We start from the raw sequence: 47,382 nt of genomic DNA, 5'->3' as shown, positions 1-47,382 counted from the left end.
TGACGCCTCCGGGCGCTACGCACCCTACGCCATCATCCCCAGGCAAAAGCTGCTACACCACTCGACGGGACATGACCATCTATCGCACTGATAATAGCTTTGCGCAAAGAAGCAGATTTTACCCAATTGTTAATGGTGACTGATCCTGCCAGGAGACGTAAATGCGCTACAAGGTAACGTCAACTGACCAAGTTAAATCACCACATGGGAACAATAAAATATGGAGATACTTTGGAATTGATAAGTTTGTTGATCTTGTCCTTAACAAGGAAATTCATCTAACGAAAACTTCCGATCTTACAGACGCAAATGAGGCGCGGATACCAAATGATATTGAGAAGTCTATAATTTCAAAATATATAAAATCAGGCATGACTATCAGGGATGCACATGAGGAGTTCGCGAGTAAGTATGGGTGGTACGAACTTTATAGAAATGGAACATCTGTAAATTGCTGGTCAATTGATAGAGATGAATCCTACGCGCTTTGGAAGATATATCTTGGCGGGGCAAAATCAGGAATCGCTATCCAGTCAACGGTCAGCTCATTAAGGAGGTCAATCAATAATAAAAATAAGGAACATTCTGACAAAAAACATTACCCTTGCTACATAGGAGAGGTTGATTATACAAACGGCATTGATATTAATAGAATTAATAGACTCAAGCTTGTGTGTACAAAGAGAACATTTTATTCATATGAGCGCGAGGCAAGGCTTATTGTTCTTGACTACCCGAAATCAGAGGGCGGTGAAGATCTGCTATACCCTATCCGTATAGGCGTTGATATTGATGAGCTAATTCACAGCATATATGTATCTCCGTTCTCAGGAAACTGGCTTGGATCTCTTGTGAAGAAGCTATTGCGAGAGCTTCACCCATCACTTGAGAGTAGGGTTGTTTCATCAAGGATATTAGATGTGTAGGCAATATGGGTGACGTTGTTCATATCCTCGATGGTGCTGTAGCGCTCTATCAACGGCAGTACATGGGCGCGCAAACATGGACGGCCCGATACAAAATTCGCGGCATGAAAGGCTATGTGACCTGCGCGACGGGCAAGCGCGATTTGGACGAGGCCAAGGAAGTCGCCCGCGAAAAGTTCTACGAACTGACTGCGGATTACCGTCGCGGCATTGCCATTCACAGCCGCACCTTCCAGCGGTCGGTCGAAGCGTACCTTGAAGACCTCGCTGCCGCTGTAGCGTCAGGGAAAAAGACGGCTCGGACACAACGCGACAACAAGGCCGTCATCGACCGCTATCTGCTACCGTATTTCAAGAACAAGGCCATCGACGCGATCAAGCAGGAGCACATCGAAGCGTATAAGATTTGGCGCTTGAACTACTGGATTAGCGGCCCTGGTTCCAAGGAGGAAACGCGGGAATATATGCGTGCCGGCAGGCTCATCAAGGCCAAAATGCCGAAGAAAGCGCAGACGCAGCGCTCGGGTGAAATCCTCATTCTCAAGGCCATCTTCAAGGCGGCGTTGAAGCGCAAATGGATTACGCGCGATCAAATCCCCGATATTGAGGAAGACCCCCGCGAGGACAATCGGCGGCCAGCATTTTCGCCCTCGGAATGGAAGCGCGTGGAAGCGGCCATGGGGCCATATATAGAGAGTGCCAATGGCCCCGTGGTGCAGCATGACCGCAAGATGCTCTGTGGCTATATGCGGTTCATGTTCGAGACTGGCCTGCGCCCTGGGAAAGAGCACCAGCAACTCAGGTGGGAAGATTGCGAACTGGTTGAGACCAAGGCTGAGTTTGGCACTCGCAAGATTACCCATATCCATGTCCGTGATGACACAAAGACAGGCAAACGGCTCGCGGTCAGCAGCGAGGATACGTGGAGCGCCCTGCAATACATCAAGTCATTTTCGCCTTGGACCAAGCCCCGCGATCCTGTATTCGCCGACAGAGCGACCGGAAAACCGATCAAGAGCTTCATCCATGGAATGGAAGCTCTGCTCAAGACGGTCGATTTGGTCACGGATCGACATGGGGATAAATTCGCGCCATACAGTCTGCGCCATACCTATGCGACTGACCGCCTGATCAACGGCAGAGTGGATGTGTGGCTGCTGGCGAAGAACATGGGCACGAGCGTGGAGATGATCCGCAAGCACTACGGCCAGGACGAGCCGCAGCAGCGCTCGGAGGAACTGACCCACGATAAACAGCAGCTTGATATGAAGACATGGATCGCCATGCTGACCGAGAACCCCGCGATGGCCGAAGCGCTATTGCGGAAAGCGCCCGAAGGCCCGACTTTTGATCCTGATGCGCCCGAGGCTGAACCTGATCCCAATCTGCCGCAGCGGCGAGCGAAGATCAGATTGAGCGATATGCTGGACTGATTTTGGTCAGGCCGTTGTCGTGTTACACGACACGCACACCTTAATATATGGACCACCTCAGCTCTGCTGGCGCTCGACGGAATGAGACGCGGCCAATGACAGGCAGAGATTGGAAAGGCTTGGCTCTTGCAGCAACGTGGCAGCTTCGGCGGCACTCACCCATCGCTTTTGTCGCTGGCCAATTTCAGGCCAATTCTCTTCCTCCGCATCGACCAGCAGCAGATAGACCACGACATCGAGAATGAGCTGTCGGTCTTTGAGGCGCTTGATCGTTCTGTAAATGGCCGCAGCATTTTCCGAAATTCGGCCTCGGATGCCTGCCTCTTCAAATGCCTCTTTCTCCGCAGACGCTGGCAATGAAAAGCCAGCCGCAACATTGCCTTTTGGGATATTCCATCGTCCAGTTCGCCGCGTTGTGATCAGCAGCACCTCGACGGAACCGTCAGGCAGAATGCGATATGGCAGTGCTGCGGACTGAACTGACCTTCCCAACTCGCCCCCACTTTGCCGCGTTGCATGACAGTGACCATAACGGCAGCGGCCCAAATGTGACAGGCTGGATTGGCTCAAAACTGTAATAAATAGCCATGCTCGTTGTCGTGTTACACGACACTCTATATATGGACCGCCGTGGCTTTCGCGCTGCCAACCGCCGCACACGCTTCAAAGCCGGGGACCGTGTAGTGCGGCACTCATGAATCCAGCCCCGCTTGTATGGGGCTGGAAAAGCTTCTTACGCGAGCTTCTTGCCGAAACGGCCTTTTGCGGCGGCCAACTGCTTGTCCAGTTCGCCTGCGACCACGGCCTCACGCAGCAGCGTCAAAGTCGGGACCAGTTCGGCCACCGCGCCGACCTCGATGGCCGTCTTCTTCGGCTTGATCTCGATCACCTTGTTGCCGTAGCGCACTTCCAGCATGAACGCGCCATTGGTTTCCTGCCAGTACCAAGGCCGAAAGCGGATCAGCTTCTCCTGTAGCGTTTTCTCACCACCAGCGCCTTTCACCCAATGCCGACGACGAAGCTGAAAGCTTTCGCCGCTCTGCATCGCTTCCGCAGCAGCGATCTGCTGGTTGATGGCCTCGACCATCCTGTTTCGCAAATGTCCTTCAGGCGTGCTGGCCGCCGCCCTACGGGTGATTTCCATCAGCTTCAGCTTGTCCAACGTGCTCATTTCCAATTCTCCATATGGGAACGTACAATGAACACGGTATGGGTGATTGAAGCGGATCACAACGAAAAGACAGGCGGCGACTTGCCATCGTTCCCGAAAAAATAGTGCGTAGGTTAAACCTACGCATGGCCATGTCGTGTAACACGACAGCCGAGCGGAATGTCCTGTAGGTTTTTCCGACGGGAGGCTCGTGTAGGAAAAACCTACGAGTGCCGTGTCGTGTAACACGACATGCCGATGAACATACATGATGTATGTTGGGGTCGATCAGCGTCATTCAGGTCACAGCCATCAATGCTGGCCGCGTGCTCGCCTTGGCCGATATGGAGTTGATCCTCGATGGCGTATCGTTTTCGGAGCAGGCCCGTCTGGTGCGGGCAATCGGATCTCCACGCGACGAACCAGCAAGCTATTGACTATAATGCGCATGATGATAATTCTTATTAGATTTAACTGCATTTGGAGACTTCCATGCGTGCCCTTCGTATCCCTATGGCGCTCTCTCTGGCTTTTGCCATCATGTTGGTTTCGACGGGAGCGCAGGCAGGAGAGCAGGAGTCGTCTATTGCTCGTGGTGGCCGTCTTTATGATAAGTTCTGGACTGAGAACAAGCTGTCAAAGCCAACTGACGATCACGCTACCTATCCAAACAAAGGCGGGAAATATGGCAAGGAAGTGTCTTGGCGCTGCAAGGAATGTCATGGCTGGGACTACCTCGGAAAGGACGGTGCCTATGCCACCGGCGGACATGCCACAGGGATTAAGGGAATTCAGGGTTCTGCGGGCCGAGACCCTGTAGCGATTGCCGCCGTTCTGCGCGACAAAACTCACAGTTATACAGAGGCACATCTTTCCGAGCGCGATGTCGCCGACCTTGCCTTATTTGTCTCCAAGGGTCAGATCGAAATGACTAAGTTTGTGGACTACGCGGCCAAGAAGGCCAAGGGCGATGTCGTCAAGGGAGAGCAGTATTACAATACGGTTTGCGCCGGATGCCATGGAATGGACGGCAAGAAAATCACCAATGCCGAACCGCTTGGCGCAGTGCAGAATCCACAAGAAATGATGCACAAGATTATGAATGGCCAAGCTGGGGAGTCCATGCCCGCACTCCGCCTCTTCGGCCCTCAGGTCTCCGCCGATTTGGTGAGCTATGTCCTAACGCTGCCGAGGCAATAGGGCGTGGGGCTATTGTCAAAGGCAGCTGGTCGATTGAAAGTTGCGTGGCGGACATTTTGGAGCCCGCCACGCAGTCTTTCGCTTGGGGCTATCCTTATCGTAGGAATTCTAGCCGGAGCTGGACTGTTATGGGCAGGAGATGCCATAATCCAGCGAACAAACAGCCTAGAATTCTGCATATCGTGCCACGAGATGGAAGCAACTGTATATGAGGAATACAAGAAATCCTCCCACTACAGTAACCCTTCGGGAGTCAGGGTAATCTGTTCGGATTGCCATGTTCCTAGGGCCGGTCTGGCAAAATTAGTCCGCAAGGTTGAGGCAGCCGCCGATATATACCACACATTAGTTGGTACTATTTCAACTCCAGAGAAATTCGAGGCCCGGAGGCGACTATTAGCCGAGCGTGTATGGGACAGTATGCTCAGAAGCGATTCACGCGAATGTAGGACCTGTCATAGCTACGAGGCTATGGCGTTTCACAAGCAGGGTAATGATGCCCGGCAAAAAATGAAATTGGAGGCCGCACCCAACAATAAATCCTGCATTGAGTGCCATAAGGGCATCGCCCATAAGTTTCCTCCTGAGCCACGTGATGATTAACCAATCATGGCACATCCCGGTCATCCACCAGGGTACAGCTACAGCACCTCCACGGCAGCTTTCATCATCTGGTCGTTGACCTCGATGTACCGCTGCGTGGTGGACAAGTGGCGATGGCCTGCCAGCGTCATAATGACCTTCGCGGAAACGCCGCTGTGGGCCAACTGGGTGATAAACCACCGCCGACCGCTGTGGCTGGTTGCGCCATCAATTCCGGCCAGTGCGTAAATCTGTCCGAAGAGCTGGCAAAGCGTGTTGGCCGAAAACGCAGTGGCCTTTTGTGTCACGAGGAACGGCGCAGCGCGATCTGTTGTCGTGTTACACGACAGGAAGCGTTCCAGTTCGCGGCGCAGCTTGCCGCTGACGAACACCGCTCTGGCCTCGGCGGTCTTGGTATAGTGGGCCAACAGCGTGATCTGGTCCTTCACGCGGCCATCGCCATCAAGGACATCGCCGAGTTTCAAATGGGCAATTTCGCCGACGCGCATTCCTGCGTAGAAGCTCAACATGACCGCTATGCGGTTGCGTGCTGCATGGCGTTGATTGGCGATCACGGACAGCACGCGCTTCAGTTCCGCTTCGCTGAGTACCTAGGCCTGTTTCATCGCTTTACCTAATGAAATGTTATCGCACTAGGTAAAACATTATATGAGTGAAATAGCCGGTATCGCTACGGTGATTATCTGCATTGATAATCAAGGGATTAACTGCAAACATAATGAAATGCTGCTTTTATTATGTTTTTGCTCATAGCTGATTTCCTGTTGCAATGAGCTTTGTCAGATCGCCTTGCTTTTTCAGCATGGAAGCTTTTGTGCTGCTGACCTGCTCGCGCTTCTTCTGAATGGAAGCGGCTTGTTTGAGCTTCCTGGCTTGTTCGGCCTTCGCGTCGGCCTGCTTCTTCAAATTATCCCCGATGCTGTTGGCCTTGATCTCCTCGGCCACGATTTCCCACATCCGCATCGGCGTTCTCCTGCTGTCGGTTTTTCCGACGGTATTTATGGACGCGGTCAACTTGTCGGGAATCCCGACAAGTTGGAGACATGCAGGCCGCGAGAATGACATGTGTGGAAATGGGGGTTGCCAAGCTAAATCAACAAGGGAATTATGGCTTTAGTATCGTGCGCAGCGGAGGGGCGAGCGCATGGGAGAAATTGACATAGCCTCGTTGGCGCAAATCGCCAAAAACGGCGATTTCCTCCTGAACAAGCTGGCCGAGGCTCGGCGGAGTGTCATTGTCCTGCGCGATCGGCTTCAATCTGCCGGTGAGCTTACGCCGTCAGCCATCGCCTCCCTTGATCAGGCCGACGAGGCATATCGGACCTCAATTGAAATGGTGAGAAATATCCGCTCGCTTCAAGCCGACACAGTCGCCAAGCTCTCTGTCCTCCTGGGCAATCGCGAATAGCCATTACGGATTGTGCGCAACCACAGATTGTCGCGTTACACGGCAAAGGGTTGGGCGTGAGAAGCTGCATTCATCGGGGCAAATGCACGATGGATTGCCCCGCAAGCAGTGGCCAATTTGCAGTGGTTCAGTTCGGCGCAACGGCAGCCAACATCCACGAGTTCCTGTAGCAGCGGATTGCTCGATGACCGCTGCAAACTGACCATCGCCGCTACTCGCTTGGCGATGCAATGGCGTTCACGCCGTTCACTGCCAAATGCCATTTTCACCTCGGTCATTTTCCTGACGGATGAATTCCAACTTCGCGGGCCTTCCATGATTACCTTGGCCTCATCTGGAAGGCGTGGAAACCCACAGAGTTTTTCAATTTATGACGTATTGTTGCGCCGCACTCGGCCGCCTACTTGTCGGGATTCCGGACAGGAAGCTGGCCGACAGATGGGCCACATCGGCATGAGCGACGTGGGCGCGTGCCATGCGTAGGTTAAACCTACAGGGACGAGTGTCGTGTAACACGACAAGGCGTTATTCCGCTGAATTTCAGCAGCATAATCAACGAATTATGAATGTGCTGGTTTGCGCTATGCAGCAATGGAGCAAACCGTGAAAATTGCAGAAAATTATTTTGCCAAGCGGCCACAAATAGGGCGCCGACCATCATAAATACAATGCTGGGGCTTAGCTGTGTCCGACGGGATCAGTGACAGCCTCTTTCATTGCGTTTTCCAGGCCGCCCCAGCGTTTCAACTGAAAACGCTCGAGGGAGAAAACGAAAATGGCAGATATTCAATGGAACAGATACTTAAACCGACTTTGCGACCTGCGCGGCGATGCGCGGTTTGACGACATGCTCATCGGCTGCATCGCGGCATTTCACGCCAAGGGGCGCACGTCCGACAAGCAGGGCGATTGGCTGGTCAGGCAGTTGGACATGCATTATGGCATCCAGGTGGCCCACGAAGGCGCAATACAACTGACGAAGGAACAGCGACGGCCGATCAGGCAGGCCGTGGATTTCACAAATGCCAATGCATCAAGTGGCCGAATGGCCTATCTGCATGGGCGTTTCCCACACGCTTTTCACACCGTTTCCACATCTTTCCCACACGGTTTCCACACCAAAGGCGCTAATTCGTCTGTTACCACAACGACTTATCCAGTCACTATTGCTAGGCTATTGCTAAAACTAATCGATACGCCGTTGGCGTTCACAATGCCTTCGGCCTCGACCGATGGCCTTTCAGCCCAAGTCGATGGCGGCTCGCCTGTTGCTCGCCACCAGATCACCGAGGCGGCTTTGCCCATCGCGGTGAATACCAATGTGATTGACGATGCGGCTTCGCCACTTCGTGGCTTCGCCGCCAAATCGGACGAGCCATTTCATCAAGGGAAAGACCCAAAGACAGCCAATGCCAATTCACCCATGGAGGCAAAAGCCAATCGGCCAACGGGGCAGGTGAAGGCCATTTCCCAAAAGGCCAATATATCGCTGTGGGTCGATGGCGGCTCACGCAGCCATGTGCGAGGCCGACTGGAAGTCGGAGAAAAAGAGTTCCGCCTGAACTTCCGCACTCCGCGACGTGCCGAGGAACTGATCTATGTGGAGCGGGGCCAGGGCGCGGAAGCACGGCAGTGGTACGAGGCCATCAGCGGCCATCTCATTCCCAGCTTGCAGGCCAAGGCGGATGCGGCCAGCGGCAGGCTACCCCAAAATCATGTCGCCAGCGCCGTCCATGAACTTGGCGATACGCGTTGCCAACAAATTGGCTTGGTTGGCGGCTTTGCCTTCCTGAGCTATCGCGGCGATGTGCCGTCACGGTGCATCGTGCAGATCAATGACACGACTTGGCAGTTCGAGCTACAGGCGACCCGCAGCTCGAACCTGAAAGCACCTCAGTTCAAGGCAACCTCCGAGCCGTCATCATTAGCAGCGTAGCGATGATGGCCTGATGTACGGCTTCTTCGATCAGCACGATTTCGCGGTTAAATCCGATCTCGCAGTAGCCCCTTGGCAAATAGGTCAGTCTGTTCATGGCGTTTTCTCCTCCTTGCGGCAGCGTCCATCGTGGCGCTGCTCCGCAAGCGTATTTAGCGCCAGGGCTAAATAGCTGGTCTTAAACGCTTGGGAGGAACGGCCATGCTGCTGGAGGTCATCTATGGGGAATTGCGCGATATGTGGTTGGTCGAGAGCCAGTATGAGTTTTCACGGTTTTGGCTCGGCCAGTCGCGCAGCTATATGTCCTGCGCCAAGGCCCGAAAGCGTCAGCCGTCGCTGCTGGTGCTGATGCGGCTGTCGCAGCGGCTTACATCGATCTCGGCCAAATATGCGGCAGTGGCGACGACCGAGATGGAGCGGGTCAACTGTTATCGGCTGGCCGCACTAAGCGATCAGGTCGGAAATGCGCTGGGTCATCAGTTGTTATCTGGGGGCTAACGATTGTACGGTGAGGTTTTAGGGAGGAAATGGATGTGCTTTGGGTCTTCTGCTGTTGTATGATTGACAAACCACCCCAACAGAAACTCAGCCATCTCGTCTGCCATAATAGAGTCAATCGATATTGACTCTATAAATATGCGTAATGACTTTAGCAAGTCGGCGTGAAGCCTCTTATGTCCCTCGAGATCATTATAACCAACGCTCTCCAAAAGCCCCTCTTCACTGAAGAAGTGGAAATCTGCGTATTTGTATAGTTCAGCGCAATGTCGAGATAAGCGCTTCGCATCAACTCCTCGCGCAGCCTCGCTTGTAAATTGCTCAATCAGGTCCAGAAAAACTTGATGCTCGGAGTCAATTCGCGGATGGCCAACTTCATATTCAGGCTTCCAGCGAGTATCCATTATGGCAATCCCCCGAGTGCTTCCGCCGCCATCTTGGCGAATATGGAAACGGTAGCACAAGACATGGGCGCTCTGAAACATTGGAGGCGCGCCATCAGCTCGGAGGCTGTTGTCGGGACTCCCGACAAGTTGGCCTGCCGCCTGGGCCGAACCATCCAGTCTGATTTCCCATTATAGTATACGCGGCCAACCGAAGAACCGCCATGAACAGCAGAAAAGCCCCGCCTCTTATTAGTGGATGGATTTGGCAAATACTGAGAATACATAAAATAATTTTTATATTTTGGCGCGCAGTGAGGAAGGCAAAGCGAGACACTCACTTGCACAACGGAAGGAAAAGCTATTTACCAGAATCATTGTCTGCGAGATCAGCTTGGTCATCATTAATAATGTGTTGCCGCAGCCAGTGATATATGAACTCTTCAACTTTTTTAAGTATTTCCGAGTGATCGCCATCCCACATATCATTTAGCGCTACGAGTGCATGCAAATGAGATCGGCGATGTGAAAGTAAATCTGCTCCAATATGACCAATATGAAGCTCTTCATCATCAAAGTGCTTTTTAATATGATCAATTATTCTTGCGTAAACAAACTGTGCCAGCTTCCAATTTTCGGCGCGAACATATTCACCAAGCACTTTTGCCATGGAGAATAAATTCTTGTGCTGACTGTCAATCCATTCGATGCCGACCGATAGCGTATCGTCCCAGCAGTAGGTTTCTGGAATGTTATGCGCTATGCCGCTATAATCACAGTCATCAACAATTTCGTGATTATATAGGCAATCCTCAATTTCATTAACAATTGAAAATTTTGTCGATGTTGATGTTACAAGCTTTAATGCTTCAATTGAGGTCGATATTGAATTTATTATTTCTCTATGTTTTTCTTTGTGTTCATTGGCTTTGCTATAGCTTGCGTCTTTGAGGGCAGTTTCTTCAGCCGCGAAGTGCGTTGCAAGCGCCTCCTTGAATTCGACGCAAGCCGTTATGAATTCCTCATCACTCCTTCCTTCTCTAAGTGTTGTGACGATTTTCTGGACCAAATCCATCAGAAGCAGATGCTGCGCATCCATTGCTGCGTGCCCAATTGCTCTTAGGACTTTCGGAGACATTGTGCGCTCCAGGGAGTGCTGTTGATGGAGGAGGAACAGTGCATAATAAGTCAGCATCAACGAAAGCCAAGGAACTTGTCGGGACTACCGACAAGTTGGCCTGCCGCCTGGGCCGAACCATCCACTCAGATTTCCCATTATAGCATACGCTATCAACCGAAGAGCCGCCAAGAACAAACAACGAACTCATTGCGCCGCAGCGAGCCGCACTGGGCCTAACAGGATGAAAACATTGAGAAATACCAAGAAAAATTAGCAGTTTCGTCAGCAGTTTGATTTCTGGCTTAAATATGCTATGAAATACAATGTATTACAGCTTCACTAGCAAACTCTGACTCCGCCAGTCTAGGTTCGAATCCTAGTCCCCCAGCCAACTTCACCGGCATTATGTAGCAAGCTCACTGTCGGTTTCGGCTTTAAGCCGGATTTTGCACCTTTAATCCGGACGGCGACAGCCATAGAGCGGATGGATTCGGGCGCTCACTCACCCACGAAATCGTTGTAGGGCAGTCAGTTAGCGGCGTTATCCGGGGGTAATTCGCCGGAGAGAGCGCCTGTTGTCGCCATTGTCGGCTTGACGCTGAAGATTTCGGATTCGTCCGGCTTATGGGCTATCCGTTAGAAGGTGGCGGAAACCTCTCTATACGACCTTTTGCGCCACCCCGTGAGGCCGAGGTTGAAGGTGGCACCCGCTAAGGCCAGAAGTCGTCCAGGTCTTCTTCTTCGGGAGGGGCATCAGGATTCATCTGTCGTTTAAGGTCGTAAAGTTCGGCCATAGGGTCGGGAAACATCATTCCTTCGTACCCACTGCGGCGCGACGGCGTGTCCATCTGCTGGCCTCTAAGTGCGATCACGCGATGAATTTCCCCTTCGTCCTTTGGGTCAACACCGTAGGGGGCGGCAATCAAATTGGCGGCGATGGCAGAAAGCTCAGGAGCGGCAAGGTCCCCGGCCATCTTGATCGGCCAAAGCTGCGCGGTGACATCAGCCACATCGTAGATGCTGTTCAGGGAAAGATTGGCGATATTCCCGGCTATTCGGCGAATTACGTGGGCAACTTGGGTTGCGAGGTCGATATGCCCCAGGCGGACAAACGCAACGGCGTGAGCCGACAGCATGCGCGCCACCTCGTCTGCCATTCCAGGGGCCGCGTTGATCTTGTCCCTCCCCCAGAAACAACCCGATGCCCAGATGAACTGGCTGGCAAGCTTATCGAAGGTCTCGTTCTCGTCCTCAGATAACTTCGGGTCGAGGCTTTCCAATTGTTGGCGCAGCGTCTTGAAAATCTCGTCCAGGACCATGATCAGGTCGGCCATCACCAGCGAACTGCTAAAATCCACTTTGCTGGCTACGTCCGACAGGTGCTTCGCGGTCGCTTCACACACCTCTGAGAACCGTGTCAGCCGGTCACGCCTCGGGTGTTCAGGATCATGCCCGGGAATCAGACTGCATGCCGTTTGAATGAGACTTGCCAGCGAGTGGTTGGAGGTCGAAGCATAAGGAGGGAATGAGCCAGCCATCAACCCGACCTTGGTGGACGAGGCAATGGCAAATGGCAGGAGGAATTCAAGGTAATAGAAAGCCTTAGACAGCAGGACGGCTCGCCGGTACCGCTCGCGCCCAAGCTCGGCCATGGCGATTTCCACAATCGCGTCAGCGGCGGTATTCGCGACTACCCAGCTTCCCATGCCATAACCGGCGGCGGCGACCTTTGCCGCAACATCGATGAGGCTCGCGTCTACCGCGTGCGTGTCATAGGCTTCCGGGATATGGGCCAGTACCAGACGGCACATTCGAATGGTTTCCAGCCCAGCATCCTGCATCTTTTTTTGTAAGGCGGTTTCCGCGCAGCGATCCATATAGCTCAGCGGCATATAGATGTACGGCGCCTTCACGATCCTTCCGGACGAAACCGTGATCTGTGCCGTGTTGGCGGCAATCGTGCCCAACACCTTGATGGCGTTCTGACAAGTTTCCTCCATTCCAAGGGCGGCGGCTTGGTTGCTCACCGTCATGATCCCCTCATAGATTGGGTTGACGATGTGATCCTCGTCCTGACCGAAAGAGCTTTCTTTCTTTATATTCAGATAGAAGACAGCAATTGAGCCAAGGCCGCTGAATATCTCGGCCACCGTACTCTGCTCCCGGCGCTCCAGGGCCTTGGCGGCCATCTCCAGAAGGTCTTTGTTCCAACGTCTGACAGGATCAAGCAAGGCCGATGCCCGAAAATAGATGCCTGCCCGGCGGTAGCGGTCATCAAGATTGGGACCATTTGGGTCCAATCCTTCGACGAATGCGCAACGCCGAACCTCCCTATCTGCCCACTGGATTGCCTGTGCGGCCTGTCGGGTGAGAATGCGTGGCGCGTTTGCTGGGTCAAGAAGGGTGAGAAAGCGCCAATAGAACGCCCGGAGACAGTCCACGCCACTACCGAGCAATACGGCCTGGACGACAAATAGCATTCTAGGGCGGAGGGTGAACAGCCCGCTTCCAGACATGAACGCCAGCACCACGGCGGCGACCAAGGTTCCAAAAGCAAGCCTGAACGTCTTGTCTTTGGCGTAGAGATGGATGATTGAGGCCGAGAAATGATCTGCTGCCCGTTGAATGGGGATGACGGAGAGCGTCAGGGCGAGCGCGAGCACAGTTGCCAAAGCCCCGCCCAGGCCGATCCCAATTTCCACCGCCTTGTAATTTCCCCACTCCATCGGCATCCATGCGGCGAAGATCGCCGCACAAATCAGGATAGATATGGTGGCCCAATAAGGGGCGAGCCTTGATCGTATATTTCGCTCCAGGATCACCAAGCGTTGGCGTGTTTGGGCGAGGAAAAAAAAGCGTGTTAAAGCGGGCGCGCCTCACTCTCAAGGAGATGGCCGCACGAAGCCTACCAAATCTCCCTGCCGCGTTTTGATCCTGGATATCGCCCTGCATTACTCGGCCCCTCACGTCGCATCAGTCGATGCGGCACATATATTTCTTAAGCACCCAGCCCTGGCGCGCTGTACCCGTAAGCTGATTGAAATACTCGACACTGACCCATTTCCCGGCACGTTCGGCCAAGCTCACGACCTCTCCAGGGGATAGCACGGCCAGCGTTTCAGACTTCATCCGTTGATCCGCCTTCACTGGCATGGGTCGTTTGACCTTGTACAAATGGGCCTGTGGCAGGTCGCACGCCTTCTCAAAGGCCATTGACTGGGCTTCTTCAAGTGCCTCGGCCAGCCGGTGCGGATCGAATACGACGATGCCGACGGTCGTGTTCGATCCTACGTACCCGACTTCCTGGTGACCTATCGCGGCGGCCGGCCGGTGCCTGTTCAAGCTTGCGCGTAATAGAACTATAAGAGAAGCATCGAAGCTTTCGTTTCCTCCATCTGTACAGAGATGGTAACCGGCTGACAGTGCCGCGTTCATAGGCGGTCAGGCGGCCATGGTGTCATCGGTTTCCTGGCGGGTCACCTCCTTGGTTGGGAGTATGCCTTCAAATTGAAGGAACAACTCGTAGGGATGCTGGTCTGGGCGACCGTAGAATTCGCGGCCATTGTCGGACAGCACGGTCTCGATCACCGCGTCATGCTCTTCAAAAGTGGCGAGCACGTCATTGTTCATCAGGTGGACGGCGGTGAGTGGCAGCTTGTTGGGGCACAAATCCCCCGACATGACGGCGCTCACCCGCAATGTTCGCGGGTCCGAATGGATCGAAATTCGTCTGGGCTAACGCCCGCTTATTGGACGAGTTTTGGATAAGTTTTGGACGCTTACGAATTTATCAAATTAAATCAGCTGGTTACCTTCAATGCACCGTGCAGACCATGCAGGGATCGAAGGAGCGGACCACATGCTGCACCGCGACCGGCGTGGTATCGCCGGGCGCGGCGGGGGTTCCCACCAGGGCCTGTTCCAGCGGCCCAGGGATTCCGTCGCCATCGCGGGGCGAGAAGTTCCAGGTGGTGGGGGCGACGATCTGATAGCCACCGATACGACCCTGGCGGGCGGTGAGCCAATGGCCCAGGGTGCCGCGCGCGGCCTCTACCAGGCCGAGCGCCTGACCATCCAATGGCTCTTCCGGCATGGCGTCGCAAAAGGGCTCGCCGGGTCGGATGGCCCTGACCCACTCCTCCATGGCCGGAATCAGGCGCGCCAATTCCAGCAGCCTGGCCACCACCCGGGCCATGACGGACCCGCCGCCGTGGTCCGCGACCAGGGCACGGGCCAGCGGATGGCCGTCCACTACCTGCCGGGCCAGGGCGCCGACCTCGACCGCGTGGCCACCCAGGCGCGGCGCCTTGCACCAGCTATAGGCGCCCGGCTTGTCGGCATCGGGTCGGGTCTGGCCATCGAAGGGCGAGCGGGTCTCCCCCTCCATCCAGGCATGGACGAGGTCCTCGCGGATAGACGATGGGTCCAACGGCTGCACGCCGCCATGCGGGGTCCAGACGCCCGGGCCGAACAGCCCGAAGCTACCCGAGGACATCAGGGTGCCCGGCCCCCTGCCCAACCGTTCCAATCCCAAATCGCGGGCGATGTGGAGGAACAGCCGGAAATCGCCCCGGTCGGGGGCTTGGGCCTCGGCCCAGGCGTTCAGGCGGTCCAGACTGTCCAGCGCCGCCACCGCTTCAAGCCGGTCGGCGAACAGCCCTTCTTCCAGGCTCTCGCGGAACTCGGCCAGGATGGACAGCAGACGGACCTTCTCGGATGGGTCGATGCCCTTGGTGACACCGCCGGGCTGCAGCGCCAGGGAATGAGGCCATTTGCCCGCCAGCAGCCCCATGACATGCAGGAAGCGGGCACGGGCGGACAGCAAGGCGCGGGAGGCCTCGCCCTCATGGGCGGCAAAACGCCTGCGGGCGGCATCATACCAGGGGCGTGACGCATAGCAGGCCCGAGCGAAATCCGGCGCGAAGAAGACGGTGAAATGGGTCAGGTGGTCGGCGGCGTTCTCGCAGGCCAGGATCAGGTCGGCGGCCAGGCGGCCATTGGCGGGGGCATCCACCGGGGCGAGCCGGGCCATGGCGCGGGCGGCAGCCACCGACTGCGATACCGAGCAGATACCGCAGATGCGCGGCGCGATCACCAGGGCATCCGAGACCGGGCGGGCCAGGAGAATTTGCTCGAAGCCGCGATAGAGCGGCGCCGTCACCCGTGCCTCGGCGACCAGACCATCGGCGATATCCAGGGCGACTTCCAGGTCGCCCTCGACCCGGTTGAACGGCCCCATGATCAGACGGCGGGTGGTCCCGGTCATGGCAGTTTTGGCGCCCGGCGTGCCGGAGGCACCAGCACATGGTCGGCATGGGAGTTGGTGCGCACCCTTTGGGGTGTCGCCGATTTGGACAAGGCGGCCAGGGCCACGAACCAGGCCTTGGGCATGTCCACCGGCAGACCAACTGGAATGCCCGCCAGCTTGGCGGTTTCCTGGAACGGCCCCGATGGGCTTTCAAAGCCGGGACTGGTGCAGTTGACGCAGGCATAGCCCGCATCGGTGCACGAGCCATAGCCGTTCCAACGGCGGATATTGCAGTCTCCAGGCGCCTGGGTGGCACGGCAGCCGAGGTTTTCCATCAGACACCCCCGATCGGAGGGCCGCGCCGCGCTGGCCTTGAACTCGTAGAACTCGTTGCGGCCGCAGCCGTGATGGGCCAAGTGGTCGGCGATGGCGCGCGGCCGCCCCAGGGAGTCCAGCCGCTCCGGCCCGAAATCGCCCAGGGTCAGGGCGGCCAGGGTCTCCACCATCCAGCCGGGATGCGGCGCACAACCCGAGACATTGATGACCGGCAGTCCCGACGCCGAGCGGAAATCCTTGCCCAGGGCACCGCCACTCTCCCAGGCATCGAATTGCAGCCCGCGGGCATCGGTGGGATTATCGCCCGCCATGGGCATGCCGCCAAAGGCGGCGCAACTGCCCACCGCCATCACATGCCGCGCCCGCGGCGCCAGCCGGGTGATCCAGTCCCGCATGGGCAATCCGGTGCCCGACAATATCTGAAACCGGCCGGTGCCGTTGGGGCCGTCCAGCACCGCCCCCTCGACGCACAGACAGTCGAGTTCCTGGTGACCTTCGGCCACCGCGTCGAGGATGGCGAGCGCTTCGGCACCGCTCTCCTCGGACAAGGACGGGTGCCAAAGCAGGCGGATACCGAAGCGGCCCAGGGTCTTGACCAGCCCCACATCCTCGGCGGCCAGCGCCGACATGGTGCAGCCGCCGCAGGACCCGGCCTGCAGCCAAAGAACGGTAAACGCTTTGCCCGATGTCGCCATGAAATCCGCTGGTCCTGACTCCTGCGTCTCACATTAGGCGGAGCGGCAAGGCCGGTGCAAGGGGGCGGGCTGAATGACCAGTCCCCTCCCCATCCGGGGGGCGGGACTGGTCAGACGGTACAACAGGGGTCAGGCGGCGTGGCGATGCTCGCCCACCGCCTTGATGGCATCGAGGAACTGGGTGACCTCGCTGGCAAGGGCATCGGATTGGCGCGACAAATCGTCGGCGGTGGACAGGACCTGATGGGCGGCGCTTCCCGTGGTGGAGGCTCCCTGATTCACCAGGGCAATGCTGGAGGTGACCTCGCGGGTGCCGCTGGAGGCCTGTTGCACATTGCGGGCGATCTCGCCGGTGGCGGCGGTCTGTTCCTCCACCGCCGAGGCGATGGCCGAGGCATTCTCGGTGATGGCAGAAATGGTGCCGCCGATGCCACGGATGGCCGTCACCGCGTCGCGGGTCACCGACTGCACCGAATTGATCTGGGCGCCGATTTCCTCGGTGGCCTTGGTGGTCTGGTTGGCCAGGTTCTTGACCTCGTTGGCCACCACGGCGAAACCCTTGCCCGCGTCGCCCGCCCGTGCCGCCTCGATGGTGGCGTTCAGGGCCAGCAGATTGGTCTGGGCCGCGATGTCGTTGATCAGGGTGATGACCTCGCCGATGCGCCCGGTGGCTTCCGACAAGGTGGCGACGATGCCGTTGACCCGGTCGGCCTCGCTGGCGGCTCGCCGGGCGATATCGGTGGAATTGGTGATCTGGCGGGCGATTTCGTGCTCGGAGGCGGCCAGTTCCTCCGCCGCCGCCGCCACGGTCTCCACATTGACCGAGGCCTGTTCCGCCGCCGCCGCTACCACCGTCGACTGGCGCGAGGTATCCTCGGCGATGCTGGTCATGGACTGGGCGGAATCCCGTAATTGATGGGCGGAATTGGTGACGCTTTGCAGCACCGTCTTGACGCTGGCCTGGAAATCGGCGGTCAGCCGCTCGATGGTTTCCTGCCTGCGATTGCGCGCCTCCTGCTCGGCAGCATGGATACCCTCGAGGCGATGGCGTTCCAGTCCATTGGCCTTGAACACCGCCAGGGCGCGGATGACCTCGCCGATCTCGTCCTTGCGGTCGATGGGCGGGATAAGGACGTTCAATTCACCTCCCGCCAGATCGCGCATGGCCGAGATGGCGCCATTGAGGGGAATGGCAATGCCGCGCCGCGCCACCAGCCAGCTGATCAGGATGGTGACCAGGGTGACCAGGGTGGTGGCCCCCATGATGGAATAGAGGGTCCGGTTGGCGGCCGTCAGAAAGTCGGCCTTCTTGATCCCCACATACAGGATGCCGATAACGGCACCGTCCTTGTCGGTGATGGGGTCGTAGGCGGTCATGTAGGGCTCGCCCAGGATGTCCACCTCACCGCGAAAACCGGTCTTCTTGTTGAAGACGGCGTCATAGGCGGCGGTCTTGGCCAACTGGGTCCCGATGGCGCGCGAGCCGTCCGGCTTCATGACATTGGTGGAAACACGGGTATCCCCCATGAACACGGTGGCGGAGCCACCCACCAGGGCCTTGACCTTGTCCACCACCTCGAAATTGCCGTTCAAGGCATGCTCGCCCGCCATCAGCTTGCCGTCACCGATGCTGAATGCGGTGCCCTTGGCCTTCAAGGCGTCCCAGGCGACCTTGATATTGGTGTCGACCCGCTCGCGCGCCGCGTCGGCAGCCGCGGCATATAGCAGGGCCCAGGCCAGCAAGGTAACCGAGATGCCCAGCACCACGACCCCGCACACGGCGAGTCCCATGATTTTGGGAACCATGCCAAAGCGGGTCGTCGGGAAGCTGGCGTTCTCATCACGGGCTGGCATGACCATCCTCCTCATCCTCGGCACTAAACGGAAGTAGTATACCGCGCCGCAAGATAAGGGGGCGCGCTAAATTGTCATAATTCCAGTAGCCATAAGATCGTTGACATAACAAATCCCTGCCTATGACCATAGGCAGGGATTTGATAAATAACGATATTCTAATTAAGCGGCGGCGGGCGCCGGGGCCTTGGGCACTTCCGCCTTGGAGGGCATGACACTGATCAGCGAGGTGATCAGGGCAGCGAAGAAGGGCATGGACTGTACCACCAGCACCAGCGACCACAGCCGCACCGCCGGATCACCGAAATTGTTGGCGGGAATCAGGACGGCGAAGGCGGCGATCCATTGCGCCAGCATCAGGGCGGATTCTTCCGAGGCCATCAGGAAGCCCTGGGTGAAGGCGGCCTTGTTGGCCATCTTCGGTGTCCGCATGAAGGGAGTCGACTTGGTAAAGATACCCTGCCACATGGCCCAGGCGATGGAATAGGTCAGCCCCATTCCGGCGATGGCCGCCAGGGCGCGTTGACGGAATCCGCATTTCACCCGGGTGCCGTACAGGAAGAAGTGGTGGAAGATCTTGGCCACGAACACGCCCACGGTGGGCAGGGTGAAGAAGGCCAGAGGCGTGCCGAAATAGCGCGGCGCCAACACCATGCCCAGCGACCACAACACGCTGGCCACCACGAACAGCAGATAGAGGCCATCGACGATCCAGGGCAGCCAGCCCGAGACGAAGTGGTATTTCTGCCCGGCGGTCAGGCCGGTCTGCTTGAACGGAATCAGCGAGCGCCAATGGGCTTTCAGAATCTGGATGGCGCCATAGGCCCAGCGGAAGCGCTGCTTCTTGTAGGCCATGAAGCTGTCGGGAACCAGGCCATGGCCGATGCGGTCGGGAACATAGACCGATTCATAGCCTTCCTTCATGAAGCGCAGGCCCAGTTCGGCGTCCTCGACGATGCACCATTCGCCCCAGCGCCCGGCCTTTTCCAGGGCCTCCTTGCGGATCAGGGTCATGGTGCCGTGCTGGATGATGGCGTTGGCCTCGTTGCGATAGACCATGCCGATATCGAAGAAACCAGCGTATTCCCAGTTGATCATTTCCTTGAACAGGTCGCCTTCCCATTCGCGGTGGTCCTGGGGCGCCTGGACATGGCCGACCTTGGGGTTCTCGAAATAGGGGATCAACCCCTTCAGCCAGTTCTTGTTGACGATATAGTCGGAATCCACCACGCCGATGACCACCGCATCCTCGGCGGTGACGGTCAGGCCGAAATTCAGGGCGCCCGCCTTGGCGCCGGGCCAGGGCGCCAGATGATAGAACCGGATGCGGGGATCGTTGAGCGACTCGCAGTAGTCCTTCACCGCGCCCCACACCAGTGGGTCCTTGGTGTTGTTGTCCAGGACGATCACCTCGAAATTGGGATAGTCCATGGCCAGCAGCGAGTTGATGGTCAGCTTCACCATCTCGGGCGGTTCGTTGTAGCAGGGCAGATGGATGGAAACCTTGGGGAAATTCTTGCACTCTTCCGGCGGCTGCATGTGGTAGTTGCGCTTGAAGCGCGAGGCCCAGGTCAGCTCGGTGACCTCGATGCCGGCGATCAGCACCACCACCAGCAGCAGCAACTGGGCCGGCAGCAGCAATCCCAGCATCAGGCCGGTGCCCGGCGCCACGTCCTGGATCACCGGCGTCGACATGGTCCAGATCACCAGCGACGAGGCGAACTGCACCAGCACGCCGAAGAAAATCTTGCCGGGCAGGCGCAGGGTCTGCCATTTCAGCAGGAAGAACACCACCGGCAGCAGGGCGATGACGGTGGCGGCCCCGGCCTGGACCGGCCATTCCTCGAACTCGATCACCGGGCCGATCCAGCTGAACTTGGGCTGGCGCTCGACGGTATAGATGCCCCAATGCTTTTCCGACGCGGTGTTGTCCAGGTTGACCTTCCAGGGCTGGTCGAAGGCCTCGACGATATTGTAGTCCAGCCCTTCCTCGTGCGCCCAGTTGACGAAATGGCGCAGGAACAGGGCCTGGTTGACCAGCGACGGTTCCGAGGCGCCGTAATTGCGCCCGGCCGACGGCCAGCCCACTTCGCCGATGAAGATGGGCTTGTTGGGATAGGCGGCCTTGACGTCATTGACCATGCGCTTGGTGAAGGCCATGGCGTTGTCGATATGGATGCCACCCGGTTCCCAGAACGGCAGGGTGTGGATGGTCAGGAAATCCACCTCGGCCGCCAGTTCGGGATGATCCAGCCAGATGGCCCAGGCCTCGGCGGTGCTGACCTTGACCCGCTCGGGCAGGGCGGCCCGCACCTTGCGCAGATAGCGGATCATCTGCTCGGGGGTCAGGCGGTGCAGGGTCAGGTTTTCGTTGCCGATGATCACCCGGTCGACGGTGGGATTGTCGCGCACGATCCGGATGATATTGTCGATCTCGACTTCATTGCGGGCCAGACGCTCGTCCAGCCAGGCGCCGGGCAGAGCCTTCAGCCCGTGGCGCGCCGCCAGCTCGGGGACCTGATCCAGGCCTTCCAGGGTGGAATAGGTGCGGACCTGCAGCACCTTACCCGCCAGCAGGGCAAGATCCTCGTCCATCTCGGCCCGGGTCGGCAGCCTTTCCTCGTCGAGGAACGGATAGCGACGCACCAGGGTGGGGTCGTCGTCGGCCCGGCTGGGCGAGAAAGACACGCTTTTCAGGTTACCTTCCCAGGGAAGGCCGGTCTGGGGGCGGTTGATGGCCGCCCAGAAGCCCAGATTGCCCAGAATGATCAGGAGCAGGACGACAAAGCCGGAAAGACGCATGAAGGTGCGATGCCCGTATGGAAGGTGAGCCGGAACCGACCCGCCGTCGGCGATGAATGGCGGACGGGCGGTGATTCCCTTGAAGAAGCAGGGCTGAACATTATCCCATGCCCGTCAAGCTGTCCAGACGGCCCGGGCGGATGGGGACGGGACGCGGTCCGGAATCATTGGATTTGGCGGTGGGGCCGCTTCGAGCCGACACCGCCGGGCGGGGCGGCACGAGTCCTTTCCGCCTAGGTCCGCGCCTTTTCCTCCCAGCCACCGCGATCGGTCTGCTGGTAGTAGATCAGCTGATGCCCGGCGGCTTTCCAGGTCTTCCAGCGTTCACGAGCGGCCTGCACCGCCTCGGGGTCGTTGCCGTCGAACAGGTCGAGGCAGCGGGAGAATCCATCCACCGCCCGCGAAGACGCGCCGTCACACATGACCAGGATGGTGGCGGCGTTGGGATTCTCGTCGGTGTCGGTCAGCCAGATGGGCTGCAACTCGGCCTCGCCGTCCTTGGCTGAACCGTGGGGCAGCCATGAATCCGGCTCATAGGTCCACAGCTTTTCCGCCAGATGCTCGACCCGCTCGGGCGAACCCGCCAGCACCACCGCCCGATGCCCCGCCGCCAGGGCCTTGTCCAGCAATTTGGGCAGGGCCTGCTCCAGCGACAGACGCATCAGGTGATAGAAGCCGATCTGGGTCATGGGCGTGGCGGCGGAGCTCCCGGGGCACGGTGCGACAGATAGGCCAGACGCTTGGCCTCGCGCCGCCCATGGGTGACGGTGTCCAGGATCAGCCCGGCGGTCAGGCTGAGGAAGGCCAGGATCATGATGCCGGTGGCCAGGATGGCGGTGGGAAAGCGCGGCACCAGGCCGGTCTGCATATAGGTGGCGAAGACGGGTTCGGCCAGGATGAACGCCAGCCCGGCCAGAAGGGCGAAGATGGAGCCGAACAGCGCCAGCGGCCGTTCGCGCTTGAGCAGCTTGATGATCATCATCAGGATGCGCCAGCCGTCGCGATAGGTATTGAGCTTGGACACCGAGCCCTCGGGCCGCGCGAAATACGGCGTCTCGATCTCGGCCACCGGCATGGACAGCGACAGGGCGTGCACCACCAGCTCGGTCTCGGTCTCGAAGCCTTCCGACATGGCGGGAAACGACTTGACGAAGCGGCGCGAGAACACCCGATAGCCCGACAGCATGTCGCAGAAGCGATCGCCGAACAGCCAGGCGACGAAGCCGGTCAGCAGATGGTTGCCGAACTGGTGCCCGGCGCGGAAGGCGCCCGCCTCCTCGGTGCGCAAGCGCGAGCCCACCACCATGTCCAGATTGTCCTCCACCAGGCGATTGACCAGGGCGGGGGCGCTGGGGGCGTGGTAGGTGGCGTCGCCATCCACCATGACGTAGATATCGGCCTCGATATCCGAGAACATGCGCCGCACCACATTGCCCTTGCCCTGCAGCGGTTCAGAGCGAACCACGGCCCCGGCGGCGCGGGCCAACTCGGCGGTACGGTCCTTGGAATTGTTGTCGTAGACGAAGATTTCCGCCTCGGGCAGGGCGGCGCGGAAGTCACGCACCACCTGCTCGACGGAGTGTTCCTCGTTGTAGCACGGGATCAGGACGGCGATGGAGGTCATGGGCCTTCCGGAGGTTGGGAGCCGAGCCACAGACTTTTGGAAAAGCCCGGCAATGTCAACCGAATCACTCCTTTTCCGCCGCCGGATCGAGACCGGGGGGATAGGGCCAGGACTTGACGACCCGCCATCCCGTGCCCTCCGCCGCCAACAGATGCGAGGCCCGTTCGTCCAGGGGTAATCCCAGCACGGCCACTACCGCGGGATTGAGGGTGCGCACCCACAGATAGGCCGGGCGGTATGCAGCCAAGCCCTGGCCCAGGCCATCGACGTTGAAGGTGGTGACATTGGCCACCATGCGCCGACCATATCCCATGTGGTAGCTGGCGAAATTGCCATAAAAGCCGGTGCCGCGCGCGTCCACCGTCAGCATGGGGGCGCCGAACGGCACCAGCGGCGTCATCTCGCGGATCACCCGATAGGCGTCGAGCTTGGCGGGATTGCGGTCGAAGCGAATCCATTTGAGGGCGGCGAAGGGCACCGCCACCGCCGCCAGACCACCCAGGGCCAGCGCGGCGCGGCGAAGGTCCGGCCGTCCCCACAGCCCTAAGCGCCGCAACGCCTCGCCCGCCACCAGGGCCAGCACCAGCATCTGGAACAGGCCGAGATGGGTGTTGTAGCGCCAGAACGAGGCGGCATTGGCGCTCTCATAGCCCGCCAGGATGGCGAGATAGACGAACAGCAGGAACAGGTTGTAGCCCAGGAAGCACAGCGCGAACAGCGTCACCAGCCGCGACCGGCCGCGACCGGCCACCGCCAGGACCACCAGGACTAGGCCGAAGCCGAAATAGCCGCCCTTGGACAGGGCCACGTCCTTCATGCTGGTCAGCATGGCGGGCAGCAGATGCCATTCCCAGGTGGCGGGCGGCCGCACCGACAGTTCCCCCACCCCGGCGGTGACGTGCAGCCGCCAAGCCAGCACCGCCAACGCCATGGGCAACAGCCCCAGGGCCAGTCGCCGCCCCAGATGCATCAGGGGTTCGCGCCGCAGCAGCGCATCCAGGCCCAGGGCCACCAGCAGCAGCCCCATCAAGGCAAAATTGCCCTGCTTGGTCATGGGCAACAGGGCGAAAACAAAACCAAACTGGATCACCGGAGCACGCCCCTGGCGCAGCCGCAAGCCCAGGACCGCCGAGAACGCGACCGCCACCGCCGTGGCGGTATCGGCATATCCGGACAGCACCAGCTTTGGCACGAAGGTGGTGCCAAGTGAGGTCACCGCCAGGACGCCCCAGGCGCACACCGTCCATCCCGTCGGCTGATCGTCGCCCCGGAACAGTCGCACCGCCAGCCGGGCGGTCGCCGCCAGCAGCAGCAGGTTGAACCAGGGCGCGATGGTGTCGAAGAACCCTCCTCCTAGGCGCGACACCAGCAGATAGACCACGGTGATGCCTGGGGGATAGGCGGGAAACACGCTGTCCGAGGGCGGATGGGCGGCACCGGGGAAATGGTCGAACAGCACCAGATAGCGGGAATTGGGCAGCCATTGGGTGAACTCGTCCCACTGACTGGGCGCCATGGAGGCGGTGGCCAGCAGCAGCGGCGCCATCCAGGCCATAACCTTCAGGGAATCGCGATCGAGCATCGGCTCGCCGCGCCGCCACAGCACCACCCCCGCACCAAAGGCCAGCAGGGCGGACAGAACGGCCAGCGGCGTCAGCGCAAAGCCCAGCCAACCTCCGAACACCACGAAGACCAGCGCCACCACCGACCAGCCAACCAGCAGATCAGCCTCGGGAAGGCGGTCACGGCCCCCCAGGGCGGCACCGATGACGGAAAATCCGCAGGCCACCACCAGCACTCCGGCCAGGGCTAGGAGCTGGGACGCCGAGGGAAGGAAGAACGCGATAAGGTCCGGCATTATCCTAAACGAAGGCCCGCATCCTTGCGAATGCGGGCCTTCGCCTTCTTCAGGTCAGATCACCGCGGGACGACTACTTGTCTTCCTGCTGGGCCTTGCGCATGGCGGCACCCAGGATGTCGCCCAGGCTGGCGCCCGAGTCGGACGAACCGTACTCGGCCATGGCCTGCTTCTCTTCCTCGACCTCGCGCGCCTTCACCGACAGGGTGATCTTGCGGGCGGCCTTTTCGAAGGCGGTGACCTTGGCGTCGAGCTTCTCGCCGACCGCGAAGCGCTCGGGGCGCTGCTCGGAGCGTTCACGCGACAGCTCACCCTTGCGGATGAAGCCGGTCATGCCCTCGACGGCCACTTCCAGGCCGTTCTCGGTGACCTGGGTCACTGTGCAGGTAACCACGTCGCCCTTCTTGATGGCGGCGGCGGCGTTCTGGAAGGGATCCTCGGACAGCTGCTTGATGCCGAGCGAAATCCGCTCCTTCTCGATGTCCACGTCCAGGACCTTGGCCTTGACCACATCGCCCTTCTTGAAGTCCTGGATGGCGGCTTCGCCGGACTTCTCCCAGTCGAGATCGGACATGTGAACCATGCCGTCGATATCGCCGGGCAGGCCCACGAACAGGCCGAACTCGGTGATGTTCTTGATCTCGCCTTCGACGATGGTGCCCTGGGGGAAGCGATCCAGGAAACCTTCCCACGGATTGTTCATGGTCTGCTTCAGGCCGAGGGAGATACGGCGCTTCTGCGGATCCACGTCCAGCACCATGACCTCGACCTCCTGGGAGGTGGAGACGATCTTGCCGGGATGGACGTTCTTCTTGGTCCAGGACATCTCGGAGACGTGCACCAGACCCTCGACACCGGGCTCGAGCTCCACGAAGGCGCCGTAGTCGGTGATGTTGGTGACGCGGCCGGTGAACTTGGCGTTGACCGGATACTTGGCCTCGACACCCTCCCACGGATCGGCGTCAAGCTGCTTGATGCCGAGCGAAATACGCTGGGTCTCGGAGTTGAAGCGGATGACCTGCACCTTGACGGTCTGGCCGATATGCAGCGCCTCGGAGGGGTGGTTGATGCGCTTCCAGGCGATGTCGGTGACGTGCAGCAGGCCGTCGACGCCGCCCAGGTCCACGAACGCACCGTAATCGGTGATGTTCTTGACCACGCCTTCCAGGATCTGGCCTTCCTTCAGGTTCTCGATCAGTTCGGAACGCTGCTCGGCCCGGGTCTCTTCCAGCACGGCGCGGCGAGACACCACGATGTTGCCGCGCGAGCGGTCCATCTTCAGGATCTGGAACGGCTGGGGGGTGCCCAGCAGCGGGGTGATGTCGCGCACGGGGCGGATGTCCACCTGGCTGCCCGGCAGGAACGCCACGGCGCCCGACAGATCGACGGTGAAGCCACCCTTGACGCGGCCGAAGATCACGCCGTTGACGCGCTGCTGCGCCTCGAACGACTTCTCCAGCAGGGTCCAGGCTTCCTCGCGCTTGGCCTTCTCGCGGGACAGAACGACTTCGCCGTTGCGGTCCTCATAGCGCTCGATGAACACATCGACGCGGTCACCGGCCTTCACGTCGGCGGTACGGCCGGCGGTGGCGAATTCCTTCAGGGGCACGCGGCCTTCGGACTTGAGGCCCACGTCGATCACGGCGACGTCGCCATCGACCTCGACGATCAGGCCGGTGATCACCGAGCCTTCGAACGAGCCACCGACGCCCAGGGACTCATCCAGCAGGGCGGCAAAATCTTCCATAGTCATAACAGTCATGTTCCTTTCGATCGATATTTCAGGCCAGCCGGTTGTCTCCGGCGGTCTTGAGCAAAAAACAAAACCACCGCCCGGGGCAGGCCCAGGCGGCGTTTCACTTGCGGGACGCGGAGATTACCGCGCGGCGCGGACCAGAGTCAACGCCCGGGCAAAGGCCTGGTCGGCGTCCAGGTCCGAAGTATCCAGCACCACCGCGCCTTCGGCGGGGATCAGCGGCGCCACCGAACGGGTGCGGTCGCGCTCGTCGCGCTCCTTCAGGTCGGCCAGCACGGTCTCGAACCCGGTATCGAGCCCCTTGTCCTGCAATTCCTTGAAGCGTCGCCGGGCGCGAATCTCGGCCGAGGCGGTGACGAACAGCTTCACCTCCGCGTCGGGACAGACCACGGTGCCGATATCGCGGCCATCCAGCACCGCTCCCTTGCCGGTGGGCGGATGGCGGGCGAACACCCGCTGAAAGTCCAGCAGGGCGGCGCGCACGCCGGGGATGGACGCCACTTTGGAGGCGGCGGTGGCGGCGGTGTCGTCGCGCAGGTCGCCCGCCTGGAGATCAGTGGGGCTGAGAGCCCTGGCCGTGGCCTCGGCCAAGGCGGTGTCGGAAGGGTCCTGCCCCGCCCGGACCAGCTTCATTCCCACCGCCCGATAGATCAGGCCGGTGTCCAGATAGTCGAAGCCCAATTCGGCGGCGAGGCGCCGCGCCAGGGTTCCCTTGCCGGCCGCCGCCGGTCCGTCGATGGCAATGATGGTCATGCGGTCAATGCTCCAGAAGGCGGTTTCGCCTCATCCGTTTGTTGAACCACAGAGGCACAGGGATGCACCCCATTTCCCGTCGCCCGCCCGCGGGAGAGGGTTTATCAACCAAGTCTCAATATCCCCCACTCACTCGCCGACCGCCTCGATCTTCCCGCCCAGCCCGTTCATCAGGGCGGCGAAGCCGGGGAAGCTGGTGTCGATGGCCTCGGCATCATCCACCTTGACCGGCCGGGCCGAGGCCATGCCCATCACCAGGAACGACATGGCGATGCGGTGGTCGAAATGGGTGGTGACGGTGGCATCGCCCGCCGGAGCCCGGCCCGTGCCGTGGACGATCAGGGTGTCCTGGGTCTCCTCCACCGCCACGCCGCAGGCGGCGAGGCCGCGCGCCATGGCGGCGAGGCGGTCGCTTTCCTTGACCCGCAACTCGCCCAGGCCGCGCATGGTGGTGGTGCCCTCGGCGAAGGCGGCGGCCACGGCCAGGATGGGATACTCGTCGATCATGGACGGCGCCCGCTCGGCGGGGACGTCGACGCCCTTGAGGCGCGAGGACCGCACCACCAGGTCGGCAACCGGCTCGCCCGCCTGGTCGCGGGCATTGTCCAGATAGATATCCGCGCCCATTTCCAGCAGGGTCTGGTACAGGCCGGTGCGCAACGGATTGGTGCCGACGCCGGGCAGGCGGATCTCCGAGCCTTCCACCAGCAGCGCCGCCACCGCCGGAAAAGCGGCGGAACTGGGATCGGCGGGCACCACCACCGGCCGCCCGGTTAGTTCGGGATAGCCGGTCACCGTGATGGCGAAGCCGCCGCCCTCGGCCGCCTCGGTCCGCACGGTGGCGCCGAAATTGCGCAGCATCAGTTCGGTATGGTCGCGGGTGGCCTCGCGCTCGATCACCGTGGTCTCGCCCGGCGTGTTGAGCCCGGCCAGCAGGATGGCCGACTTCACCTGGGCCGAGGCCACCGGAAGCTCGTAGGTGATGGGCAACGGCTGGGTGGCGCCCACCACCGCCATGGGCAGCCGGCCGCCATCGCGGCCGACGAAGCGGGCGCCCATGCGCTCCAGCGGAGCCGACACCCGGCGCATGGGGCGCGAACGCAAGGAGGCATCGCCGGTGAAAATGGTGGTGAAGGGATGCGCCGCCACCAGCCCCATCAGCAGGCGGGCGCCGGTTCCGGAATTGCCCATGTCCAGCACGTCGGCCGGTTCCACCAGCCCGCCGACGCCGCGTCCGAACAGGCGCCACGACCCATCGGCCAGACGCTCGACCTCGGCGCCCAACGCCCGCATGGCGCTGGCGGTGCGCAAGACGTCGTCGCCTTCCAACAGGCCGGTCACGGTGCTTTCCCCCACCGCCAAGGCCCCGAACATCAGGGCACGGTGGGAAATGGATTTGTCGCCGGGAATCCGCGCCGATCCGGCAAGCCGGGAGACACGCGAGGAAATCAGGGGTTTGGCCATGACCTCTCCACACATTTTATGCCGCTGCGGGCCAACGGCCGCCGAAGCTCTACCACAGGCGGCTTCCACGTCATAGAGCGGGATGCGCCTGGGGGTTCCATGCTGCACCGCGGGCGCTTTTTCGTTTTGACACGGGGGGGCGAACATGGCAAATGGCCCCGAGACAGTGAAGTTACAGGAGTACCGAAGGTGGCCAAGCCGGAATGGGGACAGAAGCGCACCTGCCAGAGCTGCGGATGCCGTTTCTACGACCTGACGCGCACTCCCATCATCTGCCCGAAGTGTAATGCGACGGTGGAGCCGGAGGTGACCTTCAAGGTCCGCCGGGGCAGCTCGGCGGCGGCCGAGCCCAAGATCGCGGCCCCCGTGGCCGTCAACCCGGCCATCGCCGATCTCGAGGTCGATGACCTTGTGGTGGTGGACGACGACGAGGATGCCCTCCCCGCCGATGACGACAGCGCCGAGGACGATGAAAGCGGCCTGATCGAGGACGCCTCGGACCTGGGCGAGGACGACGACGACATGGCGGAAGTCATGGAGCACATGGACGAGGAAATCGAGGACGAGGTCTAGACCTCGAAACTTCGAACGGGGCCTGCATTTTTTCGCTTGCAAGCCTCCGCCTAAATCCATATGTTCCGCCTCCACCGACGGGGCCCCAAGCCCGACGGTCTGAAGAATTCAGGGGCCATAGCTCAGTTGGGAGAGCGCTTGAATGGCATTCAAGAGGTCGTCGGTTCGATTCCGTCTGGCTCCACCAAGACATCAAGGGCCTAGCCGAAAACGGCTAGGCCCTTTTTGTCGTCCCCCCTATACTCCAGCCTGAAACACAGGCCCGGCGCTTCCCCATGTCCAGCTTCTCCATCATGCTTCCGTCGTTGCGGCGCGATTACGCAGTTTCCGCCATCGAGTCCATCAACGCCACCTCCCAGGGCATGGACTACGAGATCGTCCTGGTCGCCCCCTTCCGCGTCGACCTGCCCGGGGTGCTCCATGTCCACGAGGAAACCCCCAGGGGAACCGTCGCCGCCCATGCCGATGCCTATGCCGCCTCGACCGGCGACATCGTCGTCGCCTTCGCCGACGACCACATCGCCCTGCCGGGATGGCTGGACGGACTGGCCGAGGAAATCGCCAAGGGCGAGGACATCCATTTTCCCTTCCTGGGCGGCATCGACCGCGCCAATGCCGAGGCGTTCGGAACGGTCTACGGGCTGTATTACGCCTATTTCCCAGTGATCTCGCGGGCCAGCCTGGAGGCGGTCGGCGGCTGGTACGACCCCTATTACCGGGCTCATTTCGCCGATCCCGACCTGTCGCTGCGGGTATGGAGCCACGAGGGCTATTGCACCCAGTTTCCCGGCATCCGCCTGGCCGACAAGTTCACCGAAGAAGATATCTCGCCGTCCGTCCACAAATCCACCTGTCAGGACCGCGACCTGCAAGCATTCATCGACCGCTGGCACGAACGCTACGGCAAAGGATTCAACAAGAATTGGGACGAGATCAATTTTAATTACCATAGAAAATTTCTCAGCAACAATACCTTTATTGAAGGAATACCTCCGAGAGAGTTCATGCTTCGCAATATGAGCAAGGCCGCGAAACCAGAATCGGATTGACTTCAAGCCCGCCCTGCCCCTCCCGGAAACGCCCACCCGGGCTGTGCGCGTCCTTGATCTCCTTGGGTTTTGATCCTAGGCTTCTTCCCTGGGTTGATCGGGATCAGGGGGAAATGCCATGTTTGAAGCCGCCGAACTTGGGCGCAAAATCCCGCGTGAGGAATTCGATGCCATGGCCCCGGGCCTGCGCACCGAACTGCTGGCGCTGCAGCAGCAACTGCGCGACGCCGACTTTCCGGTCATCATCTTGTTCGCCGGAGTCGACGGTGCCGGCAAGAACGAGACCGTCAACCTGATCAACGAATGGATGGACCCGCGCTGGATCGTCACCCGGGCCTATGGCAAGCCCTCGGACGAGGAAAGCGAGCGGCCGGAATTCTGGCGCTACTGGCGCGATCTGCCGCCCAAGGGCAAGGTGGGGCTGTTCCTGTCGTCGTGGTACCACCGGCCGCTGGTGGACCGGGTCTATGGCAAGACCACCGTCGCCGAACTGGACGAGAATCTCGAACGCATCGTCCATTTCGAGAAGACCCTGGCCGACGAAGGCGCCCTGATCCTCAAATTCTGGATGCATCTGTCGGAAAAAGCCCAGAAGAAGCGGCTGAAGGGGTTGGAGAAGGATCCCATGACCGCCTGGCAGGTCACCAAGACCGACTGGGAGCATTTCGTCCTCTACGACAAGTTCATCGGCGCCGCCGAACGCCTGATCCGCCACACCAGCAAGGGCCACGCCCCCTGGCAGATCGTCGAGGGTGCCGATTCCCGCTACCGCTCGGCGGTGGTGCTGCAGACCCTGAAGGACTCCATCACCAAGCATCTGGCCGCCCGCGACGCCGCCAAGAAGGTCCATGCCGAGATCAAGAGCAAGGCCGCCAAGGCCAAGCCCACCGCCCCGGCGGCGCTGACCTGCCAGCCGTCGATCCTGTCTTCCCTGGACATGACCCAGAGCCTGGAAGGCGCCGAATACGGCAAGGCGTTGCAGGAGCAGCGTGCCCGCCTCGCCCATCTCTACCATGTGGCCAAGGAAAAGGGCGTGTCCACCGCCCTGGTGTTCGAGGGATGGGACGCCGCGGGCAAGGGCGGCACCATCCGCCGCCTGACCAACGCCCTGAATGCCCGCGACTATCAGGTCATTCCCATCGCCGCCCCCACCGAGGAGGAACGGGCCCAGCACTACCTATGGCGTTTCTGGCGCCATGTGGCCCGGGCCGGGCGCGTCACCGTGTTCGACCGTTCGTGGTACGGCCGTGTGCTGGTGGAGCGGGTCGAGGGCTTCTGCACCGAGGAGGCCTGGCGCCGCGCCTATGGCGAGATCAATGATTTCGAGGAACAACTGACCGACCACGGCATCGTCATGTGCAAGTTCTGGCTGCACATCACCTCCGAGGAGCAGTTGGCCCGCTTCACCGCTCGGGGCGAGATCGAATACAAGAAGTGGAAGCTGACCGACGAGGATTGGCGCAACCGCGAAAAGTGGGACGTCTACGAACAGGCGGTCAATGACATGGTCGAGCGGACCTCCACCACCAACGCGCCCTGGACCCTGATCGAAGCCAATTCCAAGAACCTCGCCCGGGTCAAGGTCATGCGCACCGTCGCCGATGCCCTGGAAGCAGCCCTGGGCAAGGCAGCCAGGCGGCCGAAGAAGGACAAATCCTAGGATCAGCCATGCCCAATGCCGTCGTGACGTCCTTTGGGCGCTGATGTAAAAATTGCGATGGGGTTGCCGCCAAAGAGGCTGGAAATGGGGTTCTCCCTGGGGCTCGTCAGAAATGGCGTGACCGCTGCGGTCTGCGGTCTGCTCGGCCGGTGTTTCATGGTCGTGGCGGTGGTGGCGGTTGCCGTGTCCGGCCTGGCGGTCGGAGCGGCGAAAGCCGGGGCGGATTCCGCCCCGACCTCCCCGCTGCGCATCGGGCTCCTGCCCACCATCGCCACCCTGAGCCTGCTGCGTCTATACGATCCGCTGCGTCTGCATCTACAAGACTCCCTTGGCCGTCCGGTGGAGCTCTACACCTCCGGCAGTTTCCACGACTACCTGGATGATGTCAGGGAAGAGACCTTCGACATCATCGTCACCGCACCCCATTTCGGCGTCATCGCCGCCGACCACGGCTATGTGCCGCTGTTCCGCTACAAACTGGAGCTGCGGCCGCTGATCATCGTCCCCAAGGGCAGCGATATCCGCTCGGCCTCCCAACTGCGGGGCAAGCGGGTGCTGACCGCCGACCGGCTGACGGCGCTGTCGGTGGTGGCGGAGTTGTGGCTGCGCTCGGACCACGGGCTGGTGGCGGGTCGTGATTACCAACTGGTGGAGGCCTCCAACCATTCCACCGCCATCCGCGCCGTCGCCCTGGGCGAGGCCGACGCCGCCATCAGCGGCCGCTCGCCCCTGGCGCAGGTCCCGCCCGAGATCAGCGGCCGGGTCGAAACCTTCGAATGCCGCCTGACGGTACCGCATCAGTTCACCATGGCCCATCCCCGCCTGGGCGCCGAGACGGTGGAGGCCATCCGCCGCTCGCTGGCCGCCTTCGACGGGACCGAGCGGGGCAAGGCCTTCCTGAAGGCGGGCGGCTTCCTGGGGCTGATCCCCATCGAATTCTCGGATATCGAGACCGCGCGCCCCTATGCCAGCGTGGTCGACCATCCGGAAAGGAAGCGGCCATGAGCGCCAGTTTCCCCTACCCGCCTTCGGTGGTCATGCGCAACTCGCTGCGGCTGCGCCTGCTGCTGGTCAGCGTGGTGGTCGAGGTGGTCATGCTGACCCTGCTGGTCGCCAACGGCGTTCGCCTGATCGAAACCCATCTGACCCGCAATGCCCAAGTGCGCCTGGAGGCCCAGGAATCATCCTTCAACATCACCCTGGCCAGCCAGTTGGCGGAACGCGACTACGCCGCTTTGCAAAGCATCCTGGACGGCTGGGGCGCATCGGGCAGCATCACCTATATGGTGGTGAGCAACACGGCGGGGAAAGTGGTGGCCTCGGTCGGGCGCGACGCCAGCCAACCGCTGCCGCCCTCCCCGCGCCTGCTCTCGTCCGATCTCGACGAGTATCAGGGAGCCTTCGACGTGGTGTTCCTGGGGCAGCGCTATGGCGAGGTCCGTTACGGCATCGACACCCGCTTCCTGGGACTGGCGCGCAGCGAACTGCTGCGCCAGAGCCTGGGCATCGCCGCCACCGAAGTGGTGCTGACCATCGGCCTGCTGGCCGTCATCGGCTATTGGCTGACCCGACACCTGCATATGCTGGCCCGCGCTTCACTGAAACTGGCGCGCGGTGATTACTCGCAGCGTCTCAAGATCGAGGGCCAGGACGAGATCGCGGTGCTGACCCAGACCTTCAACACCATGGCCGAGGCGGTGGAATCACGCATCCTCGACCTGGAGGAAAGCCACAAGCGCTTTCGCGCCATCGCCGACTACACCTATGCCTGGGAAAACTGGTTCGGCCCCGATGGCCGCCTGCGCTGGGTCAATCCCGCGGTGGAAGCCATCACCGGCTATACCGTCGCCGAATGCCACGCCATGACCGATTTCCCGCTGCCGCTGGTGCTGGAGGCCGACCGCCCGTCGATCCGCGAGGACCTGGCCCTTGCCAGCGAGGGCGGATCGGGCCAGGACCGGGAGTTCCGTATCCGAAAGCGCGACGGGAGTGAAATCTGGGTGGCCATGTCCTGGCAACCCATTTTCGATGGCGCCGGAGAGTCCCTGGGATCGCGCTCATCCATCCGCGACATCACCATGCAGAAGCACGGCGCCGACATGCTGGTGGAGGCCAAGGCGGAGCTGGAACGACTGCTGTTCGCCGCGTCCCATGACCTCAAGGAACCCATCCGCGAAATCTTGTCCTATACCCAGCGCCTGGGCCGCGATCTCGGCCCCGACATGTCCGAGCGGGTGCAAGAAGACGTGAACGTCATTCAGACCGGCGCCAACCAGCTCAACCTGCTGGTCAAGGGGCTGGCGGATTACACCCGATCCAACCGCCCCATGGCCGCCTTTGTCCCGGTGGATTGCCGCAAGGTGGTAGACAAGGTCCTGGCCGAGTGCCGCGCCATGTCGGGCGACGGCCGCGTCCGTTTCGAGGTGGGCGCGTTGCCAGTGCTGCCGGGTGACCCGGTGCTGCTGTTCATCGTGTTCGAGAACCTGATCAGCAACGCCATCAAATTCGTCCGCCCCGACACTCCTCCGGTGGTGACCATCTCTTCGGCGCGCGAGGGTCCCGGCTGGCGCATCGACATCGCCGACAACGGCATCGGCATCGAGCCGGAATACCTGCAGACCATCATCCGGCCGTTCTCGCGCCTGCATTCCCGCGCCACCTATCCCGGCGCCGGGCTGGGCCTGTCCTCGTCCATGAAGGCGGCACGCATCCATGGCGGCCGCCTGTGGCTGGACTCGGCGCCCCATCAGGGAACCACCGTCCATATCTGGCTTCCGGCGGAGGATTTTCCGTCAGCCGATTATCCCAGCGTCGCCAGCAACGCCCCCAACACCTGATCCATGGTGGCGCCATCGGCGCGGGCGGCGAAGCCCAGCGCCATGCGGTGACGCAGGATGGGCGGCGCCAGGGCGGCGACATCGTCGAGCGAGGGGCTGAGGCGGCCTTGCAGCAGGGCACGGGCCCGTACCGCCAGCATCAGGGCCTGGGCGGCGCGGGGACCGGGTCCCCAGGCCACCGCGTCGCGCACCAGGGCCAGGGAAGTGCTTTCCGGGCGTCCCGCCCGCACCAAGGCCAGGATCGCGTCCACCACCGCCTCGCCCACCGGCAGGCGCCGCACCAGAGCCTGGGCATCCCTTAACGCGTCGGCGCTCATCACCGCCTGGGGCCGCGCCTCGGCGGCGCCGGTGGTGGCGATCAGCATGCGCCGTTCGGCCGAGGCGTCGGGATAGCCCACGTCGATCTGCATCAGGAAGCGATCCAGTTGCGCCTCGGGCAGGGGATAGGTGCCCTCCTGCTCCAGCGGGTTCTGGGTGGCCAGCACATGGAAAGGATCGGGCAGGGCGTGGGGCACGCCCGCTATGCTGACCCGGCGTTCCTGCATGGCCTGCAGCAGGGCCGACTGGGTGCGCGGGCTGGCGCGATTGATCTCGTCGGCCATCAGCAACTGGCAAAACACCGGCCCGGGAATGAATCGAAAGGCCCTTTGCCCCGAGGGGCTTTCCTCCAACACTTCCGATCCCAATATATCGGCAGGCATCAGATCGGGAGTGAACTGGACCCGCTTGTCGGCGAGTCCCAGCACCACTCCCAGGGTCTGGACCAGCCGGGTCTTGGCGAGGCCCGGCAGGCCGATCAACAGGGCGTGACCACCCGCCAGCAGCGTGATAAGAGCTTCGTCGATCACGCTGTCCTGGCCGAAAATCACGCTTGCGACCTCGGCGCGTGCCCGGGCAAGCCGACTCTCCAGCGCCTCGATGGCGGCCGGGGAGACGGCGGTGTCGGGCTCGGAAATGCTCTGGGTGGTCATGAGGGGCACCTGGATGGACATATGGACCAGAATTTTCAGGAGCGGCCGTTGACCCTGCCTTCCCCAGACCTGGATTACACGGGCGACCTGGATTTCGCGGGCGACTTGCCCGACGACTGCGGCGATCTCGGCATCAGCATCGACCGCCAGGGGCGTTGGTTCTACCACGGCTCGCCGATCAACCGCAAAGAGATGGTCTGCCTGTTCGCCTCGGTGCTGCACCGGGCGCCGGATGGCGGATATCTGCTGATCACTCCGGGCGAGATGGGCCGCATCCAGGTGGAGGACGTCCCTTTCCTGGCGGTGGAGATGTTCAGCTGTGGCTCGGGCCGCGACAAGGTCATCAGCTTCCGCACCAACATGGACGAACTCGTCACCGTCGATGCCGGGCATCCCTTGCGCATCGTCGAATCCGTCGGTAGTGGCGAGCCCTCTCCATACGTTCTGGTCAGGAAAGGATTGGAGGCGCGCCTGACCCGATCCGTGTACTATGAGCTGGTGTCCCAGGGATGGGAGGAAGACCGGGACGGGGAGAAAGTCTACGGCCTATGGAGCAGCGGGATATTCTTTCCATTGGGAAGGCTGGATCCTTCCGACTGACGAGCGACGCCATCGCCCGGAACCTGGCTCTTGGCCATGATCCGCGCGGCCGCTCGGACTTCGACCTCGACGCCATGATTCGCAACGGCGCCGTGCGCCCGGGCGACCCCTTCGACGAGCAGGGGCTGCTGACACCGGCGGCCGTTCTGGTTCCCCTGGTGGCGCGGCCCGAGGGCATGACGGTGATGCTGACGCGGCGCACCGCCCATCTGGCGCATCATCCCGGCCAGATCAGCTTTCCCGGCGGCCGGCTGGAAGATGCCGACAAGGGCGACTTCACCACCTGCGCGCTCCGCGAAACCGAGGAGGAGGTGGGCCTTGCCCCCCATCTGGTGCGCATCCTGGGCCGTCTGGACGACTACATCACCGGCACCGGTTTCGTCATCACCCCGCTGGTGGGGGTGATCGAGCCGGGGTTCTCGCTGTCGCCCGACAGCTTCGAGGTGGCCGAGGTGTTCGAGGTACCGCTGGCCTTCGTGCTGGATCAGGCCAATCACCAATTGCAGCACCGCGAAGTCAAGGGCCGCCAGCGCCCGTTCTGGGCGCTGACCTGGGACGACAAGCTGATCTGGGGCGCGACGGCGGGAATTCTGGTCAACCTTTCGGATGTTCTGGCGGATCGTGGCGAGCAGTGACCTGAGCGGCCGGGTGTCGCTGGCCTCCTTGCGAAATGGCGGCGCCATTGGGCAGCTGGAGCCCCAGGACTGGATGGCCGAGCCCGAGACCCAGGCGGTTGTCCACGCCCTGATGGCCGATGGGGCCGAGGTGCGATTCGTTGGCGGCTGTGTGCGCGATTCGGTCCTGAAGCGCCCCATCAAGGATATCGACATCGCCACCCCCGACCCGCCGCAGCGGGTTCTGGCGCTGCTGGACGAGGCGCATATCCACGCCATTCCCACCGGCATCGACCATGGCACCGTCACCGCCGTGATCGGCAAGGCCCATTTCGAAATCACCACCCTGCGCCGCGACGTGGAGAGTTTCGGCCGCAAGGCGCGGGTGGAATATACCGATGACTGGCTGGTGGACGCGTCACGCCGCGACTTCACCATGAATGCCCTGTCGGCCGATCCTCAGGGACGGATCTACGACCCGTTCGATGGCTTGGCCGATCTGGGGGCCGGGAGGGTTCAGTTCGTCGGTGATCCGGCCGAGCGTATCCGGGAGGACGCGCTGCGCCTGTTGCGCTTCTTCCGCTTCCATGCCCATTACGGACGCCGTACCGACCTGGACTCCCGCGCCCTGGCCGCCTGCCGCAAGCTGGCGCCGCTGCTGGACACTCTGTCGGGCGAAAGGGTGGCGGGGGAAATCCTGCGCCTGCTCCAGGCCGATGACCCCGCCACGGTGCTGCTGCCCATGCACAGCCTGGGCATCCTGGGCCATATCCTGCCCGCTGCCCGGAATTTCGGGCGCCTGCGGGTGCTATCCTGGCTGGAAAGCCGGGGTCTGGTCCGCGACGACATCCATGTGGATGCCATCCGCCGATTGGCGGCCATGCTCGACACCGACCGGGCCGGAGCCGAGGCGGTGGGAGAACGGCTCAAGCTGTCGGGGCTTCAGACCCGCCGCCTGATGGCCATGGCCCAGCCCCGGGTGCGGGTCAGTCACGACATGGAGGGGCGGGAAATCCGTCGCGCCCTGCGCAAGCTGGGTGGGGATGAAGTCCGCGACCTGACCCTGCTGGCCTGGGCGGCCAAGCGCAGCCTCGATGCGCGGACCTCGCCCGCCGAAAGCGCGGCCTGGACCATCTTGCTGGACATGGCGAAGAGTTGGGTGCCGGTGGAATTGCCGGTCAAGGGCCGCGACCTTCTGGCACTCGGTGTCGCCCACGGGCCGGAGATCGGGCGTCGGCTGGCAGAATTGGAGTCGTGGTGGGAAGACCAGGACTACCTCCCCGACCGCGAGGAGTGCCTGGAAAAACTGCGCGAGATGGCCTAAAGCCCCAGGGTTCCCGCAACCTCCATCTCCGCCTCCAGCCGCTCCAGGGCCAGAAAACCGAAAGTCCGCTCGCGCCGCGCGATGACCAGCAGCTTTTCCAGCGCCCGCTCGCTGCACCTGACGCACAGGGCACAGCCACGCTCGGCGGCACAGTTCAGCACCTGATGCAGTTCTTCCAGATCCAGGGCGGAGGCGCGCTGTTCCCAACCGCAGGGGCCTTCTATTGGGCCAAATTTTACCATGTCAAATGTCCTGACTTCAAAAAAACAGGGGCGTCGCCGATGGCGAGCCCCTTGACGAATTCAAGACTAGACCCATGAAAATTTTATGGATACGGGTGCATCCGTATATCTACTCAGAAAAAATCCAAGGATAATTACCCCGTCATTTCACCCTTACGAAGTAAGGTTATCTCGCTATAAACGATAGTCATACAGCCGTTCCACCTATGGTGAGGCCGTCCATGCGCAACGTCGGCTGGCCCACGCCGACCGGCACCCCTTGGCCGTCCTTGCCGCAGGTGCCGATGCCGGGGTCCAGCATCAGGTCGTTGCCGATCATGGCGACCTTGGTCATGGCGTCGGGACCATTGCCGATCAGGGTGGCGCCCTTGACCGCCGCCCCCACCTTGCCGTTCTCGATCAGATAGGCTTCCGAGGCCGAGAACACGAATTTGCCGCTGGTGATATCCACCTGGCCGCCGCCGAAATTCACGGCGTAGATCCCCTTCCTGACCGAGGCGATGATCTCGCCCGGTTCCTTGTCGCCCTCCAGCATGAAGGTGTTGGTCATGCGGGGGATGGGGGCATGGGCATAGGACTGGCGCCGCCCGTTGCCGGTGGGCGCCACCCCCATCAGCCGGGCGTTGAGCCGGTCCTGGAGATAGCCCACCAGGATGCCGTCCTCGATCAGCACGTTGCGGGCCGATGGCGTGCCTTCGTCGTCGATGGAGATGGAACCGCGCCGGTCGGGAATGGTGCCGTCGTCGACCACGGTGACGCCGGGGGCAGCCACCCGCTCGCCCACCCTGCCCGAGAAGGCCGAGGTGGCCTTGCGGTTGAAGTCGCCTTCCAGGCCGTGGCCCACCGCCTCGTGCAGCATGACGCCGGGCCAGCCCGGCCCCAGCACCACCGTCATCTCGCCCGCCGGAGCCGGTATCGAGCCCAGATTGACCTCGGCCTGGCGATGAGCCTCGTCCACGCACAGCTTCCAGTCGCCCAGCCCCATCACCCCGGCATAGGCGATGCGGCCGCCGATGCCGTGGCCGCCAGTCTCCATGCGGTCGCCATCGGCCAGCACGATGCCCACATTGAGCCGAACCATGGGGCGCAGATCGGCGGCCAACTCGCCATCGGGGCGGATGATGCAGACCGCCTGCCATGCCCCGGTCAGCGACGCCGTCACCTGACGGGTGCGGGTGTCCTTGGCCCGGGCATAGGCGTCGATCATTTCCAGCAGCTTGACCTTGTCCTCGAAGGGCACCTGGGCCAGGGGATTGAGCGCGGTATAGAGCGGCTTCGCCCCCCGAGCCGGTCCATCGGCAAGAGTGCCGGATCGGCCGCCGCGCACCGCCTGGACGGTCTCGCCCGCCCGGCGGATGGCCTCGGCGGTCAGATCGGTGCCATGGGCATAGCCGTGGGCCTCGCCACAGACGGCGCGCAGGCCGAAGCCGTGGCCGGTGTCGAAGCTGGCGCTCTTGATGCGGCCATCGTCGAGAACGATGGACTCGGACTGGCGGTATTCCAGGAACAGCTCGCCGTCATCGGCGCCGCGCAGGGCCTCGGCCACCAGACGGCGGACCGAGGCCTCGTCCAGTCCGGCGCGATCGAAGAACAGTTTTTGGGCCATGGCGGCGTGGGGCATGGAGGCTCCTGAGGGGAATTGGCGGCCCGGATCGAATTGGCGGACGGCGCCGATGGGTGTACATCTTGGGGACCAAGCATCTCTCATTGGAGCTATATGGGCAATGACCGAAGGCGCGCCAATCCGCAGCATCGGCTTTCGCGAGCACGGCCTGCGCCGAATCCTGGCGGGCGAGGTCCATGCCCGTCCCTACGAGGTGCTGAGCAGCCCGGCCCGGGCCTCGCAACTGGCCCTGGTCCACGCCACCGCCGACGAGGAGCGCGCCCATCTCGCCCGCCTGCTGGCCACCCACGGCGCCGAGCCCCCCGGCGGCGACAGCGTCCATGTGGTGCGCGACCTGGGCGGCTTTCGCCTGCGCTGGGAACGCCATAACGAGTTTTCCACCTATACCGTGATGCGCTTCGACCCGTTCGACGCCCCCTTCGCCGCCAGCGCCGTCGATCTGTTGCCCGCCGACTGGCTGGAAACCCTGCCCGGCGAGGTGATGACCGCCGTGCATGTGGCGGTGGCCAGGGACCTGCCCGACGATCTCGGCCCCGCCTTCGACGGCAATTCCTTGGTGGGAGCCAAGGTATTGTGGGGCGCGGGCGAGGCCTGGACCGATTTCCGCCTGCATGCCGATGGTTTCGCCCGTTTCGTGCTGCGCGACCTGGGCCTGACCCGGGGCCAGGTCGGCCGTCTGGTGCAGCGGCTGCTGGAAATCGAGACCTATCGCATGATGGCGCTGCTGGCCTTTCCCCTGGCCCGCCACGCGGCGGTCGAGATCGCCCGCATCGATACCGAACTGGGCGGCATCGTCACCCAACTGGCCGATCCCGCCATCCGCCAGAACGACCGGGACTTGCTGGAACGCCTGACCGGGCTGGCCGCCGAGGCCGAGCACCTGGACGCCGCCACCAGCTTTCGCCTCTCCGCCGCCAAGGCCTACTACGCCATCGTGGTCCGCCGCATCGCCGAATTGCGCGAGGAGCGCATCCCCGGCCTGCAGACCTTCGCCGAATTCATCGACCGCCGCCTCGGTCCGGCCATGAACACTTGCGATTCGGTGTCGGAACGCCAGCAACTGCTGGCCACAAGGGTGTCGCGGGCGGGTGACCTGCTGCGCACCCGCGTCGACATCGCCCTGGAGGAGAAGAACCGCGACCTGCTCAATTCCATGAACCGCCGCGCCGAGCTGCAGTTGCGGCTTCAGGAGACCGTCGAGGGCCTCTCGGTGGTGGCCATCAGCTATTACCTGCTGGGCCTGATCGGCTATCTGAGCAAAGGACTGAAATCCCTGGGCCTGCCGGTGGATTACGACCTGGCCGGGCTGATCGGCCTGCCCGTCGTGGCGGGCGCGGTCTGGCTGGGCATGCGCCGCCTGCGCAAGGCACTCGTCAAGACCGACGGCCATTGACGGCGCCGTCGTTTCAAGAAAGCAGTTGCGAAATTATGACAGTGGGGCCGACACTATTCCCCTGACCGGCGGAACAAGGGAAAATGGGCGTCGGGATGATGGAACACTTACCCAAGACTCCACGACAGGCTTATATGGGCGACCTGTGGGGCGGGCTGGCCGCCATGCTGGTGGCCCTGCCCTCCGCCATCGCCTTCGGCGTCGCCATTCACGCGCCGCTGGGAGGGTCGCTGGCCGCCCAGGGCGCGGTGGCGGGCATCCTCGGGGCCATCGCCATGGGTCTGGTGGCCCCGGTCTTCGGCGGCTCCACCCGGCTGATCAGCGCCCCCTGCGCCCCGGCAGCCGCCGTTCTGTCGGCCCAGGCCATCGCCTTCGCCCAGCAGGGGCTGCGCCCCGCCCAGGTTCTGGTGCTGCTGGGCATGATCGGCCTGATCGCCGGTGGCATGCAGATCGTTCTGGGGCTAGCCCGGGTGGGACGCCTGATCAAGTACATTCCCTATCCGGTGGTCAGCGGCTACCTCTCCGGCGTCGGCCTGATCATCATCGCCAGCCAGATTCCCCGCCTGTTGGGTGCCGATGGCGGCGCCGGGCTGTGGGCGGCCCTGGCCGAGCCCTCGTCCTGGAAGTGGCAGGCGGTGACGGTTGGCCTAGTGGTGATCGCCGTCATGCTGCTGGGTTCGCGCCTGACCCGCGCCGTGCCCCCCGCCATCCTGTCGCTGCTGGCCGGCGTCGTCACCTATCTGGCGCTGGGGCTGGCCGATCCCGCCCTGATGGACACCGACGGCAATTCCTTGCTGGTGGGAACCCTGGTCGAGGGAAGCGGGGGCCTGGGCGACGTGGCCGGGACGCGCTGGCGGGCCTTCCGCGCCCTGGATACCGCCCTGCTGGCCAAGGTTCTGCTGCCCGCCCTGACCCTGGGGGTGCTGCTGTCCATCGACACCTTGAAGACCTGCCTGGTCATCGACGCCATGTCGGGCAGCCACCATGATTCCGACCGGGAACTGATCGGCCAGGGTCTGGCCAACATGACCTCGGCCATGCTGGGCGGTGTCCCCGGCGCGGGAACCATGGGCGCCTCTCTGATCAACCTGTCGTCGGGCGGCACATCGCGCCTGTCGGGGCTGATGTGCGGGGTCTTCTCGCTGGCCGCCTTCCTGCTGCTGGCGCCGCTGATCGCCTGGGTGCCGGTGGCGGCCCTGGCCGCCATCCTGATGATCATCGGCCTGCGCATGATCGACCGCCACAGCCTGGCCTTCTTCTTCACCCGCTCCACCCGCTTCGACTTCATGGTGATCCTGGCGGTGATCCTGGTGGCGCTGTTCGTCAACCTGATCGCGGCATCCGGCGTCGGCGTCGCCCTGGCCATCTTGCTGTTCATCCGCGAGAACACCCGGTCCTCGGTGGTCCGCCACCGGATCGAGGGCAGCGAGATCTTCTCCAAGCGCTCGCGCAACCGGCGCGACATGGAACTGCTGGAGCAGGGCGGGGCCGAGACGGTGGTGTTCGAACTCCAAGGCAGCCTGTTCTTCGGCACCGCCAGCCAGCTTCACGCCGCCCTGGAGGCCGAGGCCGAGGCCCGGAAATACGTCATCTTGAGCATGCGCCGGGTGCAGTCCCTGGACATCACCGCCACCCATGTGCTGGAGCAGATCAAGGACCGGCTGGAGGAGCACGGCGCCTATCTGATCTTCTGCGACATCCCCAAGGGCCTCCCCTCTGGCCTCAAGATGAAGCGCTTCCTCAAGGAGACCGGGGTGGTGCGCCCCACCAACAAGGCCCTGGCCTTCCGCCAGTTGGACGACGCCCTGGAATGGGTCGAGGCCCAGAAGCTGGAAGAGATGCCTGTGGACCAGAGCGATGTCCGCCCGCTGGACCTGCGCGACATGGGACTGTTCGCCAATTGCAGCGACGCCGAACTGGCGGCGCTGGAGGCGGTGCTGGAGACCCGCTCGCTCCCCCCCGACAAGAAGGTGTTCAAGGCGGGCGAGGGCGAGGAGGGCCTCTACCTGATCCGCCGTGGCGCGGTGAAGATCCTGGTGCCCATCCACAAGAAGGAAACCTATCACCTGACCACCTGCGGCCCCGGCGACATCATCGGCGGCATGGGCTTCGTCGAGGCGCGCGGGCATATCGCCGACGCCCTGACCTTGACCGAGACCGAGGTCTACGCCCTGAGCCGAAGCCGCTTCGATATCCTGGCCGCCGACCACCCCCATCTCGCCCTGACCATCATCCAGGCGGTGGCGGTGGGGCTGTCGGCCCGGCTGCGCGTCACCATCGGCGAATTGCAGGCGCTGCGCGGGTGAAGGCTTCGCTCTTCCCCTGGCGCGACGCCGTGCTATAGTTCGGCCTTCCCGCGAACAGTCCCTGGGCGAATCCGTCTCCATGACTCCGGCATCCCTCCGAAACCACGGTATCGCGTTGGCGCTTTCGGCCCTCCTGGCCCTCGGAGCCTGCTCCGGCAAGAAGGACGAGTATGTGGAGCGTCCGGTGGAGGAGCTTTACAACTCCGCCATGGATATGATCGACCAGGGGGAATACTACAAGGCGGCCCAGGCCTTCGACGAGGTCGACCGCCAGCATCCCTATTCCGTCTGGGCCACCAAGGCCCAGTTGATGGGCGCCTATGCGCTGTACGAGCGCAACAAATACGACGACGCGATCATCAACCTGGACCGCTTCATCCAGTTGCATCCCGGCAATCGCGACGTGGCCTATGCCTATTACCTGAAGGGCCTGTGCTTCTACGAGCAGATCACCGACGTGGCCCGCGACCAGAAGATGACCGAGCAGGCCATGAAGACCCTGCAGGAAGTGGTCGACCGCTTCCCCACCAGCACCTTCGCCCGCGACGCCAAGCTGAAGATCGACCTGGCCCGCGACCACATGGCCGGCAAGGAAATGTCGGTGGGCCGCTACTACCTGACCACCAAGCAGTATCTGGCGGCGCTGAACCGCTTCAAGACCGTGGCCGAGCAGTTCCAGACCACCAGCCATGTGCCGGAAGCCCTGCACCGCATGGTCGAGGTCTATGTCATCCTGGGCCTGGACGGCGAGGCCGCCCGCACCGCGGCGGTGCTGGGCCACAACTTCCCCGGCAGCGAGTGGTATACCGATACCTACGCCATCGTCGAGCATGGCGACCTGGACCCCGCCAAGCGCAAGGACAAGAGCTGGCTGGATTCCGTCGCCTTCTGGAAGGACAAGTCCAAGCCCGACCCCCAGCCCAAGAAGGAAGACGCCGCCAAGACCAGCGGCGGTTGGTTCAACTGGGCCAAGTTCTGGTAAGCCATGCTGGTTTCGCTGTCGATCCGCGACGTGGTCCTGATCGAGCGCCTTGATCTTTCCTTCGATGGCGGGCTGTCGGTGTTCACCGGCGAGACCGGCGCGGGCAAGTCCATCCTTCTCGATTCCCTGGGCCTCGCCCTGGGCGCCCGGGCCGAATCCGGGCTGGTGCGGCGTGGCGCCGCCCAGGCCTCGGTTAGTGCCGAATTCGATCCCGCCGCCGATCACCCCGCCCGTACCCTGCTGACCGAGCAGGACATGGACGCCCAGGGCGGACCCATCGTGCTGCGCCGGGTGCTCACCGCCGATGGCCGCTCGCGCGCCTATGTCAACGACCAGCCGGTCAGCGTCGGTTTGCTCCGCAAGGTCGGCGACGAACTGGTGGAAATCCACGGCCAGTTCGAAAGCCACGGCCTGCTGGACGCCGCCACCCATCTTGGCGTGCTGGACGATTTCGGCGGCCTGTCCGCGCGGCGCGCCGCCACCGCCGAGGCCTGGACCGGCTGGCGCGCGGCCCGCACCGCCCGCGAAACCGCCGAGGCCGATCTGGCCCGCGCCAAGGCCGAGGAAGACTCCCTACGCCAGATTTTCGACGATCTGTGCCAACTCGACCCCAAGCCGGGCGAGGAAGAGGCGCTGGCCCAGTCCCGCGCCGTGATGATGCATGGCGAAAAGCTGCTGGAGGCCATGAACGCCGCCCAGACCGCGCTCACCCACAAGGGCGAGGTGGAAGCCTCGTTGCGTTCGGCCCAACGCGCCCTGGAACGGGTAGCTGAGCGGGCGGAAGGCAAGCTGGACGGCGTCATCGCCGCCCTGGACCGCGCCGCGTTCGAGGCCGCCGAGGCCACCGGCCTGCTGGAACGGGCCTCGTCGGAAATCGACCTCGACCCCCGTCACCTGGAAAAGGTGGAGGAACGCCTGTTCGCCCTGCGCTCCAGCGCCCGCAAGCACGGCATGGCCGTCGACGATCTGGTGGGGTTCAAGGACAAGCTGGGGCGCCAACTGGCCGAGTTGGAAGGCGGCGGCGGCGACCTCGCCCGCCTCGCCCGCGCCGAGCAGGCGGCCCGCGCCGCCTATGTGGAGCAAGCCCGCGCCCTGTCCAAATCCCGCTGCGATGCGGCCGCCGCCCTTGATGCGGCCGTGGCCGTCGAACTGCCGCCGCTGAAGCTGGAGAAGGCCCGGTTTCAGACCCGCGTCACCCCGCAGGAGGAAACCGGCTGGGGAGCCAGCGGCCTGGACGCGGTGGGCTTCGAGGTGGCGACCAATCCCGGCGCCGCCCCCGGCCCGCTGGGCAAGATCGCCTCGGGCGGCGAGCTGTCGCGCTTCATGCTGGCGCTGAAAGTGGTGCTGGCTCGGGTGTCGCGCACGCCCACCATCGTGTTCGACGAGGTTGATTCCGGTATCGGCGGCGCCGTGGCCGCCGCCGTGGGCGACCGTCTCGGCCGCCTGGCCCAGGGGCTGCAGGTGCTGGTCGTGACCCACTCGCCCCAGGTGGCGGCGGCGGGCGGCCATCACTACCGGGTGGCCAAGGCCGAACGCGACGGCGCCGTCTTCACCGGCGTCGATCCGCTGTCGCCCGATCAGCGGCGCGAGGAAATCGCCCGCATGCTGGCGGGCGAGACCGTCACCGACCACGCGCGGGCGGCGGCGGCGGCATTGATGGGCTGACTCCTCCGCTTTTCAATACCCTGGTATGGCGCCAGGCTATCTGAGACGGTCAAGTTGGCTTCGACCTAACAATGGCGAAGGAGGATTGAATGACGATGAAAGCATTCGCGGTTGCTGCAGCCACTGCCCTCGTTTGTTTCTCACCTGTATCGGCTTCAGCCGCCGATCTTTGCCCCATTGGCAAGACGGTCAAGGTCAATTGGAAGGGAGACTGGTACCCGGCCAAGGTAGAAAAGAGCGAGGTGGCAAAGTGCTTCATCACCTATACCGGCTACGGCAAGGAATACGATGAATGGGTCGGCCCCGACCGCCTTCAAATCAAGGTGAGTTGGAAGGGCGACTGGTACCCGGCCAAGGTCGTTCAAGTGCAGGGTGACAAGTACAAAATCCACTATGACGGATACGGCTCATCCGACGACGAGGTCGTCGACATTTCCCGTATTCAGCCTCGCTAGTCCTCAGTCCGGTTCGGCGGGGGGCGCGGCCGCGCCCCCC

General features: G+C 62.1%; 41 protein-coding genes, 1 tRNA gene and 2 pseudogenes. 21 read left to right on the top strand and 23 right to left on the bottom strand.

What is annotated here, in order from left to right:
* Positions 1-161: 161 nt before the first annotated feature.
* Both A6A04_RS22095 and A6A04_RS01535 read left to right on the top strand, forming a co-directional pair.
* Positions 162-926 carry a hypothetical protein gene (locus A6A04_RS22095; RefSeq protein ID WP_156612414.1) on the top strand — a complete coding sequence of 255 codons (765 nt, stop codon included), beginning with the start codon at positions 162-164 and terminating at the stop codon, positions 924-926.
* A gap of 5 nt (positions 927-931) precedes the next feature.
* Positions 932-2,359: a tyrosine-type recombinase/integrase gene (locus tag A6A04_RS01535; protein ID WP_068489478.1), complete on the top strand. Its 1,428-nt coding sequence runs from the start codon at positions 932-934 to the stop codon at positions 2,357-2,359.
* A gap of 57 nt (positions 2,360-2,416) precedes the next feature.
* On the opposite strand, the gene A6A04_RS01530 is transcribed toward A6A04_RS01535, so the two are convergent.
* Complete coding sequence (locus A6A04_RS01530; protein ID WP_216636068.1) at positions 2,417-2,788, bottom strand: NUDIX hydrolase; 372 nt, start codon at positions 2,786-2,788, stop codon at positions 2,417-2,419.
* A 304-nt stretch (positions 2,789-3,092) separates the two neighbouring features.
* Positions 3,093-3,530, bottom strand: coding sequence for a DUF6641 family protein (locus tag A6A04_RS01525; RefSeq protein WP_068489476.1), 438 nt, complete (start codon positions 3,528-3,530; stop codon positions 3,093-3,095).
* A 471-nt stretch (positions 3,531-4,001) separates the two neighbouring features.
* Between A6A04_RS01525 and A6A04_RS01520 the strand changes: the two genes are divergently transcribed.
* Positions 4,002-4,709 (top strand): c-type cytochrome, encoded by a 708-nt coding sequence (locus A6A04_RS01520; protein WP_068489475.1) that lies wholly within the window; start codon positions 4,002-4,004, stop codon positions 4,707-4,709.
* Positions 4,710-4,712: 3 nt separating this feature from the next.
* A complete protein-coding gene (locus A6A04_RS23560) occupies positions 4,713-5,312 on the top strand; it encodes a NapC/NirT family cytochrome c (protein WP_407670233.1) in 600 nt (199 codons plus the stop codon).
* 38 nt (positions 5,313-5,350) lie between these two features.
* Here A6A04_RS23560 and A6A04_RS01515 read toward each other — a convergent pair.
* Together A6A04_RS01515 and A6A04_RS01510 are read right to left on the bottom strand one after the other, a co-directional pair.
* Positions 5,351-5,887, bottom strand: a pseudogene (locus A6A04_RS01515) (tyrosine-type recombinase/integrase); the annotation flags it as partial.
* 172 nt (positions 5,888-6,059) lie between these two features.
* Complete coding sequence (locus tag A6A04_RS01510) at positions 6,060-6,275, bottom strand: hypothetical protein (protein WP_068489473.1); 216 nt, start codon at positions 6,273-6,275, stop codon at positions 6,060-6,062.
* Between the two features lie 181 nt (positions 6,276-6,456).
* Here A6A04_RS01510 and A6A04_RS01505 point away from each other — a divergent pair, with 181 nt between their 5' ends.
* The gene (locus A6A04_RS01505; RefSeq protein ID WP_068489472.1) at positions 6,457-6,720 is read left to right on the top strand and encodes a hypothetical protein; all 264 of its coding nucleotides are present in this window, start codon (positions 6,457-6,459) and stop codon (positions 6,718-6,720) included.
* A gap of 35 nt (positions 6,721-6,755) precedes the next feature.
* Here the strand turns inward: A6A04_RS01505 and A6A04_RS22090 are convergent, their stop codons facing one another.
* Entirely contained in the window at positions 6,756-6,998 is a 243-nt protein-coding gene (locus tag A6A04_RS22090; RefSeq protein ID WP_156612413.1) for a hypothetical protein, read from the bottom strand.
* 497 nt (positions 6,999-7,495) lie between these two features.
* Between A6A04_RS22090 and A6A04_RS01500 the strand changes: the two genes are divergently transcribed.
* Positions 7,496-8,656, top strand: coding sequence for a hypothetical protein (locus A6A04_RS01500; protein WP_068489471.1), 1,161 nt, complete (start codon positions 7,496-7,498; stop codon positions 8,654-8,656).
* Between the two features lie 201 nt (positions 8,657-8,857).
* Positions 8,858-9,154 carry a DUF6626 family protein gene (locus A6A04_RS01495; RefSeq protein ID WP_068489470.1) on the top strand — a complete coding sequence of 99 codons (297 nt, stop codon included), beginning with the start codon at positions 8,858-8,860 and terminating at the stop codon, positions 9,152-9,154.
* Here the strand turns inward: A6A04_RS01495 and A6A04_RS21470 are convergent.
* From A6A04_RS21470 to aroA, 15 genes and pseudogenes are all read right to left on the bottom strand, one after another.
* Positions 9,151-9,558, bottom strand: a complete 408-nt coding sequence (locus tag A6A04_RS21470; protein WP_172822713.1) for a bacteriohemerythrin — start codon at positions 9,556-9,558, stop codon at positions 9,151-9,153. The genes A6A04_RS01495 and A6A04_RS21470 overlap by 4 nt on opposite strands.
* 340 nt (positions 9,559-9,898) lie before the next feature.
* Positions 9,899-10,675 (bottom strand): bacteriohemerythrin, encoded by a 777-nt coding sequence (locus A6A04_RS21465; RefSeq protein ID WP_172822712.1) that lies wholly within the window; start codon positions 10,673-10,675, stop codon positions 9,899-9,901.
* 692 nt (positions 10,676-11,367) lie between these two features.
* Complete coding sequence (locus A6A04_RS01480) at positions 11,368-13,482, bottom strand: hypothetical protein (RefSeq protein WP_156612412.1); 2,115 nt, start codon at positions 13,480-13,482, stop codon at positions 11,368-11,370.
* Between the two features lie 148 nt (positions 13,483-13,630).
* Positions 13,631-14,092, bottom strand: a complete 462-nt coding sequence (locus A6A04_RS23665) for an SH3 domain-containing protein (protein WP_068489466.1) — start codon at positions 14,090-14,092, stop codon at positions 13,631-13,633.
* A 60-nt stretch (positions 14,093-14,152) separates the two neighbouring features.
* A pseudogene (locus A6A04_RS01470) lies at positions 14,153-14,332 on the bottom strand (IS481 family transposase); the annotation flags it as partial.
* 139 nt (positions 14,333-14,471) lie between these two features.
* The gene (locus A6A04_RS01465; protein ID WP_068489464.1) at positions 14,472-15,923 is read right to left on the bottom strand and encodes a nickel-dependent hydrogenase large subunit; all 1,452 of its coding nucleotides are present in this window, start codon (positions 15,921-15,923) and stop codon (positions 14,472-14,474) included.
* Entirely contained in the window at positions 15,920-16,936 is a 1,017-nt protein-coding gene (locus A6A04_RS01460) for an NADH-quinone oxidoreductase subunit B family protein (RefSeq protein ID WP_068489463.1), read from the bottom strand. Before A6A04_RS01460 ends, A6A04_RS01465 begins: the two co-directional genes overlap by 4 nt.
* A 129-nt stretch (positions 16,937-17,065) precedes the next feature.
* Entirely contained in the window at positions 17,066-18,790 is a 1,725-nt protein-coding gene (locus A6A04_RS01455) for a methyl-accepting chemotaxis protein (protein WP_156612411.1), read from the bottom strand.
* Between the two features lie 162 nt (positions 18,791-18,952).
* Positions 18,953-21,592 (bottom strand): glycosyltransferase, encoded by a 2,640-nt coding sequence (locus A6A04_RS01450; RefSeq protein WP_068489461.1) that lies wholly within the window; start codon positions 21,590-21,592, stop codon positions 18,953-18,955.
* A gap of 233 nt (positions 21,593-21,825) precedes the next feature.
* Positions 21,826-22,281, bottom strand: a complete 456-nt coding sequence (locus A6A04_RS01445) for a DNA polymerase III subunit chi (protein ID WP_068489460.1) — start codon at positions 22,279-22,281, stop codon at positions 21,826-21,828.
* Positions 22,278-23,216 (bottom strand): glycosyltransferase family 2 protein, encoded by a 939-nt coding sequence (locus A6A04_RS01440; RefSeq protein WP_068489459.1) that lies wholly within the window; start codon positions 23,214-23,216, stop codon positions 22,278-22,280. The genes A6A04_RS01445 and A6A04_RS01440 overlap by 4 nt, the downstream gene beginning before the upstream one ends.
* Positions 23,217-23,280: 64 nt before the next feature.
* Positions 23,281-25,074, bottom strand: a complete 1,794-nt coding sequence (locus tag A6A04_RS01435; RefSeq protein WP_068489458.1) for a hypothetical protein — start codon at positions 25,072-25,074, stop codon at positions 23,281-23,283.
* 73 nt (positions 25,075-25,147) lie between these two features.
* Positions 25,148-26,836, bottom strand: coding sequence for a 30S ribosomal protein S1 (gene rpsA / locus A6A04_RS01430; RefSeq protein ID WP_068489457.1), 1,689 nt, complete (start codon positions 26,834-26,836; stop codon positions 25,148-25,150).
* Positions 26,837-26,950: 114 nt separating this feature from the next.
* On the bottom strand, positions 26,951-27,583 hold the full coding sequence (gene cmk, locus A6A04_RS01425; RefSeq protein ID WP_068489456.1) for a (d)CMP kinase: 633 nt from the start codon (positions 27,581-27,583) through the stop codon (positions 26,951-26,953).
* 129 nt (positions 27,584-27,712) lie between these two features.
* Complete coding sequence (aroA, locus tag A6A04_RS01420; RefSeq protein ID WP_068489455.1) at positions 27,713-29,047, bottom strand: 3-phosphoshikimate 1-carboxyvinyltransferase; 1,335 nt, start codon at positions 29,045-29,047, stop codon at positions 27,713-27,715.
* 189 nt (positions 29,048-29,236) lie between these two features.
* Here aroA and A6A04_RS01415 point away from each other — a divergent pair, with 189 nt between their 5' ends.
* The 6 genes from A6A04_RS01415 (at position 29,237) to A6A04_RS01390 (ending at position 35,166) form a co-directional block, all read left to right on the top strand.
* A complete protein-coding gene (locus tag A6A04_RS01415; protein WP_068489454.1) occupies positions 29,237-29,620 on the top strand; it encodes a TIGR02300 family protein in 384 nt (127 codons plus the stop codon).
* 111 nt (positions 29,621-29,731) lie between these two features.
* A tRNA-Ala gene (locus A6A04_RS01410) sits at positions 29,732-29,807 on the top strand.
* An 88-nt stretch (positions 29,808-29,895) separates the two neighbouring features.
* Positions 29,896-30,669: a glycosyltransferase family 2 protein gene (locus tag A6A04_RS01405; RefSeq protein ID WP_068489453.1), complete on the top strand. Its 774-nt coding sequence runs from the start codon at positions 29,896-29,898 to the stop codon at positions 30,667-30,669.
* 118 nt (positions 30,670-30,787) lie between these two features.
* Positions 30,788-32,329, top strand: coding sequence for a polyphosphate:AMP phosphotransferase (gene pap / locus A6A04_RS01400; protein WP_068489452.1), 1,542 nt, complete (start codon positions 30,788-30,790; stop codon positions 32,327-32,329).
* Between the two features lie 117 nt (positions 32,330-32,446).
* Entirely contained in the window at positions 32,447-33,334 is an 888-nt protein-coding gene (locus A6A04_RS01395) for a phosphate/phosphite/phosphonate ABC transporter substrate-binding protein (protein WP_245651048.1), read from the top strand.
* On the top strand, positions 33,331-35,166 hold the full coding sequence (locus A6A04_RS01390; protein WP_068489451.1) for a sensor histidine kinase: 1,836 nt from the start codon (positions 33,331-33,333) through the stop codon (positions 35,164-35,166). Before A6A04_RS01395 ends, A6A04_RS01390 begins: the two co-directional genes overlap by 4 nt.
* Here A6A04_RS01390 and A6A04_RS01385 read toward each other — a convergent pair.
* On the bottom strand, positions 35,130-36,137 hold the full coding sequence (locus A6A04_RS01385) for an AAA family ATPase (protein ID WP_068489496.1): 1,008 nt from the start codon (positions 36,135-36,137) through the stop codon (positions 35,130-35,132). The two genes, A6A04_RS01390 and A6A04_RS01385, sit on opposite strands and share 37 nt — an antisense overlap.
* Before the next feature lie 48 nt (positions 36,138-36,185).
* Here A6A04_RS01385 and A6A04_RS01380 point away from each other — a divergent pair, with 48 nt between their 5' ends.
* Genes A6A04_RS01380 through A6A04_RS01370 form a run of 3 tightly spaced genes read left to right on the top strand, consistent with a single transcriptional unit; the run spans position 36,186 to position 38,675 of the window.
* Positions 36,186-36,737 (top strand): DUF1285 domain-containing protein, encoded by a 552-nt coding sequence (locus A6A04_RS01380; RefSeq protein WP_407670232.1) that lies wholly within the window; start codon positions 36,186-36,188, stop codon positions 36,735-36,737.
* Positions 36,686-37,372, top strand: a complete 687-nt coding sequence (locus tag A6A04_RS01375) for a CoA pyrophosphatase (protein ID WP_068489449.1) — start codon at positions 36,686-36,688, stop codon at positions 37,370-37,372. Before A6A04_RS01380 ends, A6A04_RS01375 begins: the two co-directional genes overlap by 52 nt.
* Positions 37,359-38,675 carry a CCA tRNA nucleotidyltransferase gene (locus A6A04_RS01370; RefSeq protein ID WP_245651047.1) on the top strand — a complete coding sequence of 439 codons (1,317 nt, stop codon included), beginning with the start codon at positions 37,359-37,361 and terminating at the stop codon, positions 38,673-38,675. Before A6A04_RS01375 ends, A6A04_RS01370 begins: the two co-directional genes overlap by 14 nt.
* Here A6A04_RS01370 and A6A04_RS01365 read toward each other — a convergent pair.
* The gene (locus A6A04_RS01365; RefSeq protein ID WP_068489448.1) at positions 38,672-38,917 is read right to left on the bottom strand and encodes a hypothetical protein; all 246 of its coding nucleotides are present in this window, start codon (positions 38,915-38,917) and stop codon (positions 38,672-38,674) included. The genes A6A04_RS01370 and A6A04_RS01365 overlap by 4 nt on opposite strands.
* A 187-nt stretch (positions 38,918-39,104) precedes the next feature.
* The gene (tldD, locus tag A6A04_RS01360; RefSeq protein ID WP_068489447.1) at positions 39,105-40,538 is read right to left on the bottom strand and encodes a metalloprotease TldD; all 1,434 of its coding nucleotides are present in this window, start codon (positions 40,536-40,538) and stop codon (positions 39,105-39,107) included.
* A 103-nt stretch (positions 40,539-40,641) separates the two neighbouring features.
* On the opposite strand from tldD, the gene A6A04_RS01355 reads away from it, so the two are divergent.
* The 5 genes from A6A04_RS01355 to A6A04_RS01335 all read left to right on the top strand — a co-directional run bounded on the left by A6A04_RS01355 (position 40,642) and on the right by A6A04_RS01335 (position 47,342).
* Positions 40,642-41,934 (top strand): DUF3422 family protein, encoded by a 1,293-nt coding sequence (locus tag A6A04_RS01355; RefSeq protein ID WP_068489446.1) that lies wholly within the window; start codon positions 40,642-40,644, stop codon positions 41,932-41,934.
* A gap of 95 nt (positions 41,935-42,029) precedes the next feature.
* On the top strand, positions 42,030-44,240 hold the full coding sequence (locus A6A04_RS01350) for a SulP family inorganic anion transporter (RefSeq protein WP_245651046.1): 2,211 nt from the start codon (positions 42,030-42,032) through the stop codon (positions 44,238-44,240).
* Positions 44,241-44,319: 79 nt separating this feature from the next.
* Positions 44,320-45,222: an outer membrane protein assembly factor BamD gene (locus A6A04_RS01345; RefSeq protein ID WP_068489445.1), complete on the top strand. Its 903-nt coding sequence runs from the start codon at positions 44,320-44,322 to the stop codon at positions 45,220-45,222.
* A 3-nt stretch (positions 45,223-45,225) separates the two neighbouring features.
* Positions 45,226-46,887 (top strand): DNA repair protein RecN, encoded by a 1,662-nt coding sequence (recN, locus tag A6A04_RS01340; RefSeq protein ID WP_068489444.1) that lies wholly within the window; start codon positions 45,226-45,228, stop codon positions 46,885-46,887.
* 89 nt (positions 46,888-46,976) lie between these two features.
* Complete coding sequence (locus tag A6A04_RS01335) at positions 46,977-47,342, top strand: agenet domain-containing protein (RefSeq protein WP_068489443.1); 366 nt, start codon at positions 46,977-46,979, stop codon at positions 47,340-47,342.
* Positions 47,343-47,382 lie beyond the last annotated feature (40 nt).

The sequence above is a fragment of the Paramagnetospirillum marisnigri genome (assembly GCF_001650715.1).
Taxonomy (GTDB): domain Bacteria; phylum Pseudomonadota; class Alphaproteobacteria; order Rhodospirillales; family Magnetospirillaceae; genus Phaeospirillum; species Phaeospirillum marisnigri.
This window is presented reverse-complemented; position numbering and strand designations above follow the sequence as displayed.

Coding starts and splice junctions, on each gene's coding strand:
- A6A04_RS22095 (WP_156612414.1), top strand. CDS start 162: ATGCGCTACAAGGTAACGTCAACTGACCAAGTTAAATCACCACATGGG.
- A6A04_RS01535 (WP_068489478.1), top strand. CDS start 932: ATGGGTGACGTTGTTCATATCCTCGATGGTGCTGTAGCGCTCTATCAA.
- A6A04_RS01525 (WP_068489476.1), bottom strand. CDS start 3,530: ATGAGCACGTTGGACAAGCTGAAGCTGATGGAAATCACCCGTAGGGCG.
- A6A04_RS01520 (WP_068489475.1), top strand. CDS start 4,002: ATGCGTGCCCTTCGTATCCCTATGGCGCTCTCTCTGGCTTTTGCCATC.
- A6A04_RS01510 (WP_068489473.1), bottom strand. CDS start 6,275: ATGCGGATGTGGGAAATCGTGGCCGAGGAGATCAAGGCCAACAGCATC.
- A6A04_RS01505 (WP_068489472.1), top strand. CDS start 6,457: ATGGGAGAAATTGACATAGCCTCGTTGGCGCAAATCGCCAAAAACGGC.
- A6A04_RS22090 (WP_156612413.1), bottom strand. CDS start 6,998: ATGACCGAGGTGAAAATGGCATTTGGCAGTGAACGGCGTGAACGCCAT.
- A6A04_RS01500 (WP_068489471.1), top strand. CDS start 7,496: ATGGCAGATATTCAATGGAACAGATACTTAAACCGACTTTGCGACCTG.
- A6A04_RS01495 (WP_068489470.1), top strand. CDS start 8,858: ATGCTGCTGGAGGTCATCTATGGGGAATTGCGCGATATGTGGTTGGTC.
- A6A04_RS21470 (WP_172822713.1), bottom strand. CDS start 9,558: ATGGATACTCGCTGGAAGCCTGAATATGAAGTTGGCCATCCGCGAATT.
- A6A04_RS21465 (WP_172822712.1), bottom strand. CDS start 10,675: ATGTCTCCGAAAGTCCTAAGAGCAATTGGGCACGCAGCAATGGATGCG.
- A6A04_RS23665 (WP_068489466.1), bottom strand. CDS start 14,092: ATGAACGCGGCACTGTCAGCCGGTTACCATCTCTGTACAGATGGAGGA.
- A6A04_RS01465 (WP_068489464.1), bottom strand. CDS start 15,923: ATGACCGGGACCACCCGCCGTCTGATCATGGGGCCGTTCAACCGGGTC.
- A6A04_RS01460 (WP_068489463.1), bottom strand. CDS start 16,936: ATGGCGACATCGGGCAAAGCGTTTACCGTTCTTTGGCTGCAGGCCGGG.
- A6A04_RS01455 (WP_156612411.1), bottom strand. CDS start 18,790: ATGCCAGCCCGTGATGAGAACGCCAGCTTCCCGACGACCCGCTTTGGC.
- A6A04_RS01450 (WP_068489461.1), bottom strand. CDS start 21,592: ATGCGTCTTTCCGGCTTTGTCGTCCTGCTCCTGATCATTCTGGGCAAT.
- A6A04_RS01445 (WP_068489460.1), bottom strand. CDS start 22,281: ATGACCCAGATCGGCTTCTATCACCTGATGCGTCTGTCGCTGGAGCAG.
- A6A04_RS01440 (WP_068489459.1), bottom strand. CDS start 23,216: ATGACCTCCATCGCCGTCCTGATCCCGTGCTACAACGAGGAACACTCC.
- A6A04_RS01435 (WP_068489458.1), bottom strand. CDS start 25,074: ATGCCGGACCTTATCGCGTTCTTCCTTCCCTCGGCGTCCCAGCTCCTA.
- rpsA (WP_068489457.1), bottom strand. CDS start 26,836: ATGACTGTTATGACTATGGAAGATTTTGCCGCCCTGCTGGATGAGTCC.
- cmk (WP_068489456.1), bottom strand. CDS start 27,583: ATGACCATCATTGCCATCGACGGACCGGCGGCGGCCGGCAAGGGAACC.
- aroA (WP_068489455.1), bottom strand. CDS start 29,047: ATGGCCAAACCCCTGATTTCCTCGCGTGTCTCCCGGCTTGCCGGATCG.
- A6A04_RS01405 (WP_068489453.1), top strand. CDS start 29,896: ATGTCCAGCTTCTCCATCATGCTTCCGTCGTTGCGGCGCGATTACGCA.
- pap (WP_068489452.1), top strand. CDS start 30,788: ATGTTTGAAGCCGCCGAACTTGGGCGCAAAATCCCGCGTGAGGAATTC.
- A6A04_RS01390 (WP_068489451.1), top strand. CDS start 33,331: ATGAGCGCCAGTTTCCCCTACCCGCCTTCGGTGGTCATGCGCAACTCG.
- A6A04_RS01385 (WP_068489496.1), bottom strand. CDS start 36,137: ATGACCACCCAGAGCATTTCCGAGCCCGACACCGCCGTCTCCCCGGCC.
- A6A04_RS01375 (WP_068489449.1), top strand. CDS start 36,686: ATGGAGCAGCGGGATATTCTTTCCATTGGGAAGGCTGGATCCTTCCGA.
- A6A04_RS01365 (WP_068489448.1), bottom strand. CDS start 38,917: ATGGTAAAATTTGGCCCAATAGAAGGCCCCTGCGGTTGGGAACAGCGC.
- tldD (WP_068489447.1), bottom strand. CDS start 40,538: ATGCCCCACGCCGCCATGGCCCAAAAACTGTTCTTCGATCGCGCCGGA.
- A6A04_RS01355 (WP_068489446.1), top strand. CDS start 40,642: ATGACCGAAGGCGCGCCAATCCGCAGCATCGGCTTTCGCGAGCACGGC.
- A6A04_RS01350 (WP_245651046.1), top strand. CDS start 42,030: ATGATGGAACACTTACCCAAGACTCCACGACAGGCTTATATGGGCGAC.
- A6A04_RS01345 (WP_068489445.1), top strand. CDS start 44,320: ATGACTCCGGCATCCCTCCGAAACCACGGTATCGCGTTGGCGCTTTCG.
- recN (WP_068489444.1), top strand. CDS start 45,226: ATGCTGGTTTCGCTGTCGATCCGCGACGTGGTCCTGATCGAGCGCCTT.
- A6A04_RS01335 (WP_068489443.1), top strand. CDS start 46,977: ATGACGATGAAAGCATTCGCGGTTGCTGCAGCCACTGCCCTCGTTTGT.